Below are 57,671 nucleotides of genomic sequence, written 5' to 3'. Positions count from 1 at the left end.
AGGTTATAAACTAGATAATAAATCATACGACTTTGAAATAACGAAAGACACAAAAACGCCGATAGAGAAGACCGTTGAAAATGAATTGTTAGAAAAAGGTGTAATTGAAATTACGAAGGTCGATGCTACAGATGTCAATCTGAAATTAAAAAATGCTGTGTTTCAGATTTTAGACAAAGATGGTAAAGAGATTGGGAAATTAACAACAGATGAAAATGGTAAGGCAGTTTCTAATCCATTACTGTTCGGAAAATATACAATTAAAGAAGTACATGCCCCAGATGGTTATATGCTTCTGAAAGAGCCAATTACAGTAGAAGTCGGATCATCAGTACACAAAATAACAATAGAAAATCAAAAGAGTCAGTGGGAAATCCCGAAAACGGGAGGTATAGGAACAGGCATTTTCTATTCCATCGGTGGGATTTTAATGTTACTAGTTGTGTTCTTATATGTTCGAAATAAAAGGAATAAGTAATAGAGTTTTAAATTGAAAAATTTATAGAGATAGTGAGGAAGAATAATATGAAAAAGATTTTCAGTATGCTTTTAATTTTTGCATTAACGTTTTCTATGTTGCCTAGTATGTTTGTGAGTGCAGCATCAAAAAATACAGGTTCTTTAACGATTCATAAGTACGAACAAGAAAAAAATGGGGAGCAAGGTGTAGAAGGTGATGGTTCTGCGAATCAAACTTTACCTGAAGATGTTAATCCATTAAAAGGTGTAACATTTGAAATTAAACAAATTGCATCATTCGAAAAGATTTCAAATGATGGAAAGATTGCAAAGGAAGATGTAAAGCCTGTAACAAACGCAAAGTCAATCAAAATGACAACAACTGATAAAGGTGAGGCAGTATTTACAGATTTACCGTTAGGACGTTATGAAGTAAAAGAAGTTGCTGGACCAGAGCATGTTAACTTAAATCCAAATACGTATACAGTTGACATTCCAATGACAAGTAAAACGGGCGATGTGCTAAACTACGATGTTCACATGTATCCAAAGAATGAAATCAAACGTGGAGCAGTAGAACTAACAAAAATAGGCGCGAAAGGTAAAGTACTTCCAGGTGTAAAATTCTCTTTATATACAGAGGATGGTAAAGTAGTTGAAGAAAAGTTAGTAACAGGTACAGATGGTAAAATTCGTGTAGAAGGTTTAGAGTATGGCAAGTATTATTTCCAAGAGAAAGAAGCACCAAAAGGTTATGTTACAGATCCAACAAAACATGAATTCTCAATTACTGAATCAGGTACTCTTAATAAAGATGGTTCAATTACATCTGGTAAAGTAGAGACTGTGGAAGTAAAGAACTATGAAGAGCCAACGATTGACAAAAAGATTAATAAAGATTTAGAGTTCTTACCAATTAATACACAAACAGATTATAACTATGATATTAAAACATTAATTCCAGAAGATATTAAAGACTATAAACAGTATGTTGTAACAGATACGTTAGATAATCGATTAGTAATTCAAGGAAAACCAGTTGTGTACATCGATGGTGTAGAAGTAGATTCAAGTGTGGTAGAAGTAGTTGTAGAAGGTCAAAAAGTAACAGCGACTGTGAAAGATTTCTCAAAATTAAATGGGAAAAAAGAGTTGCATTTACAAATTAAATCACAGATTAAAGAAGACGTAGCAGCTGGAACGGAAATTCCAAATACAGCGGCAATCGATTTTGAAAATAATAATAATGTAAAAGATCAAAAAGAATCTAAGCCGGTAATTGTTGTCCCAACAACTGGTAGCATTGAGTTGACGAAAGTTGATGGTGCTGATAATAAGAAATTACAAGGTGCAGAATTCGAATTACAAGATAAAAAAGGTAATGTGGTAGTAGTAGGAAAGCAAGAAGTAAAAGGTGTATCTGATGAAAATGGTATTATTACATGGAATAACCTTCCATACGGGGACTACCAAGTAGTTGAAACGAAAGCACCGACTTATGAAAAAGAAGATGGTACAAAAGCTTCTTATCAAAAATTAAGAGATCCAATTGATGTAACAATTAATGCGGATCACCAAACTATTAAATTAAATGTAGAGAATAATAAAAGTGGTTGGGTACTTCCTTCAACAGGTGGTATGGGAACAATGCTATTTACTGTAGTAGGTCTTGTATTGATGGCTGTAGCAGCATTTGTTTTCTTCAGAAGAAATACAGCGAAAAATTAAGGTTTTAGAAAATGATAATGATATAGCATAAAAAGAGGAGAAGCGAATAGCTTTCCTCTTTTTAATATTTTTAAATACTTAAAGGGGGGTACTATGAAACAAAATATCGTTTTTGGATGCATTTTTTTATTAGGAATGGGTATATTTTTGTATCCAACTGTAAGCGATTGGTTCGCGACAAGAACACATTATTCTCAAGTTAGTTCCTATGATAAAGCTGTAAAGTCCCTTCAAAAGAAAGAGCTCGAACGTCGAGAAAAAGAGGCGGATGAGTATAATAAGCAAGTTCAAAGCTCTGGGCAAACATTTGCAGATCCATTTGCTGAGCAACAAAAAGATGATCAAAATTCTTATGCAGATGCTTTAAATCTAGGCGATACAATGGGGTATATTGAGATACCTCAGATTAATGTGAAGCTTCCAATCTATCAAGGGACTTCGGAGGCAGCTTTGAGTCGCGGTGTAGGTCATTTAGATAAGTCTTCATTGCCAGTAGGTGGAACAAGCACACACACTGTTTTAACGGGGCATCGAGGTTTACCTTCTGCAGTATTATTTACTGATTTAGATAAAATGAAGGAATCGGATGTTTTTTATATTTATTCACTAGATAAGGTCCTCGCTTATAAAGTAGATCAAATTAAAGTTGTATTGCCGCATGAAGTAGATGATTTATTAATTGTGGAAAATAAGGATTACGCTACTTTAATTACATGTACTCCTTATGGTGTGAATACACATCGTTTGTTAATTAGAGGGCATCGAATTCCTTATGAAGTAAAAGAAAAAGAAATGATTTCAAAACCATCTACGTCCAAAGATTGGATGATGGCCGTTCCAATCTTTATTTTAGTTGTACTCTTACTTTCTGTTTATATGAGAAGAAGAAAGAAGAGGAAGCAGGGCAATTAAATTATATAGGTAATGAAATGAATTGGTTTGGAGAAGGAAGTTGAAATGTCACCCTTTTAAAGGGTACTAAACAAATAATGTAACTTTAAGAAGGTGATCTCTGTATGCAAACAGGAATCATCTTTTTTGAATTCAATCAGATACGCAATCGGTTAATGTGAAAAGTAAGAATTTTACATTAACCGATAATGATACTCGTACTTCAAAATCTAGTGAAAGCAAAGAAGATAAGTGGAAAGTGAAGACTCACACTTTATATTTTGGAAAGTAAGCTAATCAAGTCTGATAGTAATAAAACTTATGCGATCACAATGAAATAGGGGATGATTTCGTAATGGAATGTAGATATTTAATAGTAGTGTGAAAAATTCTCGTTGCAAACTCTCCATATTTTGTTATGATAGTGTTACGAAAACGTTTGCATAAAAAATCGAGATGCAAAAGGAGAGAGTTATTATGAAGAAAACATGGTGGAAAGAAGCAGTTGCTTATCAAATTTATCCACGAAGCTTTATGGATTCGAATGGTGATGGTATTGGAGATTTACAAGGTATTATTGCAAAGCTGGATTATTTAAAAGATTTAGGTATAGATGTAATTTGGATTTGTCCAATGTATAAGTCGCCTAATGATGATAATGGTTATGATATTAGTGATTATCAAGATATTATGGATGAGTTTGGTACAATGGCAGATTTTGATGCTTTACTAGATGAAGTTCATAAGCGTGACATGAAACTTATTATTGATTTAGTTATTAATCATACGAGTGATGAACATCCATGGTTTATTGAATCTCGTTCATCTAAAGACAATCCGAAGCGTGATTGGTACATTTGGCATGATGGTAAAGACGGCGTAGAACCAAACAACTGGGAAAGTATTTTTAATGGTTCGGCATGGGAGTATGATGAAGTAACAGAACAATATTATTTACATTTATTCTCACGTAAACAACCAGATTTAAACTGGGAGAATAAAGAAGTTCGTGAAGTGTTATATGATACAGTTAATTGGTGGCTTGATAAAGGGATTGATGGTTTCCGTGTTGATGCAATTAGTCATATTAAAAAAGAAGATGGCTTCAAGGATATGCCAAATCCAAAAGAATTAAAATATGTACCATCTTTTGATAAACATATGAATGTGGACGGTATTCAACCTTTATTAGAAGAGTTAAAAGAAAACACATTTTCTAAATACGATATTATGACTGTTGGTGAAGCTAATGGCGTTAAGATTGAAGATGCTGAGCTTTGGGTTGGAGAAGAGCAAGGTAAATTCAATATGGTATTCCAGTTTGAACATTTAAGCTTATGGGATGCAGAAAAGAAGAAAGACCTTGATGTTGTGGGATTGAAAAAGGTATTAACGAAATGGCAAAAAGGATTAGAAAATAAGGGATGGAATGCTTTATATATCGAGAATCACGATAAGCCACGTATCGTTTCAACGTGGGGAGATGATAAACAATATTGGCGTGAAAGTGCAACAGCTCTAGGAGCGATGTATTTCTTTATGCACGGTACACCGTTTATTTATCAAGGACAAGAAATTGGTATGACAAATGTTCAGTTACCAAATATTGAAGATTACGATGATGTAGCAATTAAAAATTTATATCGAGAGAAAATTGCAGAGGGCGTATCACATCAAGATATGATGGAAATTATATGGGCTTCTTGCCGTGATAATTCACGTACACCTATGCAGTGGAACGATGAGATGAATGCTGGTTTCACAACAAGTGCACCTTGGTTTGGCATGAATCCAAATTACAAAGAAATTAATGTTGAAAAGCAAAAAAATGACGAAAAGTCTATTTTCAATTTCTATAAAAAAATGATTGCCTTGAAAAAAGAGCACGATGTATTGAATTATGGTACGTACGATTTACTTTTAGAGGACGATCCACAAATTTATGCGTATACACGTACGTTACAGGATGAAAAAGTCATTGTAATTAGTAATATCTCAAAAGAGGAAGCTGTGTATAACGAGCCTTTATTTGCACTAGAACGCAAACGTTTGCTTTTAAATAACTATGAAGTTACGGAAAATGAACAAGTAACTTCAATCACGTTAAAACCTTATGAAACAAGGGTTTATCGCATTTTATAATAAAAAAGGATGCTCTTTGAGCATCTTTTTTTATGAAAAAAAATAAATTTCTATTGCAATGTGAAAACGCTTTTATTAAAATAGATTTATGAAAACGGTTGCGCAATAAAAAAATAGGATATAAGGAATCGTTTTCATAAGAGAAACAGAAATTATAATTTAAATCATTATGTTGTTATAAATAAAGGGGAGGAAGAACAGATGAAAATTACGTCTTTTGATTTTTGGCAAAAGTTCGGGAAGGCATTATTAGTTGTTGTAGCTGTAATGCCAGCAGCGGGCTTAATGATTTCTATCGGGAAGTTAATTGGGATGTCTGCTGGGGATATTAACGCAGTTCATACAATTGCTCGCGTAATGGAAGACATCGGTTGGGCAATTATTACAAATCTACACATTTTATTCGCAGTAGCAATTGGGGGATCTTGGGCGAAGGATCGCGCAGGTGGTGCATTTGCAGCACTATTAGCATTCGTCTTAACCAATAGAATTACAGGAGCTATATTTGGCGTAAACGCTCAAATGTTAGCGGATTCAAAAGCGACAGTTTCTTCAGTATTAGCAGGAGATTTAGTTGTAAAAGATTACTTTACTTCTGTACTTGGTGCACCAGCATTAAACATGGGAGTTTTCGTAGGGATTATCACAGGTTTCTTAGGAGCTACTTTATATAACAAGTATTATAACTATAATAAATTGCCACAGGCATTAGCATTCTTTAATGGAAAACGATTCGTACCGTTCGTTGTAATTGTTTGGTCTACAGTCACTGCGATTGTATTATCACTTTTATGGCCATTTATCCAAAGTGGATTAAATGAATTTGGTCGTTGGATTGCAGCATCTAAAGATAGTGCGCCAGTTGTTGCGCCATTTGTATATGGAACATTAGAACGTTTATTATTACCAGTTGGATTACATCATATGTTAACGATTCCGATGAACTACACAGAGCTAGGCGGAACATACACGATGTTAACTGGCTCAAAAGTTGGACAAATCGTAGCAGGACAAGATCCATTGTGGCTTGCATGGATTACAGATTTAAATAACTTATTAGCAAGTGGAGATACGAAAGCATATAACGATTTATTAAATAATGTCGTACCAGCTCGCTTCAAAGCGGGACAAGTTATTGGTTCATCAGCAGCTTTAATGGGTATCGCATTCGCGATGTTCCGTAACGTAGATAAAGATAAGCGTGCAAAATATAAACCAATGTTCTTATCAGCAGCATTAGCAGTATTCTTAACAGGTGTTACAGAACCAATTGAATTCATGTTCATGTTTATTGCACCAGTATTATATGTTGTATATGCAATTACAACAGGACTTGCATTCGCATTAGCAGATTTAATTCATTTACGTGTTCATGCATTTGGATTTATTGAGTTAATTACTCGTACACCAATGATGGTTAACGCAGGTTTAACAAGAGATTTAATCAATTTCGTTATCGTTTCATTAGTGTTCTTCGGTCTTAATTTTACATTATTCAACTTCTTAATTAAAAAGTTCAATTTACCAACACCAGGTCGTGCGGGTAACTATATTGATAATGAAGATGAGTCATCAGAAGGAACAGGAAACGTACAAGATGGTTCATTAGCAACAAAAGTTATCGATTTATTAGGTGGAAAAGAAAATATTGCTGACGTAGATGCTTGTATGACACGTTTACGTGTAACAGTAAAAGATTTAGATGTTGTTGCACCAGAAGCACAATGGAAACAAAACGGTGCTTTAGGACTTATTGTAAAAGATAAAGGTGTACAAGCAGTATATGGCCCGAAAGCTGACGTATTAAAGTCAGACATTCAAGATATGTTAGGTGCGTAATAATATGAAATTGCTAACTTTAAATTGTCACTCTTGGCAAGAAGAAAATCAAATTGAAAAAATAAAGTATCTTGCTAAAGTAATTCAAGAAGAAGATTATGATGTGATCGCATTGCAAGAAGTAAGTCAGTCTATACAAGCTGAAAATGTATGCGGTAACAAGAAAAAAGATAATTTTGGACTTTTACTGCTAGAAGAGTTAAGAGCATTAAATGTAAAAGAATACAATATTATTTGGGATTTCTCTCATATTGGATATGATGTGTACGAGGAAGGATTAGCAATTATAACAAAGCACAACATTGTAAAGGAAGATACGTTCTTTATCTCAGAAAATAAGGATACAACGTATTGGAAAACACGCAAAATTGTAAGTGCAACAATTGCTTATAATGATAAGAATATAACGTTTTATTCTTGCCATCTTGGCTGGTGGAATGATGAAGAAGAATCATTCAAAGGTCAAGTCAATCGTTTAATGGAGCGTGTAAATAGCAATGGACTTTCCTTCCTAATGGGTGATTTTAATAACAATGCTCGTTTGCAAGGAGAGGGTTATGAGTACATTATGCAAAAAGGCTTATACGACACATATGAACTAGCAATGGAGAAGGATGAAGGAACAACTGTCCAAGGTGAGATTGCTGGTTGGGATGAAAATAAACAAAACTTAAGAATCGACTTAATATTAAGTAATCAAAGTAAAATGGTTAGTTCTTCAAAAGTTATTTTTAATGGTACAAATCGAAATGTAATTTCAGATCATTTCGGTGTAGAGGTACAATTAGATATATAATAGAAGAAATCCTCACAGATAATAAAAAGCTGTGAGGATTTTTTTGATGAATACAAGTATTTCCAAGAGAAAATACTTGTATTTTTTATGACATTTCCTATATATTTGTTATTATTGAATGTAAAACTAATTTGGTCATTTTGTATGCATACTTTTTCTACTTCGTTATATAATGAAGTAGGTGAAATATTTAATGGAAAAATAGTGCGTTTTTGGTTAATCCACGATGTAGAAAGTGATATAATTGCAAAATGTATGTATCATTTTCTAAAGAAGGAAAAATATATAATTAGGTGATAACTTTTATGAAACAAATTTGGCGTATTTATAAGACAGATTTACGAAATGTAGCCAAACATTGGGCTGCAATTGTTATTGTTTTAGGGTTAATGATTTTACCATCGTTATATGCATGGTTTAACATTAAAGCTTCTTGGGATCCTTACGGAAATACGAAAGGAATCCAGATTGCAGTTTCTAACCAAGATGTTGGATCAAATTTAAGAGGGAAAGATATTAACATCGGAGAAGAAATTGTAGATTCACTTAAGAAGGACAAAAATTTCGGATGGAAGTTTGTTGATGAAAAGCAAGCAATTTATGGAGTAGAGCGTGGAGATTATTCCGCAAGTATTACTATTCCAAAAGATTTTTCTGAAAAGATTGCAACAGTCTTGAATGAAAATCCACAGAAACCAGAAATTGATTACTATGTAAATGAAAAGGTGAATGCCATTGCACCGAAGATTACAGCTAAAGGTGCATCGGGTCTTACAGAAGAGGTTAGTAAAAACTTTGTTAAAACAGCAAACGGTGAGATTTTTAAAATCTTCAATGACCTTGGAATCGATTTAGAAACTAACTTACCGAGTATTGAGAAGGTCAAGGATCTTGTCTTTAAGTTAGAAGCACAGTTCCCAGAAATGAATACACTTGTGGATAAGGCATTAGATGATGCAACTCGGGCAGAAGATGTTGTGAAAGTAGCGCAAAAAGAGTTACCAGTTGTAGAAAGTGTTATGAATGATGGGCAAGAAGCGTTAGGGAATTTAGATAAATTCTTTGCGAGAAATGATGAAACATTGAAACGTGCTCCAGGAACTATTAAGAATAATTTAATTGTAATGCAACAAGGTTTAGATAGTGCGGCAGCAATTACAGATTTCTTAAAAAATCCATCATTTGATTCTAATCTGACACTTCCAGATCCGGCTAAATTCCCAGTGTTGCCTAATATAACTATTCCGCACGTACCACAAATACCAGAAATTCCAGCGTTACCGCAAGTGAATGGTGAGGGGTATAAAAATATTGCTAAAAATATTGATCAAACTGTAAATAATGTTTTTAGTTCGATACGTGTCGGAACAACTTATGCACAAGGTGTTATAAACGGGTTACAAAATGGTAATTTTGATTCGGAAAAAGCGAAACAAGACCTTAATAAGGTTTCTGAGAATCTTCAAGGTCGTGCAGATAGTGTTTCATATTTAATTGATATCTTTACTAAATTTAAAGAATTTGCACCAACTGATTCTGGAAAAGACTTCTTCCAAAAACGAATAGATAAATTAACGAATCTTAAATCAGCTATAGAAAATGCAAATGGTGGCGTTAAAGATATTGCCAATATTATTGGTACTGGGCAAGAAGTGAAACAAGATGTAAGAGACGCTACTAATAAAAAGTTAGATGCAATAAATAACTTGGTAAATCAAGCAGAAGCAGATTATAATACGACATTTGTAGCAGATTTCGAAAAAGCAGTAAGCACAGCTGAGCAATTGAAAAACACAGCTGAAAATGTAAAAGAAGACGCTCAGCAGTTAAGAGGGAATTTAAATCAAGATATAAAAGCAGCAAATGATTTAGTAAACCAAACAAATGAAGCATTAGACAATGGTAGAGAAAAATATGATAAGGCTGTAAATGATTACAGCAGATTAAAAACGGAGCTTGAAAAAGCAAGAGAAGACTTAAGTAACAAAGGTGTTAATGGATTAGATTCTACAAAAGTAGCCTTAAATGATTTAAATGGACAGTTCAAAGCAGGATGGAATTTAGTTAATGATATGATTCCGGTTATGGAAAGTACAAATAAAGTTTTGGGCGATGTGAATAGTGATAAAAATCTTAATGGCACAATTGCTAAGTTAAATAAAGCAAAAGATGGTTTGCAAAAAGGAATGGATTTAACTGATAAAGGAATTGACGCTATTAATAAAGGTCAAAAACCAGCAGCAGATGTTATTGAAAGTATTAATCAAGTGTCTAAAAATGTTTCGGGCCAAATTGGTGACATTTTAGCTAAGTATGACTCAGAAATCACTCCAAATTTCAATGCAGCAATTGCTCGTACAAAAGAGATGTCTAAAAATACATCTCAAATTTTAGGCGAGGCAGATAAGAAGCTTCCAGATGTGAAAAAATTACTTGAAGACTCATCAAAAGGCTTAGTAGATGGTCAAAAGAAAATTGCAGATATTAAAGCTGAAATGCCAGCTACTGAGAAAAAGATTAAAGAATTAGCAAATAAAATTCGTGATTTTGAATCAGAAGAGGATATAAAAGACATCATACGCTTATTAAAGAATGATGTTGAAAAGCAAAGTGATTACTTCGCGAATCCAGTAAATTTAAAAGAGAATAAATTATTTGCAATGCCGAACTACGGTTCAGCAATGTCACCATTCTATACAGTGCTTGCATTATGGGTAGGCGCATTATTAATGGTTTCGTTATTAACGGTAGAAGTACATGAAGAGGGCGCAAATTATAAGAGCCATGAAGTTTACTTCGGACGTTTATTAACATTCTTAACGATAGGTCTTTCACAAGCGTTTATCGTATCAATGGGAGATATATTCTTACTCGGTACGTACGTAGTCGATAAGTTCTGGTTTGTGTTATTTAGTTTATTTATCGGTGGAGTCTTTGTTTGTATCGTATACTCACTCGTTTCTATTTTCGGAAACGTTGGGAAATCGATGGCGATTATTTTACTTGTACTACAAGTAGCAGGATCGGGTGGTACGTTCCCAATTCAAATGACACCACCATTCTTCCAAGCGATTTATCCGTTCTTACCATTCACATATGCAATTAGTGCAATTCGTGAAACAGTTGGCGGAATGCTTTGGGATATAGTAATAAGAGATTTACTTGTGTTAAGTGTTTTCGTAGTAGTTATGATTATTGCTGCGTTATTACTGAAAACACCAATTAACAAATCGAGTGAAAAGTTTGTTGAGAACGCAAAAGGAAGTAAAATTATTCATTAAAAATAAAAGGTTCCTACCGATAGTGGTAGGAACCTTTTTGTTTAATCAAATTTTAATTTCTTTAATGCTTCTGCGAATGGATTGTTTAATGGTTCTTCTTCTTTGTTCTGTTGTTTCATATATTTTTGGACGTCACGTTTATCAGCTTTGCTGCCGGATTCTTTTTTACGTCTCTCTTGGAATGTAGAAAGTTTCTCACGATAGCCACATTTACATGCGAAAATTTGGCCCGCTCCTTCACCACGTAGTTCTAGTTTCTTCTTACATTGCGGACAACGAGCGTTTGTTGTACGAGATACATTTTTACGATGACCACACTCACGGTCTTGGCAAACGAGCATTTTACCTTTTTTGCCGTTTACTTCTAACATCGGTTTACCGCAGTCTGGACAAGACTTCGTTGAAATGTTGTCATGTTTATATTTTTTATCACTCGATTTAATTTCAGCAACAATTTCTTTCGTATAGTTCTTCATTTCTGAAATGAATACTTCTTTCTTTAATTTTCCTTTAGCGATAGCTTCTAACTTTTGCTCCCATTCACCAGTTAGTGTAGGAGATTTCAGTTCTTCTGGCACTAAATCAAGTAACTGACGGCCTTTTGAAGTAATATGAATATCTTTACCACGTTTTTCAAGTAAGAACGAATTGAATAACTTGTCGATAATATCAGCACGCGTTGCTACAGTACCTAATCCACCAGTTGACTTTAACGTGTCAGCAAGTTGTTTGTTTTGCGTATCCATGTATTTTGTTGGGTTTTCCATCGCTGAAAGTAATGTTGCTTCATTAAAGCGTGCAGGTGCTTTCGTTTGACCTGATGTTTGGACAATTAGTTTTATGTTTAATGTATCGCCTTTTTCGATTCGAGGTAAGATTTGTTCTCTAACATCATCGATTGCATCATCATCTTCAAATCGATTTTCATAAACCTCTTTCCAACCAGCATGTAAAATCGTTTTTCCGCGTGCGATGAACGTTTCGTCACCAATTTTCGTGCGCAATGTTAGTTGTTCATATTCAAAGGCCGGGAATAAAACAGCTAAGAAACGTTTTACAACTAAGTCATAAATTTTACGTTCTTTATCTGTGAAAGCTGAGAAGTTTACATAGCTCTCTGTTGGAATAATTGCGTGATGATCACTTACTTTACTATCATCAACAAATGATTTATTAGATTTTACAGGTTTCTGCAATACTTTATGTGCTAAAGGACGGTATTCTCCAACTCCGCAAGCTTTCAGACGCTCTGGAAGTGTTCCGACAATATCAGATGAAATATAGCGTGAATCCGTACGAGGGTACGTTAAAACTTTATGCTGTTCATATAATTTTTGCATAATGTTTAATGTTTCTTTCGCAGAGTAACCAAATATTTTATTCGCATCACGTTGTAGCTCAGTTAAATCGTAAAGACCAGGAGCGAACGATTTCTTTTGTTTTTTATCAATGTCTACAACAGTAGCATTTTGCTTACTGATTTTATTCACAAGTGCATCGATTTTTTCTTTATTGAAGCTGCGACTATTTCCTTTTGTATCTTGCCAAGTTAGTTTTAATCTCTCAGCTGTTTGAGCTTCGATACCATAGTAAGTTTGAGCTTTGAAATGTTTGATTTCATCTTCACGGTTTGCAATCATGGCTACAGTAGGTGTTTGGACACGACCACAATTTAGTTGAGCATTAAAGCGAGTAGTTAATGCTCGAGTCGCATTAAGGCCGATATACCAGTCAGCCTCTGAACGTGCGACAGCAGAAGCGTATAGATTATCATATGCTTTTCCTGGTTTTAAATTTGCGAAGCCATCTTTAATTGCTTTATCGGTAACAGATGAAATCCATAGACGTTTAATTGGTTTCTGCATTTTAACTTTATCGATAATCCAGCGTGCGACCAACTCTCCCTCACGACCGGCGTCAGTAGCTATAATGATTTCATTTACATCTTTTCTAAGAAGCTGACTTTTTACAGCGTTAAACTGTTTCCCTGTTTGTTTAATAACGGTTAGTTTTAAACGCTCCGGTAGCATTGGTAAATCTTCTAAATTCCACTGTTTGTATTTTACATCATAGCTTTCTGGATCAGCTAATGTAACGAGATGACCTAAAGCCCAAGTAACAATATATTTACTACCTTCAAGATAGCCGTTCCCTTTTTTATCACATTTCAGTACACGTGCGATATCACGTGCAACAGAAGGTTTTTCAGCAATTACAATACTTTTTGCCATATTTAAAAACATCCTTTCAAATTTCCATACGTTAAATATAGCATACATCGTTGTTCTATTCAGTCTCGCGGAAGGTTTGAGTTATTTGTGATGAAATATACCGGGGAGAGTTTTACTTATGTAAATAAAAGATTTATATAAATGTCAGATTTTAAAGGGTATCCATTGACATTGTAAATGAATTTCATTTTTATTATATAAAGGTGAAAAATGGTTGAACCAGGAGAGTTAAGATCTCTATCATTCTTAAAAGGAAAGAACTTGTTATTTTATTAGAATAAGAGTAGACTCTGAAGTAGATGAATAAGTAACACATGGGAGTTTGTGGATGCAAACTGAGAGTATGACTAATCCGTCATTGACCATTTGAACCTGTTGGATAATGCCAGCGTAGGGAGAGTGTAAAAGCACATGTTCAGGCACTTTGCGTACGCGCAAAGTGCCTTTTTGTGTATCTCCCATCATTATAGTTAGGGGATGAGAAGGATGAATAGGAAAGAAATTAGTAAAGTAGTGGATTTGGTGAGAGAGTCTAATCCGCTCGTTCATAATATTACAAATGTTGTTGTAACAAATTTTACAGCTAACGGTTTGTTAGCGTTAGGGGCATCGCCTGTAATGGCGTATGCAAAAGAAGAGGTAGCAGAAATGGCTAGCATTGCTGGAGCTCTTGTATTAAATATGGGTACACTTCGTTCTGAAGAGGTAGAAGCGATGTTACTTGCTGGAAAATCGGCAAATACAAATGGTGTACCAGTATTATTTGATCCGGTTGGGGCAGGAGCAACATCGTATCGGACAGAAGTTGCGAGACATATTCCGGCTGAAATCGATTTAGCGATTATCCGCGGAAATGCAGCTGAAATAGCGAACGTTATTAATGAAAGATGGGAAATTAAAGGGGTAGACGCCGGTGCTGGAAATGGCAATGTTGTAAATATTGCAAAACAGGCAGCGGATGAATTAAATACAGTTGCGGTAATTACTGGAGAAGAAGACGTTGTTACAGATGGAGAGCGAACTATTCTTATTCGAAATGGTCATCCCATTTTAACGAAAGTTACGGGAACTGGTTGTTTACTAACTTCTGTAATAGGAGCATTTGTAGCAGTAGAAAAGGATTATGTAAATGCAGCAGTAGCGGCATTAACTTTTTATGGTGTAGCTGCGGAACTGGCAGCTGCTAAGACAGTGGAAAAGGGACCTGGTAGTTTCCAAATTGAATTTTTAAATCAGTTAGCGAATACAACTTCAGATGATATTGAGAAGTATGGGAAGATTGAGCTTATACAGTAAGGAGGGGAACTAGATGCCGCGTATTACAAAGGCTGAAATGTCTAGATTACTATCGGTATATTTTATTATGGGAAGTAACAATTGTACGAAGGAGCCACTACAAGTATTGAGAGATGCACTTGAAGGCGGTATAACAATTTTTCAATTTCGTGAAAAGGGGGAAGGCGCTTTAACGGGAGAGAAACGTATTTGTTTCGCAAAAGAACTACAGGCAATTTGTAAGGAGTATGGTGTACCATTCATCGTAAATGATGATGTGGAACTAGCTCTTGAGTTAGATGCAGATGGCGTGCATGTTGGACAAGATGATGAAGGAATTACTTCTGTTCGTGAAAAAATGGGAGATAAAATTGTTGGTGTATCTACCCATACAATTGAAGAAGCACGCTGGGCAATTGAAAACGGAGCTGATTATTTAGGTGTTGGCCCTATTTTCCCAACGAGTACGAAAAAAGATACGAAAGCTGTGCAAGGAACGAAAGGTTTAGCTCATTTTAGAGAACAAGGAATTACAATACCGATTGTTGGCATTGGTGGGATTACGATTGAAAATACCGCTTCGGTTATAGAAGCCGGTGCGGATGGTGTCTCTGTTATTTCTGCGATTAGTTTAGCGGAATCTGCGTATGAGAGTACGAAGAAGCTAATAGAGGAAGTAAGTAAGAGTTTGTAGAAAAAAGCTATGTAGTATTAAAACGCTACATAGCTTTTGTTTGTTTTTGATATTAAAAATTAGAAATAGGGAGGAGATTGTTTGAAACGGAATAGGTTTGTAGAGTTGCAAAATGAGTTGTTTCGTTTATTTGAAAAAGGGGAATTTGATGCCGTTTATAGATGCATAGATGAAACGAAAAGGGAGTTTCCTGAAAGAATGGATAAAACGAGTTTTTGGCAAGCTTGTGCATATTCAGTGGAAGGTAAGCATGAAGAGGCAATTGCTATTCTTAATGAAGCCATACAAAGGGGAATTTGGTGGAACCCATATACACTCATGCATGATGAAGATTTAAAAGGATTACAGGATAAAATAGATTTTAAGCCGATAGTCAAAAAGTGCGAAGAGATTTTGAAGGAGCATCAGATGATGAGTCAGTCAAAATTATTTACTTATGGAAATGAAAAAGCGCAGGCAGGTATATTTTCTTTACATTGGAGAGGATCAAACATAAATGATTTTGCACCATATTGGTGTGAAGAAGAAATACTACATGAGTATATGTTAGGTTTTTCTCAATCCTCACAAATATATGGAATGAATTCTTATAGCTGGGATAATCATGAGATAGCTATAAAAGATGTTATGAAAAATTTTAATGATTTTACAAATAAATATAACTTGGAAGATATCATCATCGCGGGAGCTTCTCAAGGGGGGAATATAGCAATAGAGTTAGCGTTAAAGAATATGTTAGCGACTCAAAAGTTTATTGCGGTTATACCTGCTATTCGAGATGTAGAGGCAATTGAAAGTATCGTTATATCGAATGATATAACGAATGTGAAAGGGTATATTGTCACGGGAGATAAAGATCAATTTTATGAAAACACACTTCAAGTAATGTCTATGTTCGAGAAATATAAGGTGAACTGTAAATTAATTGTGAGAGAAGGATTAGGTCATCTTTTCCCAGAGGACTTTACACAAATAGTAAAGAACATAATGGAAGAATGGACGGTTAAAAATATTTAAACAAACGTTTGATTAAAAAAGCACAAACCCTTTAAAATTTTAGGTTTGTGCTTTAATTTAAAACATAATGGAAATTAAGAGCATTCCAATTCCGATAGAAGTGAATGTTGCAATTAGGCCCGGAATCATAAAGCTATGATTTAATACATATTTACCGATGCCTGTTGTACCAGTACGATCAAAGTTAATTGCAGCAACGATTGTCCCGTAGTTTGGAATGAAGAAGTATCCATTTACTGCAGGGAACATTGCAATTAGTAAAGCTGGTGGAATACCAAGTGATAGTCCAAGTGGCATTAAAGCACGAACTGTCGCTGCTTGGCTATACAGTAAAATAGATAGAATGAATAATGTGATAGCAAATAGCCATGGTGCACTAGTCACTAAGTGCTGAATTGATCCTTGAATCATATTTAAGTTTCCGTTAAAGAAAGTATCTCCCATCCAAGCGATACCGAAAATAGCAACAACTGCTGTTGCCCCCGCTTTAAAGACGTTACCAGACACAATACTTTCTACATTTGGTTTACAGAAAATAATAATAAGAGCTGCAATAGTTAACATAACCATTTCAATTGTGTTTGGCATGGAAAGACGAGCTAACTTCCCGTCAACCATCCATCCCGGACGAAGTGCTTCAAATGAACCAAGAAGTACGACAAGGAAAGTTCCTACTAGGAACAGGATAACTGATAATTTAGCGCCTTTTGCACCCACAAATTCTTTTTTCTCTTCAAGCTTAGGAATCATTCCCTCTTTCAATCTCTTCAAGTATTCAGGGTCTTCATTTAATTCTTTTCCCATCTTACTAGCAACGAATGCAGCTACCATACAAGCGATAAAAGTAGAAGGGATACTGACTTTCAAAATATCTAATAAAGTGATTTTATAGTCGGCTAACATTGCTAAAAGTGCAACTGTTGCAGCCGATATTGGACTAGCTGTAATTGCCTGCTGTGAAGCGATAACGGCAATTGACATAGGTCGTTCAGGTCTAATTCCTGATTCACGAGATACTTCGGCGATAACAGGAAGTACAGAATAAGCGACATGACCTGTTCCTGCGCATAGTGTGAATAAATAAGTAACAATAGGAGCAAAAAATGTAATGCGCTTTGGATTTTTTCGTAATGCTTTCTCAGCAAGGTGAACAAGGTAATCCATTCCTCCAGCAGCTTGCAAAGCACCGGCAGCTGTAATTACTGCTAAAATCATAAGCATTACATCAATAGGAGGAGCTGTAGGTTGTAAGTGGAAGACGAAAACAAGTATTGCCATACCAACGCCACCCATTACTCCTAGGCCAACTCCGCCTAAGCGTGCGCCAATAAAAATGCAGAGTAGTAACGTAAGAAATTGTAGCCAAAACATGATAAACTACCTCCGAAATTCGTAAGTTAAGATATATTCGAATAGTTTAATTTGAATGAAAATTAAATGAATATCCAGAATAATCCTTGTGTTGTATACATTTTTTATTATATAACACAAGAAATGTAACATTCACGAACTTTGTTAAATTATTTCGAAAAAATAATACATTAAAACTTTATATTTACATCTTTAAATGGGTGGACATTTTAATTTTTATGTTGTAATATTTGGAAGAGAATATTTTAATTCTCATAGAACTCCCATATCGTTCAACTCGTTCAGCGAGAAAGGCAAACTTATGGAAACATGAGGACGCAAAACTACAGGGGCTAAGGTCAAACGACTATGCTAGCCAGTTACCGGACGGATAGGGTTGGTCTTGGCCGATGCTTTTTCATTGGTCTTTTTTTTATTTATAAACAAATGAGAACTGTTATCATTTATTAATAAGGTTTATATTTTAATAGTTTTACTTTATATTAAGTTAATTAAGAAAGGTGATGTTAATGAAAAAATATTGGCACAAACTATCATTTCTTCAAAAAAATGTATTGTTAACTGTGTCAGTTATTTTGACGCTTGTTGGTACTATGGGAGCGTTAAGTTTTAACATGTTTCAAAATAGTATGATGTCTATATTTGAAAGGCATTCTTTTGAAACAGGAGATACGGTGTTACATAAATTAGACGCAGAAATATTGAGAGATGTTGCAAAAGACCCAACGGCAGAAAGAGAAAAAAGAGAGAAATTAACAGAGAAATTAGATGAATCAACGAAAGAATTGAACAGTGTTGGACAAACGTATGTTGTTGGAGCGAAAAAAAATGAAAAAGGTGAGTTACAAATCGTCGGTTTGTCTACAGGTTTAGCAAATGTTGTTGAAGTAAAGCCGGGAGACTATTATAAACAACCAGATCGTTGGATGAAAGCATATAATAAAGTAATGAGCACGAAAAAAGCAAATATGACAGAAGTATATGAAGACGAATTAGGATCATGGGTAACGATATTAGAGCCAATTAAAGATGGAGAAGATAATATTGTGGCAATTGTTGCAGCTGATGTAGATGCCTCTATTGTTCCTATTACAAAGGAAAAATTCATTGTACAAGGTTTAATGTTTATTTGTATTTCTGTTTTAATTGCAACTGTTATTCAATTCTTAATTGTACGTAACGCACTTGCTCCATTGCGAGATTTACGTGAAGGATTACGCAAAGTCGGTGAAGGTGATTTAAGTATTAAATTAGAGGAAAGACCAGATGATATTGGTATTATTAATGCGTATTTTAATAATACCATCGAGAAGTTTAAAGGAATTATAGATAAAGTGAAGCAGACAGCAGAACAGGTTTCTTCATCTTCACAAGAATTGTCAGTGAGTACGAAAGAGAATAGCATGGCAGTCCAAGGAATCGTAAGTTCTATGGTTGAGTTAAGAGCTGGCGCTCAGTCACAAGAAACTTCAGTACCACAGTATTTAGGTATTGTATGTGAAATGGAAGATAAGATGGAAGAGATAACGAATGCTGCAAAACAAATGGCGAAAGAGTCTGAAGGTATGGAGCATCATTCAGTAAAAGGAAATGGTGTTATTGAACAGACGATTAATCAAATGAACATAATACAAAATACAGTACAAGATTTATCTTCTATCATTTATTCTTTGGAAACAAGATCAAAAGAAATTAGTGATATTGTAACAGTAATTACAGGTATTTCAAATCAAACTAATTCGCTAGCTTTAAATGCTTCTATTGAAGCTTCGCGTGCTGAGGAAACCGGAAGGGGATTTGCCGTTGTTGCTGATGAAGTGCGTAAATTAGCAGAGCAGACGGAAGCATCAGCAAAAGATATAGCAAAATTAATAGGGGAAACACAAGCTGAAACGGAAGAAGCTGTTGTTTCAATGCAAAAAGCTTCAAAAGAAGTAGAATCTGGAATTAAACTTGTTCAAAGTAGTGGTGCTTTCTTTGAAAAAATTTCAAAGTCAGCACAATCTGTTACAAATCAAGTTAGAGTTGTTTCTAGCAATTCAAGTGATATATTGCAAAATAGCCAAAATATTGTTCGTGTTGTAAATGAACTATCACTTATCGCAAATACGTATGCGAATAGTGGTAGTAATATTGAAGAAAGTATGAAAGAACAGGAAATGTCTGTACAAGATATTGCTGAATTAGCTAGTTCTTTAAGCTGGCTTTCACAGGAGTTACAAGAGTTAATTGGGGAATTCAAAAGTTAAATGAAATGATTATACATGCTTTTGTTTGTTCAATAAAATAAATCATGCTACAATGAAAACGAATTAAGAACCGGGGAGCCAATTGGCTGAGAGGATGTAAGTATACATCGACCCTCAACCTGATCTGGATAATGCCAGCGTAGGGAGTTACTTTAAAGTGATGTAGCATAAGTTATTATAGAATAACTTGTATACAAGGCTTTCCTACATGGTAGGAAAGCCTTTTCTTTTTTTGAAAACATATTTTGTAAAGGGGATTTTATTATGTCACAACAAGTTACAATCTCATTTTCAGTAGTACCACAAGCGAAGAATAAAGATGTGTATTCCGTTGTTGATAAAGCAATTGAAGTTGTACAACAATCGGGAGTTCGTTATGAAGTAGGGGCAATGGAAACAACGTTGGAAGGAGAATTAGATGTACTTCTTGACGTCATTAAACGCGCGCAACAAGCTTGCGTCGATGCTGGAGCAGAAGAAGTAATCACTTCTATTAAAATTCACTATCGTCCAAGTACGGGCGTAACGATTGACGAAAAAGTTTGGAAGTACCGTGATGAATATGCAAAACCAGAAGCGATCTAAAATAATTACAACAATTTGGCTTATCCTTCTCATTGCTATATGGGAAGGATCTGTTTCATTATTTAAAATTGAGCCGTGGATTTTACCGAAGCCGTCTGCAATTGTGCAAGAGCTAATTGGAATGAAAGATTTACTATTACCGAATACAGTGCAAACGTTACAGGAAGTAATAATTGGGTTGTTTTTTGCAATTATACTTGGGACGAGTATTGCTATCATTATGGATGTTATCCCTTTATTTCGGATTTTAATGAATCCGTTGCTCGTTATTTCGCAAACAATTCCCATCGTTGTGCTCGCTCCATTATTTATTATTTGGTTTGGGTACGGGATGTTGCCAAAAGTAATGGTTGTTATTCTTGTTTGTTTCTTCCCAATTGCGCTTAGCATTTTAGAAGGTTTCCAAACGGTAGATAAAAATATGCTGAAACTGTTACAAACAATGAAGGCAACGAAATGGCAAGTTTACCAGAAAGTAAAGTTTCCAGCAGTACTCCCATACTTTTTCTCAGGTTTAAAAATTGCAGTTACATATAGCGTAATGGGGGCAATTATCGGAGAATGGCTCGGTGCAAGTGAAGGGTTAGGGGTTATGCTTACGAGAGCGACAAAATCCTTTTTAACTGCTCGAGTATTTGGTGTTGCAGCGATTATCGTCATGGTGACATTATGCCTGTACTTTATTGTTGAATTTATGGCAAGAATAACAGCACCATGGATATACAGAAAGGGCGGCAGAAAATGAAAAAAGGTTTAAAAATTATGTTAGCTGCATTATTAGCAGTTGGTGTTGCCGGATGTAATCCGGCGAAGAAAGAAGAAAGTTCAAGTAAAGATAAAAAAGTAAAAGTCGTTTTAGATTGGTTTCCAAATACGAATCATACTGGCTTATATGTAGCGCAAGCGAAAGATTATTACAAAAAGCAAGGGCTTGATGTAGAAATTATCCAGCCTGGTGATAATGTAACGGCAGAGCAGATGATTGCTTCTGGGAAAGCAGACTTTGCGATAAGCGCACAAGAAAATGTAACGTTGGCTCGTGTAGAAGGTATTCCTGTTGTATCTGTAGGAGCGATTATTCAGCATAATACCTCTGCTTTTGCATCGCTAAAAAAAGATAATATGACGTCACCGAAAGATTTTGAAGGTAAACGTTATGGCGGCTGGGGAGGACCAGCAGAAGAAGCGACGTTAAAAACGATTATGGAGAAACATCAAGCTGATTTTAATAAAGTCGAAAAAATTATTCTTGGACAAACGGACTTCTTCAAATCAATCGGTCGTGATGCAGATTTCGAATGGATTTATTACGGATGGGATGGAATTGAAGCGAAGCGTCAAGGAAAAGAGTTAAATACGATTATGGTGAAAGACTTAGATTCAGCGCTTGATTTCTATAGTCCTGTTATTATTACAAGTGAAAAACATACGAAGCAAGATAAAGATTTTGTGAAAAAGTTTATGACTGCAACGACAGAAGGTTATGATTTTGCAATTAAAGAACCGAAAGAAGCTGCGGATATTTTAATTAAAGCTGTTCCAGATGTGAATAAAGAATTAGTGAAAGAAAGTCAAAAGTGGTTAAGTACAAAGTATCAAGATGATGCAAAAGCGTGGGGAGTACAGAAGGAAGAAGTTTGGACGAATTACATGAATTTCTTATATGACAACAAAGTTATTAAGAAGAAAATTGATGTGAAAGATGCCTTTACAAATGAATTCCTTCCAAGTGAAAAATGAGTGGATTACTAATAAAAGAGGTTGTAAAAGCTTTCGATGGAAAGAATGTATTAAAAAATATTAGTGCTTCTATACAAGAGGGGGAATTCGTCTCTTTTGTAGGTCCAAGTGGTTGTGGAAAAAGCACTTTGTTAAATATGATCGCGAGTGTTGAAGAGCCAACGAGTGGAGAGGTATTTTATAACGAGGAACATGTGACAAAACAAGATGTTGTAAGTTATATGCCGCAACAAGATTTATTACTACCGTGGCGATCGGCTTTGCAAAATATAGTACTTCCATTAGAAATTGAAGGAAAGCCGAAAAAACAAAGGTTAACAGAGGGAATGGAAGCATTAAAGCAGTTTGAGCTAGATGAATATGCAGACCATTATCCAGATGAACTGTCTGGTGGTATGCGTCAAAGAATTAGTTTTTTGCGCACATATTTATGTGAAAAACCAATTATGCTACTTGATGAGCCTTTTGGAAAATTAGATGCCTTTACAAAAATGGAAGTACATAGTTGGCTTTTAAACTCTTGGCACCAAGAGAAGCAAACAATCGTTATGGTTACACACGACTTAGATGAGGCAATCTTGCTTTCTGATCGCGTATTTATTTTATCTCAAAGACCAGCATCAATAGTTGGTGAGGTACAAGTGAAATTACCTAGACCACGAACGATGGATATGTTGACATCACTTGAGTTGAAGAAGGATAAGGAAGAAATTCTGAGAGTGTTAGCTCCTTATATGAAAAAATAGAAAAAGTCTTTTAACAGTTTTTGGTATAATCGCTGTTAAGAGGCTTTTTTATATAGGGGGAGAAAGATGAAATCTATAGAGAAAATGGTCGATTCATTAACAGCTGATAATCTTGAAGAAGGAAAGGTTTTATTAAAAAATCATATTTTATTAATGAAGTATGGTATGGAACGCCATGAATTAAAAGAAGAAGAAATGACAAAAATTTTAAAGTGGGTTCAAGGTCGAGATCAATTGAGAGAAGATGTTCCAGAATTACGTGATTTACATTTAGTTAAAAAGTTTCAAGCGGTATTAGATGAATTTATTCATTCTATAATTTCAAATGGTTATGTAGAAGACGCAGTAGAAATTTTAGAGAGTGTATTAAAAAGTATGGGGGCAGTCGCTCATATTGTAAAAATTATGTTTGTCGGCAAAATGACAGTTAATAGAAATTCTTTAGAAATGGTAGAAGTATTAAAGCGAGAGTGCTACAACTTAATGGAACAGCGTGCTGCTGTCGGATTACATGCTCAAATCTTTCACGTTTTAGGTTTTGTGCATTCAATTCAGTTTGATTTAGAAGAAAGATCACAGGAACATGGACGAACTGTAATAGGCTTTTTAACGGATTTTAAGACGAAGGAATTGAAATCTGTACAACAATTTCAAAACGAAGAGCATATTTCAGAAGTGAAAAATATGGTTAGTAAAGAGTATGGGATAGAATTACAAAGAAGAATTTATATTTGGAAATCGTTAACGCTCATCTTTACAAGTCCATACGCATTAGAAAAGATGTATAAAGAAATTTACGCAGAATATGAAAAAACTGAGAAGGAACAAAAGAAAAAATAGAGAATAGAATATAAGAGAGTAGTTTATACTCTTAATATAACAAATGTTAAAGGAGTGAAAGGATAAAATGACTTTATCAACTGTTCTTCAAATGGTTTTAGCTTGATATGGGAGAAGTCTGCCCATTTTTAACAAATAAGCTAAATTGAAGACAGCAGGTAAAGAACCTTAATCCTTTCTTACGATAATATGTAATGGGTAAGGTGTATTCACCTTACCCATTTTTTATATGTATAACTAAATAAGGCTTTATACTGTTGTTCTCTCTATTTAGCTTATGGATCATAAGAAAAGGAGAGAGAAAAAATGAGTATATTAACAGTAGAAAATGTAAGTCATTCATATGGTGAGAAAACCATTTTATATAATACATGCTTTCGATTATTAAAGGGTGAACATGTTGGGCTAGTAGGGAAAAATGGAATTGGAAAATCAACATTATTACGCTTGTTAACAGGAGAACTTATACATGATGATGGGAAAATTGAATGGTTTCCACATGTGAAGATTGGCTTTTTACAACAACATATAGATTTGCAAGAAGGTATAACAATTGAAGAATACTTGCAAAGTGCGTTTTCTAATCTGTATGAGTTTGAACGTGAAATGTTAAAACTTACAGAAGAGATGGCTGGAGCAGGAGAAGTAGGGAAATTGTTAGTAAGGTATGGAGAGTTACAAACTATATTGGAGAATTCTAATTTTTATCAAATTCATACAGAAATTGAAGAAGTAGCGATTGGCTTAGGGTTGTTTGAAGTAGGAATGGAAAAGGATGTTTCAAAGTTAAGCGGTGGTCAACGGACAAAGTTATTACTTGGTAAACTCCTTTTAGAAAAAGCTGATGTTTTATTATTAGATGAGCCAACTAACTATTTAGACACAGCTCATATAGAATGGTTGCAATCATATTTACAAATGTATGAAAAAGCTTATATTATCATTTCGCACGATGAAGTATTTTTGAACAATATTACGAAAGTTATTTACCATCTAGATGAGCGCACAATTAAGCGCTATGTAGGTGATTATAATAGTTTTGTGCGTAATTATGAACTGCAAAAGAAACAATTACAGGCAGCATATACGAAACAGCAAAAGGAAATTGCACATTTAGAGAGCTTCATTCAAAAAAATAAAATTCGTAAAGCGAAACAAGCAAAAAGTCGTGAAAAAGTATTAGAGAAAATGCAAAAGGTTGAAAAGGTTAACTATGTACCTCGCGCTCGTTTTGATTTTAATGTTTATACTGAGCCAGTGAGTCGTATATTACAGGTAGAGAAACTGAAAATTGGTTATGGTGAACCGTTATTTTCGGAATTGGATTTTCAAGTGAAAAAAGGGGAAAAGATTGCGATTATTGGTCATAATGGGATTGGAAAAACAACAATGTTAAAAACATTACTAGGACAAATAAAACCGTTAGGCGGTTCAGTTTCTATTGGGGAACGAGTAAAACCCGCTTATTTTGCACAAGAGGAATTTTCCTCAGAAATAACTGCACTAGAGAGAGTATGGGCAGGAAGGCCAGACATGACAAGAAAAGAAATCCGACAAGCATTAGCAAAGTGCGGATTGAAAGAAGAACATGTATTAAAACCTATTCAATTATTAAGTGGAGGAGAACAAACAAAAGTACGGTTATGCGAACTTATCGTAACTAAAAGCAATGTTTTAATTTTAGATGAACCAACTAACCATTTGGATACAGAGACTAAGAGGGCTTTACAGGAAGCGTTAAAACAATATAAAGGTACGGTTTTAATTGTTTCACATGAGCCATCTTTCTATGAAGCGTGGATAACGAAAATATGGAATATCGAAGAATGGAACGTTTAATAATATGAATAAAGAAAAGGCATTAGCTTTTATGAGCTAATGCCTTTTCTTTGTGATTAACATGATTTTCGAAAATTCTTACATGAGAATTGTATGAAGAAGCACTCTTATGGTGCGCTTATATAAGAAGGAATGTTACCGTTTTTTTATACATTATTAATTTTATATATCGTTTAAAAGAATTTTCGTTGAATTTATAGAGTCAATTTTGAATGACGTAGCAGGATGATGAAATTTCATGTAAAATAATAGTAAAAATATGTAAAGGAGGGGATAGTGTGGATGTGTTTTTGAACATTGCTGAGGAAAAAATTCGTCAAGCGATACGGAATGGTGATCTTGATAATATTCCGGGACAAGGAAAACCACTACAATTAGAAGATCTTTCAATGGTACCTCCAGAATTAAGAATGAGTTATAAAATCTTGAAAAATGCAGGCATGATTCCACCAGAAATGGAATTGCAAAAAGATATATTGAAAATAGAGGATTTAATCGCTTGTTGTTATGATGAAGCAGAGAGAAAAAAATTACAAGAAGAGTTAACAGCAAAAACACTACGCTTTCAGCAGGTAATGGAAAAGAGAAAGATTAAAGATAGTTCAGCATTTCGTATGTATCAAGATAAAGTATTTCGTAAATTACGTTAAGAGGGATAAGATGAATAAATTTGAAACGATAGAAGAATTAGCACTATATATTGAAAAACAACAATTGGTACTTCTATTTATTAAAACGGAAAATTGTGGCGTTTGTGATGTTATGCTACGGAAAGTAAACTATGTATTAGAGAATTATGATTACGTAGAGAAAGTAGAAATATTACTACAAGACATGCAAGAGATTGCAGGGCGATATGCGATATTTACAGGACCGACAATTTTATTATTTCATAATGGAAAAGAGATTCTTCGTGAATCGCGCTTTATTTCGCTTGAAAATCTAGAGAGGACTATTCAATTATTCGAGGATTAAGGGAGGCTTTTATATGGAATTTATTATTGTCATACTATTATTTGTTGTAGTTGGAACAATTGTAACAGCAGTTCGATCAAACAAAAAGAAGGTAAATCTTACGAAACAAAATAACATTCATAATTCATCTAACAGCTCATCACCATTATTTTTCTTTGCTGGATCTGATAATGATAGCTCGCACGGAGGTTCACATGATTGTGGAGGGTCTTTCGGTGGAGATAGCGGAGGCAGCTGCGATGGTGGTGGAGGCGGCGGTGATTGATGAGAATACGCCCTATAAGTAAGGGGCGTATTTCTTTTTAAACAAACGTTTGATTAGTTGGCTTACATATGCATAAAAACAGTTAAACAAACGTTTGTTTAAATACTTTTAATATACTAAGGGGAATGGAAATGAAAAGGGAACCGAAAGTGAAAAACAAGGGGAAAGTAATGTTATTTTTATTAGCTGCGGGAGGCTTATTTCTTGTTAAATTAGGATTTAAAATTGGAATAATACATATGATTCGAACGTGGTTTGAGAATACGTTTTCTTAAATAAGGAATATAGCCTCTTGTAATAGAGGTTTTTAATTTGTTATTATTAGACTGAATGGTCGGTTTAAAGAGGTGTGAATATGAGAAGAAGTGCAGAAGAGATAAAGAAAGAAATTGCATATAAAGTAGAAAGTTTGTTTTCACAGCAGGGCTATGCAGCTACATCTATGGAAGAGATTTGTGAAATTACAGAGCGAAGTAAAGGCAGCATTTATTATCACTTTAAAAGTAAAGAAGAATTATTTTTATTTGTAGTGAAACAGCATACGTATGATTGGCTTGAAAAATGGAATGAAAAAGAGAAGTTGTATAGTACTAGTACTGAAAAACTATATGGTCTCGCGGAATATCATGTAGAGGACATACAGCAACCAATTTCAAATGCAATAGAGGAATTCTCTATGAGCCAAGTTGTAAGTAAAGAGATCTTGGATGAACTATTAGCTTTAACAAGAGAATCATATGTTATGTTCGAGAAACTAATTGAAGCAGGCATACAGTCTGGAGAGTTTCGTGAAGATAATACGCGCGATCTTATGTATATTGTGAATGGATTATTATCAGGGCTTGGAGTACTTTACTACGAGTTAGATTATAAAGAGTTGAAACGTATTTATAAAAAGGCAATAGATGTATTGTTAAAAGGAATGGCAGCTGAATAATAGGTCAGTTGCTTTTCTTACAAATTAAATTAGACCGAACGGTCGGTTTATGAAAGGGGAATGAAAATGAACGATTTATTTAAAAACCGAGCATTTATGCTCGTTATGGCGTCTGATATTTTACAACAATTTGCAATTTGGATTAGAAATATGGCTCTTTTGTATTTCATAATGGAGCGAACGAATAATGACCCGGTTTCTGTTTCGTTGTTATCAGTTATGGAATATGCACCTATTTTTATTTTCTCGTTTATCGGTGGTGCGCTAGCTGATCGCTGGAATCCGAAAAGAACAATGGTCGCTGGAGATGTATTAAGTGTACTGTCTATTATAGGAATTGTCCTGTTGTTAAAACTGGATTATTGGCAGGCTATATTTTTTGCAACACTCATTTCCGCGATTGTAGGTCAGTTTTCTCAGCCATCATCTTCGCGTATATTTAAGCGCTATGTAAAAGAAGAACAGGTAGCAAATGCGATTGCATTTAACCAAACATTACAGTCATTATTTCTGATTTTTGGACCAGTGGTAGGATCGCTTGTGTATACACAACTTGGTTTATTTACGTCACTATATAGCTTAATCATTTTATTTTTGTTATCTGCTATCGCTCTTTCATTCTTACCAAAATGGGTTGAAAAAGAGCAAGTGGTGAGGGATTCATTAAAAAATGATATAAAAGAAGGTTGGAAATATGTCCTTCATACGAAAAATTTACGTATGATTACGATCACTTTCACCATTCTGGGCTTAGCTGTTGGATTAACAAATCCATTAGAGGTGTTTCTTGTAATAGAACGTCTTGGAATGGAAAAGGAAGCAGTTCAATATTTAGCTGCAGCTGATGGAATAGGTATGTTAATTGGTGGTATTGTTGCTGCAATTTTCGCTTCAAAAGTGAACCCGAAAAAGATGTTCGTATTCGGTATGGGCATATTAGCGATATCATTTTTAGTAGAAGGGCTATCTACATCATTTTGGATTACCAGTTTCATGAGATTTGGAACAGGTATTTGTTTAGCCTGTGTTAATATTGTTGTCGGTACGCTTATGATTCAACTTGTACCAGAAAATATGGTTGGAAGAGTAAATGGGACGATTTTACCGTTGTTTATGGGGGCAATGTTAATTGGAACCTCACTAGCTGGAGGATTAAAGGAGCTGACCTCACTAGTTACCGTATTTTGTATAGCAATGTTACTTATTTTATTAGCAATAGGTCCGGTTTTACGTATGCAAATAAAGAAAGAAGATGTTGTTAATCGAGAGGAAATGACGAATTCATTGGTTTCGAAATAGCTATTGCAAGGGGGCTGAATTGCTCCTTTTTTCATGGCGATCTTTTGACAATGAAATGTACCGACTATATACTAATGTTGTAAAAACGATTTTACATGTTAGGAGAAAAGATGTGAAAAATCAAATTTATGAATTACGCACTGAGAATAATATTTCACAAGGTGCATTAGCTGATAAGTGTAAAGTTTCAAGACAGACGATAAATGCAATTGAGAATAATAAATATGATCCAAGCTTAGCGTTAGCTTTTCGTTTAGCGGAAGTATTAGGAACAACTGTTGATAAACTATTTTTGTATAAGATGTAGCGTCTTTCATAGTGGGGCGCTATAAGAAAAAGATCCTCTTCTTATGTGAAGAGGATCTTTTTCTTATAGCGTTTTAGTTTTTGGACTAGGTGGTGTAACAGATGTGTCATTTTCAGGAACTCTAGTTAATAGGAATCCACCGATAATAAACAGAACAATAATACTAAGTACACCAGCGTTTGTTTTTCCTGTTAATTGTGTTGTGACACCTACTAATACTGGACCCATAATTGCCGCGAATTTACCAAAGATATTATAAAATCCGAAGAATTCATTTGCAGATTCTTTCGGTACTAGTTTTGCGAAATATGAACGGCTAAGTGCTTGAATCCCGCCCTGAGAAGTAGCAACTAACATTGCTAAAATCCAAAAATCAAGTGTCGTTTTTAAGAAATAAGCATATGTGCAGATAATGATATAAATAATAATACCGACATATAGCATTTTTTTACCGGTAAATGTTTCTGATAGTTTTCCGTATAATAAAGCGAATGGACAAGCGACAATTTGTGTTACAAATAAGATGATTAATAGATTAGTTGCACTAATACCGAGATCTGTTCCGTAGGCGGTAGACATAGTAATAATTGTATCGACCCCGTCAATATAGAAAAAGTAAGCTATTAGGAACATAAATACAGTTTTATATTCTTTAATATTTTTAAAAGTATCAGCAAGGCGCTTGAAGCTCATTGCAATTGGTCTTGGGTGGCGTTCAATATAGTGTGTTTGCTCTACATTTTTTAGCATTGGAATTGTAAATAACCCCCACCAAAGTGCTGTTATCGCGAATGAAATTTGACTAGCGATGCCAACAGATAAAGGAATAGTTCCTTTTTGAGCAAGAATAATAAGAGCGATACAACCGATAAAAGGGATAGTACTCCCAATATAGCCTAAAGCGAAACCTCTCGTAGAAATTCGGTCCATTCTATCTTTAGAGGTAACATCTACTAAAAATGCATCATAAAAAATATTTGCTCCAGCAAAGCCAACTAATGCAAGCATATAGCATCCTAGTAATAAGTACCACTGAGATGTTGGCACAACTGCTAGCATACTTGTAAATACGATGCCAAGTCCAAAAAAGAATGTGAAAAATCTTTTTTTAAACCCTTTATAATCAGCAACTGTGCCGAGAATAGGAGCAAGTATAGAAATTAAAAGTGTAGCGAACGAGTTTGCATATCCCCAATAGGCTGTTGAAGTTGCACCAGATAGTCCAGCTTCTTTTGCAGCTGCCTTAAAGTAAATTGGGAATAATGCAGTTGTAATGACGAGCGAATATACGGAGTTCGCCCAATCGTATAATATCCAGCTTTTTTCTTGTCTGGACATTTTTTTCATATAGTGTTCCCCCTTAAATTTGTTCTACTAACAGTGTACAAAAATAAAAATTATAAAAAGAGAAACAGTGATGATTTTTACATAACTTTTACATATATACACAGTTCTTTACAATTGAAGTAAATCCTCTACAATTGATCCGTCTGTTTCACCTAAGTGTAAACCGAGTAGTCTAGCGATAGTTGGACCTTCATCAATAAGTCTCATATACGGGATAGTAACACCGCTTTTTATCCCTTTCCCAGCAGCGATAAAAATTGTTTCATAGTTAGGTTTTGTTGGAGAGTATCCATGTGTACCAAATGTATATTTTTTACTAGGCGTAACATCTTTTTCAGTAATTTCTTTTATAAAATCTCCTGTATAGTTTTCAGTGAAATAATATCCTTCACGCGCTTCTAACATAAATAAACAATTACCATCTGCACCGCAGTCTTTTGCAGCTTCATCATGAAGCATAAATTCAATACCGTTTTGTTTATTTTGAAGCAGTTCATCAAGTAGTAGCTGTACGTCTCGAATTGTATCGGTATCGTTCTTATCTTTCACATATACATAGGCAGATCCGTCACAACTTTGGCAATAGGCCTTCCAGTCTACTAATTTTCCTTTGGAATTTATAGATATAAGCCCTTTTTGATGAAATAGTACATTTAATTGAATGGCTTTGTTTTCACTTAAAGCGCTATGATCACCAAGAGCGATAATTGTACTTTCTTCGTATAGGTCACTGTCTTTTAAAGCTTGAATAATTTTCCCTAGTCGCTCATCATGTCTATGAATTGCGGCTATTGTTTCTTTTGATTCAAAGCCGTGATAGTGTCTTTGAGTGTCTAAATCGGTGAAATGTACGAACATAACATTAGGCTTTTTCGTATGGATTGTATGTACAGTAGAAGCGAGGACGAAATCATCAAGTTCAGGCTGTGACAGTCCATTTCGTATATGACCGAAACGACGATTTAAATCTAGTTGATATAGCGGACTACCGCTAAATAATGAAACTAAAATTTGATTTTGCCACGGTCTATTTGGAAAGATTTCTGGTAAATTGTAATCAATATTTGCTCTTCCAGTAACAGGCCATAGAAGGGCAGCTGTCGTTAAATTTGCTTTGCGTGCTTCATCGTATAAAGTTGTTCCTTTAATGGACTTTCGATACCAATGCCAATCTGGTGACTCACGTCCTGGTTGAAGTAATGTATTGCTGACAACGCCATGTTTATTAGGATAGTTTCCAGTAACGATTGTTGAGTGACTTGGATATGTTACAGAAGGATAAATAGGTTCCACTTTTTTTGCAATCGCACCCCTGTTTATTAATGTTTGGAAATTAGGGAGTTTTTGTAATATAGGAAAATCTAAAGCTGATAAGCAATCGAAAGATAAAATAATGACGTGGTTTGTTAATGCTTTATCCATAAAGTTCCCTCCTGATTATATAAAACCTATTCTTATATATTACTATTAATACCTAGTAATAAAAATATATTTCTAGGTGAAAATTTATTATTTATTTTCAGAAAAATTAAACATATAATTAAGTATAAGAGAATCCATGGAAGGAGGAAACAATATGGATTGGCTAGATGGATTTGGTATCTTTTATATCATTGGCGGAATTACGATTATCCTTGTATTTGCTATTTCGTATTTACTAAAGAAACGGTTTCCAAACAAACAGTTCGATATTATATTTGCACTTAGTTTAATACTTCTTTGCTTAGCATCCTTTCCGGTTACAATGATGGTAATTGGTGGATGGGAAGGAATGGGATATGGATTTATTGGTTTCTTCGTTCTACTTGGTACACTTATCGGTATGATTGCACATCAACTTGTAAAAATCACGAGAAAAAGCTACGTATAAAACTGCAAAAAATGAAAAGAATATATAAAAATGAGAAAATTAGCTATTGTTTAAAAAAAGAATTTGTATTATGATAATCAACAAATTTATTTCGTTATAACGATGAAAAAGGACTAGTACATGTTCAACCTTTTTATCAGAGAGAGAATCCGCCCGGCTGAAAGATTCTTAAAAAGGCGATATGGAACCTACCTTTGCGTTCTGTATATGCAGCGGGAATTCCCCGTTATCAAAAAGAGAGCATGCGCAATTTTTGTGCATGAATCAGGGTGGTAACGCCGGCAAAGCTCGGTCCCTATTTAGGGGCACGGGCTTTTTTGTATTTTCAAAAGGAGGAAGACGGACTATGGCAAAAGAACAAGTACAAGCGATTACGAAGATGGAAGAGGACTTTGCACAGTGGTACACAGATATTGTAAAAAAAGCAGAACTTGTTGATTATTCAAGTGTAAAAGGATGTATGATTTTACGCCCGTACGGCTATGCCTTATGGGAAAATATGCAAAAAGTGATGGATGAGAAGTTGAAAGCAACTGGTCATGAAAATGTGTATATGCCAATGTTTATCCCAGAGAGTTTATTGCAAAAAGAGAAGGATCATGTAGAAGGATTTGCTCCTGAAGTAGCATGGGTGACACATGGTGGGGATGAAAGGTTAGCGGAAAGACTTTGTGTACGCCCTACATCTGAAACGTTATTTTGTGAGCATTTTTCAAAAATTGTACAATCCTATAATGATTTGCCGAAGCTATATAATCAGTGGTGTTCAGTAGTTCGTTGGGAGAAAACAACGCGACCATTCCTTCGTACGACTGAATTTTTATGGCAAGAGGGTCATACAATTCATGAAACAGCAGAGGAATCTCAAAATGAAACATTAAATATTTTAAATTTGTATGCTGCTTTTTGTGAAGATTACCTAGCCATTCCAGTTATTAAGGGGCAAAAAACAGAAAAAGAAAAGTTTGCCGGAGCGAAGGCAACTTATACGATTGAAAGCTTAATGCATGATGGAAAAGCACTTCAAACAGGAACATCTCATAACTTTGGGACGAACTTCTCAGAAGCATTTGATATTAAGTTTTTAGATCGTAACGGTAAATGGCAATATGTACACCAAACATCTTGGGGTGTATCAACAAGGATGATAGGTGGACTGATTATGGTTCATAGTGATAACAATGGGCTTGTAATGCCACCAAAAGTTGCTCCAGTGCAAGTTGTTATCGTACCGATTGCGCAGCATAAAGAAGGTGTGTTAGAAAAGGCAACAGAGTTACAAGGGCGTATTCAAAACGTTGCACGTGTAAAAGTAGATGCTAGCAATAAAACACCTGGTTGGAAATTTAATGAGTATGAAATGAAGGGAATTCCAATCCGATTAGAAGTTGGTCCAAAGGATATTGAAAAGAATCAAGTCGTACTTGTAAGAAGAGATACGAAGGAAAAAGAGTTTATATCAATGGATCAATTAGAAGAACGCATTCCATCATTACTTGAGGAGATTCATCATTCTTTATTTAATAAAGCAAAAGTATTTAGAGATGAGAGTACTTATAGTGTGACGAATTTCGAAGAGATGAAAAAAATAGCTGATGAAAAACAAGGTTTTATTAAAGCAATGTGGTGCGGAGAACTAGCTTGTGAAGAAAAATTAAAAGAAGAAGTTGGAGTATCTTCACGCTGTATGCCTTTTGAGCAAGAGCATTTAGCTGACGAATGTATTTGTTGTGGTAAAGAAGCTAAGCAAATGGTGTATTGGGGAAAAGCGTATTAATACTCTTTTTTATAGATGATAAAAAGGACCTTGGATTGTATGATAAAATGCGATCCAAGGTCCTTTTTCATTTTATTGTTTGTATCATGTAATTTTTAGATGGAAGGATGTTATTTTTTTATTTTGCGTTTTTACGACGAATAAATAGTAACATACCAATTAGGAATGTTGAAAGACCAATTAAAATAGAAGCAGGATAATGTGTTGCAGTATTAGGTAACTTATCGCCTTGTTTTACTGAATTATCTTTTACTTTGCCGTTTTGAGAGCCGTTATCACTTTGAGAACTGCTGTCGCCTTTAACACGGTTGCCCCCCTGAGAGCCACCACCTTGAGAATTGCTGTCGCCTTTAACACGGTTGCCTCCCTGAGAGCCATTGCCGCCTTGAGAACCGTTACCACCAGAACCGTTGCCACCAGAGCCACTGCCACCAGAGCCACTGCCACCAGAACCGTTGCCACCAGAACCACTGCCACCAGAACCACTGCCACCAGAACCGTTACCACCAGAACCGTTGCCATCAGAGCCACTGCCACCAGAGCCACTGCCACCAGAACCACTGCCGCCAGAACCACTGCCACCAGAACCGTTGTCACCAGAACCGTTGCCGCTAGAACCACTGCCACCAGAGCCACTGCCACCAGAACCGTTGCCACCAGAACCACTGCCACCAGAGCCACTGCCACCAGAGCCGTTGCCACCAGAGCCGTTGCCACCAGAACCACTGTCACCAGAACCGTTGCCGCCAGAACCACTGCCGCCAGAACCGTTGCCACCAGAGCCACTGCCGCCAGAGCCGCTACCGCCAGAACCGTTGCCACCAGAACCACTGCCATCAGAGCCATTGCCACCAGAACCATTGCCGCCAGAACCACTGCCATCAGAACCGTTGCCGCCAGAACCACTGTCACCAGAACCGTTGTCACCAGAACCGTTGCCACCAGAACCACTGCCACCAGAACCGTTGTCATCAGAACCGCTACCACCGGAGCTGTTGCCGCCAGAACCACTATCGTCTTGAGAACCGCTGTTTCCTGGTGGTTTATTATTATCTTTTGAGTTGCCTTCTGCTAAATGATCGTTATTTTGTACAATTGCGTTTGTTACTGGAGAGAAGTTTTCCGTTGCTGCATTACCGATATTTAAACCACTAAAAAAAGATAAAGAGAGTGTTGATGCTAAAATGAAGATTTTCGTCATTGTTTTCCTCCTAAGAAATTAATATTCCATCTAAAATACATCCCTTTGTAATATTTCATAGGAAAAAGAGTTTTATGCAAAAAAAACTATATATAGAAAAAGGTGGTGTATTTCTAAAGAGAGAAAAGAGTTAGTGTAAACTCTTTACCTCGCTATTCGCCGGGCAGTAAGACCCCCACCTCAAAATTCAGCGAAAGCAAAGAAGTTAGGTGGGGGGCGGGCTGCCCGTAAAAGCCCGATTGGTGAGAGCTGATTAAAGTTTCACTTTATAAATAGTAGAGCAATGAGAATTTTACATTTAGTACAGTAGAGGAAGTGACAGCAGATGAAAGAATATATTGCATTTGATATTGGTGGTACACAAATTAAATATGGAATTGTTTCAGAAACAGGAACAGTACTAAAGCATAAAACAGCTCCAACAGAAATTCATTTGGGTGGGGAACAAATCATTCAAAAACTTATTCTTCTATCCCGAAAATTAATGAATGAACATACGATTTCGGGAATTGGCATTAGTACTGCGGGAATTGTTAATATTCATAAAGGAGTTGTAACGGGAGGGGCGGAGCATATTCCGAACTACGCGACTATTCCTATTATTGATAGATTGCAAGAGGTATTACAAGTTCCTGTGTCCGTTGAAAATGATGTGAATTGTGCAGCTTTGGGTGAAAAGTGGAAAGGTATTGGAAACGGAAAAAGAAATTTTATTATGCTTACTCTTGGAACTGGTATTGGAGGAGCGATTTTTATAGATGGAGAGTTATACAGGGGACATTCTTTTAGTGCTGGTGAATGGGGAAATATGTTAATAGAAGGAAAGAAGTTTGAAGAGGTCGCTTCCATTTCAGGGTTAATTCGTCTTGTGCGAAAATACAAAGGGGAAAGTGATTGGAATGGAAAAACAATTTTCGAATTGTATGATAAAGGAGATAGGGAAGTTACGCAAGCAGTTGAGGTTTTCTTTAAACATTTAGCGATTGGAATTAGTAACCTTGCTCATATTTTTAATCCAGAAATGATTGTTATAGGTGGCGGAATTACTGATAGAGGAAATCAGTTCTTAAAAGAAGTAAAAGAAGAGGTAGAAAAATATTTAAACAAAGAGATTTATAATAATTGTGAGATCAAACTTGCACAAAACGGTAATTGTGCAGGAATGATTGGTGCTATTTACCACTTCTTACATCATCATAAGTAAATTATATGAATGTTTTCATATAACTGAGAATTTATCCTTTTTATCACTAGGTAAATAATGCTACAATATAAGGGAAGAATACAATATTTTCCGCCTTGGAAAATGCTTTGTAGAAAGGAAGAAACTGCATGCCTATTATTTTAGAAAAAGGTCAAAAAATCGATTTAACGAAAGGACAACCAAAAGTAGCAAAACTACAGGTTGGCTTAGGCTGGGATCCAATTGGGCAATCAGGTGGGTTTCTGTCTTCATTATTTGGAAGTAAACCAAATGTAGATTGTGATGCATCTGTTGTTATGTTAGAAGGGGATCGTTTTTTAAACAAAAACGATTTAGTTTACTTCGGAAACAAACTTTCTACTTGTGGTAGTATTATTCATTCAGGAGATAATTTAACAGGTGAAGGCGCTGGTGATGACGAAACAATTTTCGTAGAATTACATAAAGTTCCGAGCCGTATTAATCGTTTAGTATTCGTTGTAAATATTTATGACTGTGTAAATCGTCGTCAAGATTTCGGGATGATTCGTAATGCATATATTCGCATTCAAAACCCGCAAACTGGTGAAGAATTAGCACGCTATAATTTATCGGATAATTATGCTGGCAAAACGACTCTAATTGCAGGTGAAATGTATCGCCACGGAAGTGAATGGAAGTTTTCAGCTGTTGGAGAAGGTACACAAGATAAAAACTTAAGTGAGATTGTATCACGTTATCAATAAAATAAACCGGGGAGGAATTGAATATGGCATCAATTTCATTGAAAAAAGGACAAAAAGTAGACTTAACAAAAACGAATCCAGGTCTTTCAAAAGTTCTTGTAGGACTTGGTTGGGATACGAATCGTTATGACGGACAAAACGATTTCGATTTAGATGTTAGTATTTTCTTAGTAGGTGCGAATGGTAAAGTTTCAGGAGCAGAGGATTTCGTCTTCTATAATAACCCAAAAGGTGCGAATGGTGCTGTAGAGCATTTAGGAGATAACCGAACTGGTGAAGGTGAAGGCGATGACGAATCGATTAAAATAGACTTGAAAAATGTTCCTGCACATATTGAACGTATTTGTTTCACAATCACAATTTACGATGGAGAAGGCCGTAGCCAAAACTTCGGACAAGTTTCTAACTCTTTCGTACGTATTCTAGATGAAGAAAAGAATGCAGAATTAATTCGTTACGATTTAGGAGAAGATTTCTCTATTGAAACTGCTGTAGTAGTAGGAGAGTTATACCGTCACGCAGGTGAGTGGAAATTCAATGCAATCGGAAGTGGATTCCAAGGTGGATTAGGTTCTCTATGTAATAACTTTGGTTTAGATGTAGAGTAATAGACTTATATATCCATCAGTGAAATGTATATTTACTGATGGATATATTTTTAAAGATTAAAATATAGAGGTGAATATAAATGGTTATTCAGTTACAAAAAGGACAGAAGATTGATTTAGGTAAGACAAGCCCTGGTTTAACAAAAGCGGTAATTGGTCTTGGGTGGGATATTAAATCTTATGATGGTGGATCTGATTTTGATTTAGATGCATCGGCATTCCTATTAGATGCGAATGGAAAATGTACGAAGGAAACTGATTTTATTTTCTATAACAATTTACAGTCTCCTTGTGGATCTGTTCTGCATACAGGAGATAACCGCACAGGTGAAGGTGAAGGCGATGATGAGCAACTTGTTGTAGATTTGAAAAAGGTTCCAGCAGATGTTCATAAAATTGCTATTACAGTTACAATTTATGATGGAGAAGGCCGTAATCAAAACTTTGGACAGGTTGCAAATGCATTTGTTCGCCTAGCAAATGAAGAAACGAATGAAGAAGTTCTTCGTTTTGATTTAGGAGAAGATTTTTCTATCGAAACAGCAGTTGTCTTTTGTGAATTATACCGTCATAATGGACAGTGGAAGTTTAATGCAGTAGGAAGCGGTTTCCAAGGTGGATTAGGTGCGCTTGTAAGAGCGTACGGCCTGGACGCATAGGAAAGGAAACGACATTCGTTTCCTTTTTTTGACCTTTCTATAAATCTAGCAAAGAATAGGGGATAAATGTAAGATGAGTATTTTGCAAGGAATCCTTGATACGTATGCTCAGTTTTTCGACTTGGACATGTGGATTAAAGTGTTGCAAGATCCAGTATCTTGGGGATTAATTGGTACACTTGTTGTACTTGAAGGATTGTTATCTGCTGATAACGCACTTGTGTTAGCAGTAATGGTAAAACACCTTCCGGAAGAGAAACGTAAAAAAGCATTATTCTATGGACTTATTGGAGCTTATGTATTCCGCTTTATTGCAATTGGAATCGGAATGTTCTTAATTAAATTAGCATGGGTAAAGGTGTTAGGTGCACTTTACTTAGCTTGGCTTTCAATTAAATACTTCATTGATAAACGAAAAGGTAATGCAGAAGAAGAAGAGGCTCATGGTATGAACCAAAATAGCATTCTCTTCAGAATGTTTGGTGTCTTCTGGGGAACGGTTGCGATGGTTGAGTTAATGGATATTGCGTTCTCTGTAGATAGCGTACTTGCTGCATTTGGTGTATCGAATGAAGTTTGGATTTTATTATTAGGCGGAATGCTTGGTATTTTAATGATGCGTGGTATCGCTGGCGTATTCTTAAAATTGTTAGAGCGTATTCCAGAACTTGAAACGACAGCATATATTTTAATCTTAATTATTGCGGCAAAAATGCTGTTGTCTGTCATTCATATTGAAATAAGTCATATGCTGTTCTTTATTATTTTAGTTGTAGCGTTTGGAGCAACATTTATACTTCACTACATGAAGAATTCTGGACAAGCTAAAGAAGAAGTTGCAGCTACTAAAAATGAACATAAATAATTGAAATGGGTTTGCTCGTTATACGAGCGCCCATTTTTTATAACTAAAAATAGTTTATAATAGAAGAGAGACTTTATAAAAAACGTAAATGTTTTTGGAGGTGAACTGTTGTGTTCTCACGTTTTACACTTCAACCATGTGCATTAAAAGAAGAATCAGATTTAAAGCAATTTGAAGCGCTTTTAGAAAAACGCCCACAATATGAACTGACAGAGAATGAGATGAAATTTAGTTATATAGCGACTCGTATTCTTGGTGTTCCCAATGATGTAGATGAATATTTCAATGAGCTATTTGATTATAGTGAAGCAAAAGGGATCGAGGTTTTGCATGAACGAAATTTAAATAAGGTAATTGATCCCGAAAAACTGCGCCATATTCAAGAAGTTTTTACATTACATCAAGAAGCACCGAATGGACTTACAGTAAATAGACTTGTAGCCCATTTGTCTGGAAAACAACTATTACCGCAAGTAGACAATCCTGATTTACAGCATTATATACATACGACGTTTATTTCGGTATTAAAATTGTATGAAAAACAACATAATCAATCTTTAAAAACAGAAGGGTTCCGTCGTTTCTTAATCGATATGATTAAATTAAGTGAAAATTACGTAGCGAAGTGGTTCTCTACGATTAATTATAAGAAACAAATGCCGCGTATCGTTTGGTATGGTGATGCGCAGGAAAGTCGTATATATTTCTTATATTTTCTTATTATGCTCGGTTGTGATGTGCTTTATTATCACCCGGAAGGAAAAGATGGCTTTGAGATTATTGATGAAGAGGGAAGGACTTTTATTGTGTCTCATCCAGGTCGTATTTCTCTTGAACCATTCCCAGATCGCCGCCGCGAGCGTGTTGCAACAGTAGCATATCAGGCTTCGAAAGAAATTGAACAAGTACTTCACCACGATAATTCACTACTGTACAGGCCGTGGCAATTCCGTTCATATACACCTGTAGCTCGCACGTTAAAAACGACATACGATGAACTCTTTTTAATTACGAAAGAAAAGGCGTTTGTACGCCCAACCTTCTTTGTTGAAAATAGACACATTTATATCCCTTCTTTATTTGCGAAAATATCAGGTGTTTCCAAAAATGATAAAGAATATTTTCAGCGACTAAAGGCTGTTACATCATTTGATAACAGTTTATTAATTAATACATTTCCATTTACGAAAGAACAAAAAGCAAATTTCCAATATCATTACAGAGATGCATTAGATCGCGGGGGGAAATTACATCCAGATTTAATTATGAATAGTCATTGGTGGCCACATAAACGTTTACCAGAAGGTTTACAACATGGTATTGCAGAGGCAATCATTCATACGTGCGAAAGTGAAATGTGTAAGCCAATTGCAAAAGAGACGAAACAAGATGTAGCATTGTATGTTTTTGCACAGCTTTCTCAAATCCCACCGAACATTTTAGAACAGCTTGAGAAATTTGATTATTCACAAGATGTACCGAAAATTGTTATATTTAATAATGAGAAGAGCGGAGAATTAACTCGTTCTGATGCAGTTTTATTACTATTTTTAAATCAAATTGGAGTAGATGTATTCCACTTTAATCCAACGGGAAGAAACGATATTGAACCGTATATTGAAGCAGGAGCATTTGATTCTCATTGGCTTGAAGAAGTTAATTTCGATCTTGAGTTTCATGGTTCATCAGCCTATAAAAATTTATCACAAACAATAAAAGGACTATTTCGTCCATTCTTATAAGGAAAGGGAGAATACCATATGAATAATCCAGTCGTACTAGATTCGAAAACAGAATTAAATGAGCAAACCGCACAAGATGTGCGTTTACAACTTAGACAAGATGCAGATGTGCAACGTATTTATAACGCAGTAGATATTAAAGACCAATTAGAATTAATTGAACTTGGAAAAGAACCTTCTATGGAAATTTCACGTTTTGCTGATCAAATTTTACATACAATGTCTTTATCAAAAATAGAAGACTCTGGTGAATTATTAAAACAACTTGGTAAAATTATGGACAGATTTGATAGTAAAGACTTTGCTGAAGAGAAAAGTGGTTTCTTCTCTCGCATGTTCAAAAAAGCGGATAAAATGATTGAACAAATCTTTAGTAAATATCAAACGATGGGCCGAGAAATTGATAAAGTTTATGTGGAAATTACGAAGTATCAAGATGAAATGAAAAAATCAATTGGTACATTAGATGGCCTGTATGAGCAAAACTTAAAATATTACTTAGACTTAGAAAAGTATGTAGTAGCAGGAGAAATGTTATTAGATCGTTTAAATACAGAGCTAGTTCCGATGTACGAAGAGCGTGTACGTAATAATGATCAATTAGCAGGTATTGAATTAGAATCTCTGAAAAACTCTGTTGAAATTTTAGAACAACGTATTGACGATTTAGAAAAAGCACGTATGGTTGCTCTACTTACAGCACCACAAATTCGTATGATTCAACGTGGTAACAATAAATTAATCGGTAAGATCAATACGGCATTTATTACAACAATTCCTATCTTTAAAAATGGTATCATCCAAGCTGTAAATGCGAAACGTCAAAAGCTAGTTGCAGATTCTATGGCCGAACTCGATCGCCGTACGAATGAATTACTTAAGAAGAATGCACAAAATATCGCAACGCAAAGTGTGGAAGTAGCGAGATTATCAGGTTCTTCTAGTATTAAGATGGAAACGCTTGAAGAAACTTGGAATATTATTTCGAGAGGTATGCAAGAAACACAACAAATTGAAGAGCAAAATAAACGTGAGCGTGAAGAAAGTCGCAAACGTATGGCTACATTAACAGAGAATATTAAAAAAGAATTACAAGGATAAATGGAAAGGCAATGAGGAACAATCCTCATTGCCTTTTAGTTTCTTCTAACTAATTTAATGATTTCATTCAAAACAAGCGGAATGATACTTAATAAGAGAACAAAGCCCCAATCTCGCATTGTTAATGCATGTACACCGAATATATTTGCAAGAGGTGGGATGGAGATGATACAAACTTGCATAAGAACCCCGATAAGAAGTGAGAAGACTAAATATTTATTTGTAAATAGCCCAATTGAAAAAATGGATTTCGTTCTTGAACGCAAGTTAAATGAATGAACGAGCTGAGAAAAACTAAGAACAACAAATGCCATCGTTTGAGCATGTAATAGAGCATCTTCATCAATTTTCTCTGGGAAAAGAGGAAATAAGTTTGTATCTCCGGTATAGAATTTTGCCCCGACGATAAAGGCTGCTAACGTTAAAAGTCCAATTACAACCCCGTTGAAAATAAGAAAAGGAACGCTACCACTAAATAGGCTTTCTTTCGCGCGTCGTGGCTTTTCTTTCATCACATCTGAATCTTCAGGGTCAACACCAAGTGATAGCGCAGGAAGTGTGTCGGTAATTAAATTGACCCACAAAATGTGGATTGGGCGTAAAGGTGTCGCCCAGCCAAGTAAAATTGCTAAAAATAACGTGATAATTTCTCCAAAGTTACAAGACAGTAGGAAGAGAATAGATTTTTTTATGTTCCGGTAAATATTTCTACCTTCTTCAACGGCTTTCACGATAGATGAGAAGTTATCGTCTGTTAAAACGACATCTGCTGCGCCTTTTGCGACATCTGTCCCTGTAATGCCCATTGCTACTCCAACATCTGCTTGTTTTAAAGATGGAGCATCATTGACGCCATCACCAGTCATAGAAACGATATTTCCTTTAGCACGTAATGCTTTTACGATCTTTACTTTATGCTCTGGAGAGACTCTAGCGAATACATTTAAGTGATTAATTTTGCTTGCTAGTTCTGTATCTGAAATGTTATCTAGTTCAGTTCCGATCATAATTTCAGATTTTTCTTCAGCGATACCAAGTTCTTTGGCAATTGCAAAGGCGGTATCCTTATGATCGCCAGTAATCATAACTGTACGAATACCAGCTTTTTTACACTCTGTAATGGAATCTTTTACTTCTGTACGTGGTGGATCAATCATACCGACAAGACCGATAAAGATGAGGTTTTCTTCGAGATGATTTATATCTACATCGTTCGCATTATGTTGTTTAAATGCGAATGAAAGTACTCTTAAAGCTTCTTGAGACATTGACCCGGCAGCTTCTAATATTTGATTTTTATCAGCATCTGTTAGAACTTCGATTTTACCGCTTTTAAATATGTGGGTACATCGAGGTAAGAGTTTATCAATAGCACCTTTCGTCATGCTATAGTAGCTTTCATCGTATGTATGCACGGTCGACATCATTTTACGATCTGAATCGAAAGGCAATTCGTTAACGCGTTCATGTATTTTTTCTAAATGATCCTTTTGCATGTTAAAAGTGTTTCCAGCAACGAGAAGCGCAATTTCAGTCGGGTCTCCAGTTTGTGAGTCATTATTGTAAGACGCATCATTACATAGCACCATATTTTCTAACAATAGACGTTGCGCATCATTATTTACATTTAGATTTTCTAAATGATCGTATGTGTTATCACTATAAAAGTGAGTAACAGTCATTTTATTTTGTGTTAACGTACCTGTTTTATCTGAACAAATAATTGTGACAGAACCGAGAGCTTCAACAGCTGGTAGTTTACGAATAATAACATTTTGTTTAATCATACGCTGAACACCAATTGCAAGAACGATGGAAACGATAGCTGGTAAGCCTTCTGGAATGGCTGCAACAGCTAAACTAATTGCAGTCATAAACATTTCTAACGTATCTCGTCCTTGTAAAAAACCGATGAGAAACATAATGACGCAAATAGCTACAGCGACAAAGCCTAAATATTTTCCTACCTGTGCTAAGCTTTTTTGAAGTGGTGTCATATCATCGTCTGCTTCATGTAAAAGGGTAGCAATCTTACCAATTTGTGAGTGCATCCCAGTTTCAACAGCAACGCCGACGCCACGTCCGTATGTTACTAGCGTCGACATAAAGGCCATATTTTTTTGATCGCCTAATGGTACTTGCTCATCACTTTGCATGGAAGGGTGGTAGATTGCATCTTTATCGACAGGGACAGATTCACCAGTTAGGGCAGATTCTTCAACCTTTAAATTAGCAGTTTCGATAAGCCGTAAATCACATGGTATATATCGTCCGGCATCAAGCATAACGATATCACCTGGAACGACGTACTCAGATGGGATTTCTTTAAGTTCGCCGTCTCGTTTTACGATAGCTTTAGGTGTCGCCATTTTCTTTAGTGCTTCTAAAGCTTGCTCGGCCTTGGATTCTTGGATGACACCAATAACTGCATTTAAAATAACAACGAGCGCGATAATACTTGCATCGGCCCATTCACCTACAAAGGCGGAAATAAGGGCAGCAATAATAAGGACGTATACGAGGACGTCGTTAATTTGGGAGAAAATGCGTTGCCATAAAGTACGTTTTTGTTTTGTTGTTAATTCATTAGGGCCATATTGCTTTAAACGTTCATTTACGATTTCATCTGTTAAACCGTGTTGTTCATTTGTTTCTAGATCGATTAATGTTTGATCTTTCGTCTTACTGTACCAATTGCTCATAAGTAAGCACCCCCAGTAAAAACAGTTAGCAATGGTAGTGTGGCAATTTTTTTAGAGTAGTATGTATGGAGAAAAAAATCTAAGATGAGGTTCTACTTTCATTGTACAGTATTTTAGAATGTGATGAGGAAAAGCGCAGAGTTGTCATGAATTTGTTGAAATTAAAAAGAGCCTCTATTTATGAGGCTCTTTGTTATTTTTTAATTAATGTACCTAACTCTTCTGTAATAGCTTGCATTTCACTAATGCTAAATGTTTCACGTTTCATAACATGCTCATAAATGTCACGTAAGTCCTCGTACATTTCTTCGTTAAAGCTAGCTGCTCTCATTGCCCCAGCATTAACCATGCGTAGTTTTTCTTTAATAGCTTCTACCATGTATTCAACGTTTTCTTCTGATTTTACGGATAAATCCACCGAAGTGTCCCCCTTTAAAATAACATAAGGATATCTTAACATTTTTTATCATTTTCGTTAATGAAACTTTTCAATCCTATTAAATTAGTAGGGATTTCCTTTATAATTAATAATTGGTTGTTTATACTATAAGTATATATAAAGAAATGCACCAAGAAGGGAAGAAACAAAAATATGGTCCAAGTATTGTTTGTTTGTCTTGGGAACATTTGCCGTTCTCCAATGGCAGAAGCGATTTTTCGAGATTTTGTCGTAAAAGAGGGACTCGAAGAGAAAATTGTCATTGATTCTGCAGGAACTGGAGATTGGCATATTGGTCATCCACCACATAAAGGAACACAAAAAATTTTAAAAGAAAATGAAGTCGCTTTTGAAGGAATTAAAGCAAGGCAAGTAGAAAAAGAAGACTTAACAAAGTTTGATTATATTATTGCCATGGACAACAAGAATATAGCAGATTTAAAAAGTTTAGGTAAAACTGGAGGCTATATTGGTATGCTGTCCGATTTTGTTCCAGACGGTGGCTGGACAGGCGTTCCTGACCCTTACTTTACAGGGAACTTCCAAGAAGTGTATGACCTTGTAACAGAAGGGTGTGCAAAGCTATTAGCTTTCATTCGAAATGAACAAGGAATATGAGGAAGCTTAGAAAGAAATACTTTCTAACATAAGAAATGAAAGGGTGAAGGAATATGGCAAAGAAAAATAATATTGCTCGAAATATTGCGATTGGTGTAGCTGCAGGTGTAGCTGTATCTATGTTAAAGAAAGAAAACCGTGAAAAAGTAAAAAATACGGCAGAAAAAGCAAAAACAAAGATGATTGAAATTGGTGAAAATGCGAAAATCAAAGAAAAAGTGCAAACTGTTACAGATAAAGGACGCGAGCTTGCTGATTTCAATGTAGTGAAAGCGAAAGTAGCAGAAATTAAAAAATTGACGCCGTCTGTTGTAGAAACGTTAAAAGAAACGAAAGAAATTTTTAGTAAGAGAAAAGTTGAGCGAGAAGAAAAGCCAGAAACGATTGAAATTCAAGCTGTATCTCCGAAGGTAGATGAGCTTAAAGCAGAAGAAGAGCCGGTAGTTGCTGAAGATGGCGGTATGAAAGAAGCGCGTGAATTATTTATGAAAGACTCAAATGCAGAGGAAAAAAAAACTGAAGCGTACATTGAGTTAAAGCAAGATAAAGAAGAGAAGAAAAGCGTTTAAACATATATGAGAAAAATTTTAGAAAAGGTGAGAAGAAATCGCACTTATTCGTTTGGAAAAGATTTATATGACCGGACAATGCGCGATGATGTAGCGGGCTTGGCAGCACAGCTCGCTTATTTCTTCTTGCTTGCAATTTTTCCTGGGCTCGTTTTCTTAATTACGCTTCTTGGATTTATTCCCATTCAAACAGAGGATGTGCTTAGTTTATTAGAGGTTTATGTACCAGATGATGCGATGAACTTAATTGAAGTAAACGTAGATAAAGTTGTAAATCAGCAAAATGGTGGTTTATTATCATTCGGTTTACTATCGATGTTATGGTTTGCTTCAAACGGGGTGAATGCGGTTATGAACGCTTTTAACCGCGCCTATGATGTGAACGAAACACGATCTTTTATTAAAACAAGAGCGTTATCAATTGTGTTTACATTAGCTATTATTTTTATGATTGTCTTTGCTTTAATTGTCCCGGTATTCGGACAAGTTATTGGAGCAGCGGTGTTTAAAGCGCTCGGTTTATCAGATAGTTTTTCTTACGTGTGGAGTATTACGCGGTTAGTAGCGAGTTTCTTCGTTTTATTCGCATTGTTTAGTTTTTTATATACATTTGCACCAGATCGAAAGTTAAAAAGAAGAGAAGTCATTTCAGGAGCAACATTTGCTACTGTAGGATGGATTGTGGTATCGTACTCATTTGCTTATTATGTAGATAAGTTTGCGAATTACGCAAATACATATGGTGGTCTCGGTGGTATTATTATTTTAATGTTATGGTTTTACTTGACTGGGTGGGTAATTTTACTTGGCGGTGAAATTAATGGCTTACTCCATCATTATAGAACGGGTGACAATAATTCCCGTAATGAAAAGTGAGCTCTTGTTCCATAATAAAAGGGAACAGGGGGGATATTTCATGAGTAATAATAAAAAGAATCACAACAATAAAAATAACAATAAACAAAAGAGCAGTTCGCATCCAAAGCATAAAACGAGTAGTAGTGCGAACGGGCATAATAGCTACCATTAGAAAAAAACGGGTCCTCTATGAGGGACCCGTTTTTATTTGTTTCCTTTTAATAATCGTAAGCCATTCAAAATGACAAGAATCGTACTTCCTTCATGCCCAATAACACCGAATGGAAGAGCTAAAAATTGCAAGAAGTTTGAACAAATCAGCATTGCAATTACAGCTAGCGAAAAGATTACATTTTGCTTCACAATACGGTTCATTCGTTTTGATAAACGGATTGCTTGAGAGAGACGAGATAATTCGTTCTTCATGAGAACAACGTCTGCAGTCTCTAATGCTACATCTGTTCCTTCACCCATTGCCACACCAATACTAGCAGTAGCGAGCGCAGGTGCGTCATTTATACCGTCTCCGACCATTGCTACTGTACCGTACTTTTCTTTTAACTGCTTTATCGTTTCAACTTTCGTTTCTGGTAAACATGATGCGTAATATTCTTTTATATTACTTTCATTGGCAATTGCTTTTGCTGTTTCTTCATTATCACCAGTAATCATGATTGCTTCTACACCAATGCTTTGCAAATCACGAATAGCGGCTATTGTTTCTTGGCGAAGGGTATCTTTTAAAGCGATCAGTCCAAGAATACCATCCTCATCACTAATATAAACGACAGTTTTTCCCTCTTTTTCAAGTGAGGTAGAAATGCCATTATGAAATGTTTTTGTTTCTTCTCCGATAAAATCAGCTTTACCAATTTTATAAGCGTTGTTTTCTAATATTCCTTTTAATCCAAAACCAGTTACATCTTCAACGTTTTCTGGTTTTTTTATCGTAATGTCGTAAGCATGTTTTGCATATTTAACAATTGCTTCTGCTAAAGGATGTGTAGAGTGACTTTCAATCGCTGCTGTAATAGAAAGTACTTCACTTTCTGCTATGCCTTCTCGAACATATACATCTGTTACAGTAGGTTTTCCTTGTGTTAATGTTCCTGTTTTATCAAAGGCAATCGCCTTTACTGAAGCTAGACGTTCTAAATGAATACCACCTTTAAAGAGAATACCATTTCTCGCTCCGTTTGAAATTGCTGATAAAGTTGCTGGTGTAATGGCTGCAACTAGCGCACAAGGAGAAGCGACTACAAGTAAGATCATAGCGCGATAAAACGTTTCATTCCAGCTCCAATCAAGTAAGAAATGAGGGACGAACATCATAAGCGCAACAACGAGTAGTACACCTTTTACGTATGTTCCTTCAAATTTTTCGATGAATAGTTGTGATGGTGATTTTTCGCTTTGTGCACTTTGAACGAGACGAATAATCTTTTGGAATAATGTTTGATCGCTCGGTTTCGTAATTTTAACTTCGATAGCACCACGTAAATTTACAGTGCCGGCAAATACTTCATCGCCGAATTTTTTCTCATTCGGAATAGGTTCTCCTGTAATAGCTGCTTCATCAATATTTGTTTCACCATTATGAATTGTGCCATCAGCAGGAACACGCTCACCTGGCTTAATTAAAATAATATCGTTAATTTCTAATTGTCCAACGGGAATACGTTCCTCAGTTCCGTTGGAAATACGTAATGCTTCTTCCGGTTGTAGATCAAGAAGCGCTGAAATTTCTTTTTGGCTTTTACTTAATGTATAAGATTCCATTGCTCCACTTAATGCAAAGATGAAGATTAAAATAGCACCCTCTGCCCAGTAGCCAATAATTGCAGCACCGATAGCTGCAAAGAGCATGAGCATTTCAACATTTAGCTCTTTCTCTTCAATTGTGTCTTCGATACCTTCTTTCGCTTTTGCAAATCCTCCAACTATATAAGCAAGGATATAGAAAGTAATACCTGCACTTATTGCCTCATTTTTTGTGAATAACCAACCAGCTAAAATGAAAATACCAGATGCGATTGCAAATATAAGTTCATAATGTTTCTTTAATGTGTCCCATAAAGAGGGATTGGGAATATCTTTTTTTTCTTGTAATGTTTTTACTTCTGAGTTCATTAATACTCGCTCCTTCCGAATTCTTATTGAGAAAAAGAATCAAAATCGAAACCCCTATAAAACGACGAAAGCTGCCATCCGTAACGGATAGCAGCATTTCTGTTGAAACTGATTTTAATAGTTATTAAGTTGTAATTATTCTACAGTATAGCATATGTTTTTATGAGATGATATGTTTTTGTTTCTATTATAAACGGAAAACTTGTGTTTTTGCACTTCCTTTGGTATATATGAATATTGTTCATAAAAAGATCGGAAAGGAAGACAGCAAGTTGAAGACAGAGAAATTTTTCACCCATCCGATTGGCGTATTTATTGCTGCAATAGTAGCAACCTTTTTATGGGGAAGCGCATTTCCCTTTATTAAATTAAGCTATGTTGAACTTGGAATTCAGCCACAAGAAGTCGGAGAACAAATATTATTTGCGGGTTATCGCTTTTTCTTATCTGGTGCAATGCTCTTATTATTTTTTAAAGCGTTAGGAAAAGATATGCAGTTCAAAAAGGGAACAGGGAAGCAGTTAGTTCAAATTGGTTTGTTCCAAACTTTTCTTCAATATATATGTTTTTATATTGGAATGAGTTACAGTTCAGGAATTGAAGGAGCGATTATTTCAGGAACATCATCATTCTTTCAAATTTTACTCGCGCACTTTTTATATAAAGATGATGCTCTAAATATGAGAAAAGTAATTGGGGTATCTATCGGTTTTTGTGGTGTGATTTTGGTGAATGTACCGAGTGATGGAAGCTTATCATTCCACTTTGGAATAGGTAGCTTATTACTTCTTGGGGCAGCAATGATGTATTCGTATGGAAATATACTAGCAAAAGAAGGTAGTAAAACGTTAGATATTGGGTATATGACAGCATACCAAATGATTTTTGGATCAATTGGGTTACTATGTATAGGGGCATTTCAAGTTGGAGTAATACCATTTACATTTAACCTACATGCAATACTTATGCTCATATATTTATCGTTCTTATCGGCAGCGGGATTTTGTATATGGAATACAATTATGAAGTATAACAAAGTAGGAAAAGTTTCGATGTATATGTTCTTTATACCAGTGTTTGGTGTGTTACTATCCAGTCTAATTTTAGGGGAAGCAATTCATTCCTTTGTACTATTTGGATTAGCATGTGTTGCAGCGGGAATTATTGTAGTAAATCGTGCTCCGGCTAAACAGAAAATTGAGCAAGAAAAACAGGTAGCATAGAGAACAGAAAAACGATTAAAATGGAAGAACAGCACTGTTCTTCTTTTTTTTACATAGAAAAAGGAAAACGTGCTATATGTAACGAAAAAAAGATAGAAAAAGCATTTATTGAGGAGAACATATTATGAATGTACTTTACATTGTGTTAGTCGGGCAAATTATTCTTTTTTTAATGGGAGCAATTTATGCAATAGGACAGACGAAAAGAACGAGAAATAATATGCCGTTGCCGTTAGTGGTTCGTCTTATTCTGAGTTTTTCTTTAACTGGTAGTGCAATTTGGATATGGTTACAAGATCCGTCGGTAGAATACAGTACATGGGTTGCACTTGGTATGACTTTATCAACTATAGGAGATTTATTTATGGCAGGATTGATTCCAATTGGTCATCGATTAATTGGAGGAATGGTTACTTTCGCTCTTGCACATTGCTTCTATGTGAAAGCATTTTTACAAACAGGTATTTCATGGAATGGTTTTTGGATTGGTTTACTCGTATACGGACTCTTTTTAATTATAGGATGGTTCTTTTTTATCCGAAATGAAAAACAGGATAAATTATTTACGATAGGGGCTCTAATTTACGGTTTGTGGGTCGGAGGAATGGCTTGTTTTGCATTCGCCTTATATTACGAGAATACAGGAATATGGTGGGTGCCAGCACTTGGTGGTTTATTGTTCGTGATTTCTGATTTTATTATCGGTGTTACAGATATCGGGGGGCGCAAACTGAAGTATGAACCACTTTGGATTTGGTTTACATATGTCGCAGCGCAGATGTGTATTGTATATGTAGGATTATAAAAAGATACTCTCAAAAATAGTAGATAGGCTATTTTGAGAGTATCTTTTTTATTACTATGCTACTATATTTTTCTGTTTGATTTATGTAGTACTTTATATTTTCTAAGCATGAATTTAATAGAAAAAGTCCCGCTTGGTAGATAGGGGATATAGTATATAAAAATAGCAAATTTATGAGAGTTATTATTTTTATATTTGTAATATTCTAATGTTGTAATTCAGAATTTTGTGGAAATTAATCGGTCGGAGTACTTATAATAAAAATAAAAAGATGATGAGATGGTGGAATGATGCAAAAGAAAAAACGTTTGCGTGAATTCTTTGAAATAATTGCAATAGCATGTTTATTAGTGTTTTTGGCAAAAATCTTTTTGTTTTTTCCTACGACTGTAAAAGGAGCATCGATGAGGCCGACGTTACAAGATGGAGATAAAGTAATCATTAATAAACTTGCCAAGAAATTTGAAAGTTATGAGAGAGAGGATATTATTGTCGTGAAGACAGATAATTTTTACGTGAAGAGAGTTATTGGATTGCCAGGAGATGTAATTGAGATGAAGAATGATCAATTATATGTTAATCATCAAGTGAAAAACGAAGAGTATTTAAATAATAATAAAAAACAGGCAGAAAAATTACTTATCAATTTAACTGAAGATTTTGGACCGATTACAATTCCTAAAAATAAAATTTTTGTGATGGGAGATAATCGTTTAGTTAGTAGGGATAGTAGGAACGGCTTAGGGCTCATTGATAGAACAGAAGTATTAGGAAAGCTCATGGCGATATATTATCCATTTGAACATGTGAAAATTGTAAATTAAAAATAAGAAAAACCAAGCGAATTAGTTGCTTGGTTTTTCTTGTTTAAACAGTTGATGTTGTATTTATCCCGCATCCACTGCCCATAAACGCCCGATTGATGCGGGCTAATAATCAGTGGGGGATGAACAAAAACCCCACTGATTAAAGTTTCACTTTATTGTTTCTTGTGAAGCGATAGTTTCAATATTTAACATGAATTTTTTTTGTAACAATTGCAATTTAAATAGTGTTAAAGGATCATGATAAGTTTCTGGATTGGTTCTTAGCTTTGTTAATGTTTGCTCATCTTCTTGTATTTCAAGTTGGGCCGCTTCTACAGTTTGTTTCAATATGCTAAGAGGGTCTTTAAAGAACATCATGATATCACGTTCTAGCGCACCTTCAAATACTTCAAATTGAAGGAAGAATTGTTTTGAAATCATCTGAGCAACTTCTGTATAATCTTCTGTTTCAATATATTGTTTATATTTATTTGATAGCATAGATTGGTTTTTTTGCATATTACCGAATAATTTCCCTGCACTTTTTAAGAAAAATTGTGTTGGTGTAAAGCGTAATAAAATATTGATGTTAGCCACTGTAATTCTGTTCGTCATTCTTGCAACATCTCTATCCCAGTCATCTAGTAATTTGAAATCGCAAGGAAGTTTAATACGCTCTTCCTCATAGAGTTTATTAAAGGTATCGCCCATTTCATCTAAATAAGCCTGAGCTTGGATGAATTCATTATGAGCAGTTTCAATCCACTCTTGAATAGACTGAGTAAACTTAGGAAGAAGCACTTGCTGTACATGCTTTTGAATTCTTTCATTCATTGCTACATTTAGTTCTTCATGGACTAATTTGAAATCACTATCTTCTTGAACGAGATCAGAGCAACTCTGCAACAATTCAGGGATTTGAGAATGTATATCCCGCGTAATCTCTTCTTTCGTTAAAAGATAAGATTCTGTAATAGAACGAATTTTATCTTTTTGGATGGCAGTAAGATTATTAATAAAACCATCAAGTTTCACTAAAATATGCTTATTCCAGCGGACTGATTTCACTAACGTATTTTCTAATTCCACACGTTCATTTAAAAGGTATGCAATTGTTTTTTGGATAAACCATAATAATTTTTCAATGCGTTCTTTTTCCACGTTACGCTGAGTAAGGTTAGAAAGAATAGAGTCTGTTACATTACCTAGCTGTTCACTACTCTCTTGGGAAGGAGAATAAGGGAACAATTGTGCTTCAGGGAAATGTACGAGTATTTTCTTTTTAATGTTGTTCGTGATGTTTTCGCTAGTATTCGCATCAATTGTTTGTAAGATGAATTGAATCTGTAAATTAGGTACTTGCTCACGAATATATAGTAATGTATTGAGCTCTTCATCATGTAATGGTGAAGCTGAATTTAGTACATAGATGAGACTATCTGCTGCCTGTAAGTATTCGAAATGAGAGCTGTTTTTGTCAAGTTGTCCATGCATAGTAGGTGTGACAAGGAATGAAAACTTATTTTTTCGTAAAAATCTACTTGGTAATTTAACTTCAATACATTTTTTTTCTAGTTCTGACTGAGAAGGTACCGCCAGTATGTTATGAAGTTCGTCAAAGTTTGGTATATTTCGTATATCTAGCTCTGTAAGCTCAGTTATTTCAGTTTGACTATCATCTTTAAATGTAATTGCAGTTGTTATAGTCTCATTTAATATATTTTCGCCTAGTATAGAGTTAATAAAGGCTGATTTATCATAATCGCTAGCTCCTGCTACTAGAAGTTGTGCAACGTTTAAATCGTATAACTCACGAACAAGTAGTGTGAATTGATGACCTAAATCTACATCATTCTTCTCAGCCCATACAGCAATCGTTTCAAATAATGTTGATACGTCAGCCATATCAACATTTGAATGAGCTGATGCATTTGAGAGTAAGGCACCTGCACTTTTTACAAGTAATGATTCTAGGGTTGTCGGTGAAACTTCATTCCATGCTAATACTGCTGCGGAGACAAGTAAAGAATCTTCCGCTTTTGTTAAACTAAACCAATTTGTTAATAAATCTGGTACAAGTCCTTGTAATTCGTGCATGAAATGTTGTCCAGTAATCAATTCGAAGTACGTCTCTTGATAGCGAGTAGAAATTTCATTCCAATCGTCATTAGCATCTACTTCAATATGTAAGAATAAGTGATTTATTGTTTGAATCCAAGGTAGATGGAATGATTCATTTTCATAGCTATTCCAAAGTGAAATAACAAGTTCTTTAAACTGAACTTGATCAATAGCGTATAAGGCTTTTAAAGATTCATAGAAATACTCAGGTTTTATTTTGTTGGTAAAGCCTCTGTTTACATAATTGATTAAAGTATCAAACCAGTGTAATGATTTTGTTCGAATTCCTTCTTGAACAGCGAGTTCAATAGCATTATTCCAATCTTCTTGTTTTTCATAGAATGATCGAGCGATTGCAGTAATATTTGGATAGTTCGGTTGAAACGCAACAGCTTCACTAATCGTCTTAAATGCTAGACCTAAACGATTTTGCTCGATATAAAGAGAAAGAAGTTGTAGGGAAACTTCCATCGTAAGAGTTGTATCTTCTGTTTGGATAGATGTATAAATTTCTTCTGCTTTTGGTAAGAAATCTAATTCGAAATAAGCATCTGCAATATTCTTCATGGCCCAGAGAGCAAGTTCATTATTTACTTTCTCCCATTTGAATATAGCGGCTTCAAAGTCTTTAGTTTGAAAATAAACTTCACCTTGTGCAAAGCGAATATTAGATATATTGGAGAATTCATTTTTCGATTCATTTATATATGCTTCACCGAGTACTTCCGTTACCGGGATGGAAGGGTCTTCTGTTAAAAATGTTTTATAGTAAATCTTTTGGATAAATTGTTTTTCAATGGTCATGTTCGTTCCCCCTGTATAATTTAGAAAAATGATGTTGTATGTAAAAGGGTGCGTGTTACTCTAATAGGTAGAAGTTGCATCATATAGACCAAACTATGTTTTTGCTAGATATATCATTTTTCCTGAGAGTTAAACCGTTGCAAAAAGTAACTTTCCTTTATTGTAACAAAAAAATAAGCCTATGAATTTTTATTTTTTAATCCTGCTATTTGCGGGCTGTCCGTAAAAGCCCGATTGCTGTGGGCTAATAATCAGTGGAGATGGACAAAACCCTACGGATTAAAGTTTTACCTTATCTCTGTTAAAGGAATGAATAGAAGTAGAGTTCAATATAAAAACACTGTATATTGAATATGTATACCATGTTTGCCTTAAAGATAGAACGGGCACAATATGGAATAACGATCGTGCATAGGATGTGTCTTCCGAATGGAACAACATGTTGGCGAGTTAATCGCACATTATGGGTATTTTGGAATTATTATAGCTTTAGCTGGTGGGATTGTTGGATTACCGATACCGGATGAGTTTTTATTGACTTTTATCGGTTATAATATTTCAAAAGGAGTTATGTCAGGAACAGCTGCATTTTTAAGTGGAATGGCAGGTGCGATGATTGGTATTACATTAAGTTACATCTTAGGTTTAAAACTCGGGCTCCCTGTTTTAAAAAAATACGGTCCGAAAATTAGAATTAAAGAACATCATATTGAAAAAACACATATCTTATTTGAAAAATACGGTCCGTTTCTTTTAATGATTGGCTACTTTATACCGGGAGTACGTCACCTAACAGCATATTTTGCTGGGGTTTCGAATTTAACATGGTGGCGTTTTTGTCTGTATGCTTACGGTGGTGCACTAATTTGGATAAGTGTTTTTATTGGCCTAGGTTGGAAACTAGGAGAGAAGTGGCGCTTCGTTGAGTATAGTTTACATCATTATGGAATGTGGATTTTATTTATTTCGGCAATTGTAACATTGATTGTGTGGATTTACATAAGGAAAAGAAAAAACCGCTAATAATAGCGGTTTTTTAGCTGAAAGCAACAAATAATACACCAGCTGTAATAAAGACTACACCAATACCAGTCATAAAGTTTAACTTTTCCCCCAATATAATCATTGCGAGAATAATGGAAAATACTACACTTAATTTATCGATAGGTGCTACTTGTGAGACTTTTCCTGTTTTTAGTGCAAGAAAATAAAATAGCCATGACGAAGCACCAGCGATTCCACTTAATGTGATAAATAGCAGTGCTTTTTTATTTAGGAGGACATCACCGATATTTTGAAATTTACCTTGTATAATAATAACCCCTACCATAAATAATGCCATAATAATAGATCGAATAGTTGTTGCAACGTTAGCATCGATTCCATCTAAGCCAATCTTTCCAAAAATAGATACGAGGGCGGCAGCAATTGCTGATAATAGTGCGAATAATAGCCATGAACTCATAGTGAAATTCCTCCAATCTTACATTATTATACATGAAAATCATTCTCATGTATAAAAACGAAACAACCCCCCACTTTATATTTTTAATAAGGTGGGGGGTTATTATACTACTCTGCTATTTCTTCATATAAAAAGTACGTTACATTATAAATATGCTCTACTTCATCATCCGTCATAAATAATAATTCGTCACGTTCAATCCCTTTTTTCTTTTCAATAAACTCAATCATGTTTTTTCGTTCTTCTCTTTTCATCAATTTTTATTTCTCCTCTCAATCTGTTTTAATACAGTTTATTTAAGTTACTTCTATTATATAACAGAATCTTTAGAAAGTTCCACCTATTTTATTGTTTTTTTCAGAAGAACCTTTCGACAAAACAAGCCCACCTAAGGGGGCTTGTTTTTATTTTATAGTCGTAAAAACTCGGGCTCGGTCGTACCAGCACCATCGATGTAATAAATTGTGTCGGGATTGATTTTAATTAGTACATAATTAGGATCTTCCGCACCGAGTAACCAGCGTTT

The 57,671-nt window shown here is 35.2% G+C and carries 52 protein-coding genes, 3 riboswitches and 1 other annotated feature (2 of these 56 cut by a window edge); of the genes, 40 read left to right on the top strand and 12 right to left on the bottom strand.

The genetic code is table 11. The features are described 5' to 3' along the window. The 7 genes from ACP6L7_RS25995 to ACP6L7_RS25965 all read left to right on the top strand — a co-directional run. Positions 1–478: the final stretch of a SpaA isopeptide-forming pilin-related protein gene (locus ACP6L7_RS25995; protein ID WP_097828953.1), read on the top strand. It extends 3,152 nt beyond the left edge of the window; only the last 478 of its 3,630 coding nucleotides appear in the window; its start codon lies beyond the left edge, outside the window; the stop codon is at positions 476–478. A 47-nt stretch (positions 479–525) separates the two neighbouring features. Then, a complete protein-coding gene (locus tag ACP6L7_RS25990) occupies positions 526–2,187 on the top strand; it encodes a SpaH/EbpB family LPXTG-anchored major pilin (RefSeq protein ID WP_097828952.1) in 1,662 nt (553 codons plus the stop codon). A 93-nt stretch (positions 2,188–2,280) separates the two neighbouring features. After that, positions 2,281–3,099, top strand: coding sequence for a class C sortase (locus tag ACP6L7_RS25985; protein WP_430529486.1), 819 nt, complete (start codon positions 2,281–2,283; stop codon positions 3,097–3,099). Positions 3,100–3,555: 456 nt separating this feature from the next. After that, entirely contained in the window at positions 3,556–5,220 is a 1,665-nt protein-coding gene (locus ACP6L7_RS25980) for a glycoside hydrolase family 13 protein (protein ID WP_097828950.1), read from the top strand. Between the two features lie 201 nt (positions 5,221–5,421). Then, on the top strand, positions 5,422–7,059 hold the full coding sequence (locus ACP6L7_RS25975; protein ID WP_430529485.1) for a PTS transporter subunit IIBC: 1,638 nt from the start codon (positions 5,422–5,424) through the stop codon (positions 7,057–7,059). Between the two features lie 4 nt (positions 7,060–7,063). After that, positions 7,064–7,855, top strand: a complete 792-nt coding sequence (locus tag ACP6L7_RS25970) for an endonuclease/exonuclease/phosphatase family protein (protein ID WP_097828948.1) — start codon at positions 7,064–7,066, stop codon at positions 7,853–7,855. Between the two features lie 305 nt (positions 7,856–8,160). Next, positions 8,161–11,136 carry a YhgE/Pip domain-containing protein gene (locus ACP6L7_RS25965; protein ID WP_097828946.1) on the top strand — a complete coding sequence of 992 codons (2,976 nt, stop codon included), beginning with the start codon at positions 8,161–8,163 and terminating at the stop codon, positions 11,134–11,136. Between the two features lie 41 nt (positions 11,137–11,177). On the opposite strand, the gene topB is transcribed toward ACP6L7_RS25965, so the two are convergent. Further along, the gene (gene topB, locus ACP6L7_RS25960; protein WP_097828945.1) at positions 11,178–13,367 is read right to left on the bottom strand and encodes a DNA topoisomerase III; all 2,190 of its coding nucleotides are present in this window, start codon (positions 13,365–13,367) and stop codon (positions 11,178–11,180) included. Positions 13,368–13,671: 304 nt separating this feature from the next. Next, positions 13,672–13,781, top strand: a riboswitch (TPP riboswitch). Between the two features lie 72 nt (positions 13,782–13,853). On the opposite strand from topB, the gene thiM reads away from it, so the two are divergent. From thiM to ACP6L7_RS25945, 3 genes are all read left to right on the top strand, one after another. Further along, positions 13,854–14,663, top strand: a complete 810-nt coding sequence (gene thiM, locus ACP6L7_RS25955) for a hydroxyethylthiazole kinase (RefSeq protein ID WP_097828944.1) — start codon at positions 13,854–13,856, stop codon at positions 14,661–14,663. 13 nt (positions 14,664–14,676) lie between these two features. Continuing rightward, on the top strand, positions 14,677–15,336 hold the full coding sequence (thiE, locus tag ACP6L7_RS25950; RefSeq protein ID WP_097828943.1) for a thiamine phosphate synthase: 660 nt from the start codon (positions 14,677–14,679) through the stop codon (positions 15,334–15,336). An 81-nt stretch (positions 15,337–15,417) separates the two neighbouring features. Next, positions 15,418–16,353, top strand: a complete 936-nt coding sequence (locus ACP6L7_RS25945; protein ID WP_430529484.1) for an alpha/beta hydrolase — start codon at positions 15,418–15,420, stop codon at positions 16,351–16,353. Positions 16,354–16,410: 57 nt separating this feature from the next. Here the strand turns inward: ACP6L7_RS25945 and ACP6L7_RS25940 are convergent, their stop codons facing one another. After that, on the bottom strand, positions 16,411–17,724 hold the full coding sequence (locus tag ACP6L7_RS25940; protein ID WP_430529483.1) for an anaerobic C4-dicarboxylate transporter family protein: 1,314 nt from the start codon (positions 17,722–17,724) through the stop codon (positions 16,411–16,413). Between the two features lie 282 nt (positions 17,725–18,006). Beyond that, positions 18,007–18,091, top strand: a riboswitch (cyclic di-GMP riboswitch). Positions 18,092–18,233: 142 nt separating this feature from the next. Between ACP6L7_RS25940 and ACP6L7_RS25935 the strand changes: the two genes are divergently transcribed. The 14 genes from ACP6L7_RS25935 (at position 18,234) to ACP6L7_RS25870 (ending at position 29,506) form a co-directional block, all read left to right on the top strand. Further along, positions 18,234–19,973 carry a methyl-accepting chemotaxis protein gene (locus tag ACP6L7_RS25935; RefSeq protein ID WP_097828941.1) on the top strand — a complete coding sequence of 580 codons (1,740 nt, stop codon included), beginning with the start codon at positions 18,234–18,236 and terminating at the stop codon, positions 19,971–19,973. Between the two features lie 61 nt (positions 19,974–20,034). Beyond that, positions 20,035–20,136, top strand: a riboswitch (TPP riboswitch). A gap of 101 nt (positions 20,137–20,237) precedes the next feature. Further along, a complete protein-coding gene (locus tag ACP6L7_RS25930) occupies positions 20,238–20,558 on the top strand; it encodes an MTH1187 family thiamine-binding protein (RefSeq protein WP_000082898.1) in 321 nt (106 codons plus the stop codon). Further along, entirely contained in the window at positions 20,530–21,303 is a 774-nt protein-coding gene (locus ACP6L7_RS25925) for an ABC transporter permease (RefSeq protein WP_002139486.1), read from the top strand. Before ACP6L7_RS25930 ends, ACP6L7_RS25925 begins: the two co-directional genes overlap by 29 nt. Then, a complete protein-coding gene (locus ACP6L7_RS25920; RefSeq protein ID WP_097828940.1) occupies positions 21,300–22,298 on the top strand; it encodes an ABC transporter substrate-binding protein in 999 nt (332 codons plus the stop codon). Before ACP6L7_RS25925 ends, ACP6L7_RS25920 begins: the two co-directional genes overlap by 4 nt. Then, positions 22,295–23,044 carry an ABC transporter ATP-binding protein gene (locus ACP6L7_RS25915; protein ID WP_097828939.1) on the top strand — a complete coding sequence of 250 codons (750 nt, stop codon included), beginning with the start codon at positions 22,295–22,297 and terminating at the stop codon, positions 23,042–23,044. Before ACP6L7_RS25920 ends, ACP6L7_RS25915 begins: the two co-directional genes overlap by 4 nt. Positions 23,045–23,110: 66 nt before the next feature. Further along, entirely contained in the window at positions 23,111–23,884 is a 774-nt protein-coding gene (locus ACP6L7_RS25910; RefSeq protein WP_097828938.1) for a hypothetical protein, read from the top strand. A gap of 306 nt (positions 23,885–24,190) precedes the next feature. Further along, positions 24,191–25,723: an ABC-F family ATP-binding cassette domain-containing protein gene (locus ACP6L7_RS25905; protein ID WP_097828937.1), complete on the top strand. Its 1,533-nt coding sequence runs from the start codon at positions 24,191–24,193 to the stop codon at positions 25,721–25,723. Between the two features lie 278 nt (positions 25,724–26,001). Next, a complete protein-coding gene (locus tag ACP6L7_RS25900; protein ID WP_000382366.1) occupies positions 26,002–26,373 on the top strand; it encodes a DnaJ family domain-containing protein in 372 nt (123 codons plus the stop codon). A gap of 10 nt (positions 26,374–26,383) precedes the next feature. Beyond that, positions 26,384–26,698, top strand: a complete 315-nt coding sequence (locus ACP6L7_RS25895; protein ID WP_097828936.1) for a thioredoxin family protein — start codon at positions 26,384–26,386, stop codon at positions 26,696–26,698. Positions 26,699–26,711: 13 nt separating this feature from the next. Then, positions 26,712–26,963, top strand: a complete 252-nt coding sequence (locus ACP6L7_RS25890) for a hypothetical protein (RefSeq protein WP_060486913.1) — start codon at positions 26,712–26,714, stop codon at positions 26,961–26,963. Positions 26,964–27,094: 131 nt separating this feature from the next. Then, positions 27,095–27,238, top strand: coding sequence for a histidine kinase (locus tag ACP6L7_RS25885; RefSeq protein WP_097828935.1), 144 nt, complete (start codon positions 27,095–27,097; stop codon positions 27,236–27,238). Positions 27,239–27,318: 80 nt separating this feature from the next. Further along, positions 27,319–27,900 (top strand): TetR/AcrR family transcriptional regulator, encoded by a 582-nt coding sequence (locus tag ACP6L7_RS25880; protein WP_097828934.1) that lies wholly within the window; start codon positions 27,319–27,321, stop codon positions 27,898–27,900. A gap of 66 nt (positions 27,901–27,966) precedes the next feature. Further along, complete coding sequence (locus ACP6L7_RS25875) at positions 27,967–29,199, top strand: MFS transporter (RefSeq protein WP_097828933.1); 1,233 nt, start codon at positions 27,967–27,969, stop codon at positions 29,197–29,199. 55 nt (positions 29,200–29,254) lie between these two features. Further along, positions 29,255–29,506 carry a helix-turn-helix transcriptional regulator gene (locus ACP6L7_RS25870; RefSeq protein WP_002078892.1) on the top strand — a complete coding sequence of 84 codons (252 nt, stop codon included), beginning with the start codon at positions 29,255–29,257 and terminating at the stop codon, positions 29,504–29,506. Positions 29,507–29,569: 63 nt separating this feature from the next. Here ACP6L7_RS25870 and ACP6L7_RS25865 read toward each other — a convergent pair whose 3' ends face one another. Together ACP6L7_RS25865 and ACP6L7_RS25860 are read right to left on the bottom strand one after the other, a co-directional pair. Beyond that, positions 29,570–30,853: an MFS transporter gene (locus ACP6L7_RS25865; protein WP_097828932.1), complete on the bottom strand. Its 1,284-nt coding sequence runs from the start codon at positions 30,851–30,853 to the stop codon at positions 29,570–29,572. Positions 30,854–30,961: 108 nt separating this feature from the next. After that, complete coding sequence (locus tag ACP6L7_RS25860) at positions 30,962–32,275, bottom strand: alkaline phosphatase family protein (RefSeq protein ID WP_097828931.1); 1,314 nt, start codon at positions 32,273–32,275, stop codon at positions 30,962–30,964. A gap of 154 nt (positions 32,276–32,429) precedes the next feature. Here ACP6L7_RS25860 and ACP6L7_RS25855 point away from each other — a divergent pair, with 154 nt between their 5' ends. Continuing rightward, on the top strand, positions 32,430–32,723 hold the full coding sequence (locus ACP6L7_RS25855) for a YesK-like family protein (RefSeq protein ID WP_141533598.1): 294 nt from the start codon (positions 32,430–32,432) through the stop codon (positions 32,721–32,723). A 93-nt stretch (positions 32,724–32,816) separates the two neighbouring features. Then, positions 32,817–33,023 (top strand) — a binding site (T-box leader). A gap of 46 nt (positions 33,024–33,069) precedes the next feature. Next, on the top strand, positions 33,070–34,500 hold the full coding sequence (proS, locus tag ACP6L7_RS25850; RefSeq protein WP_097828929.1) for a proline--tRNA ligase: 1,431 nt from the start codon (positions 33,070–33,072) through the stop codon (positions 34,498–34,500). A gap of 118 nt (positions 34,501–34,618) precedes the next feature. Here the strand turns inward: proS and ACP6L7_RS25845 are convergent, their stop codons facing one another. After that, positions 34,619–35,701 (bottom strand): LPXTG cell wall anchor domain-containing protein, encoded by a 1,083-nt coding sequence (locus ACP6L7_RS25845; protein WP_430529482.1) that lies wholly within the window; start codon positions 35,699–35,701, stop codon positions 34,619–34,621. A 325-nt stretch (positions 35,702–36,026) separates the two neighbouring features. On the opposite strand from ACP6L7_RS25845, the gene ACP6L7_RS25840 reads away from it, so the two are divergent. The 7 genes from ACP6L7_RS25840 to ACP6L7_RS25810 all read left to right on the top strand — a co-directional run bounded on the left by ACP6L7_RS25840 (position 36,027) and on the right by ACP6L7_RS25810 (position 42,605). After that, positions 36,027–36,905, top strand: a complete 879-nt coding sequence (locus tag ACP6L7_RS25840) for an ROK family protein (RefSeq protein ID WP_097828927.1) — start codon at positions 36,027–36,029, stop codon at positions 36,903–36,905. Positions 36,906–37,033: 128 nt separating this feature from the next. Further along, positions 37,034–37,630: a TerD family protein gene (locus ACP6L7_RS25835; protein WP_001121586.1), complete on the top strand. Its 597-nt coding sequence runs from the start codon at positions 37,034–37,036 to the stop codon at positions 37,628–37,630. A gap of 23 nt (positions 37,631–37,653) precedes the next feature. After that, entirely contained in the window at positions 37,654–38,238 is a 585-nt protein-coding gene (locus ACP6L7_RS25830; RefSeq protein WP_141533322.1) for a TerD family protein, read from the top strand. Positions 38,239–38,318: 80 nt separating this feature from the next. Beyond that, the gene (locus ACP6L7_RS25825) at positions 38,319–38,897 is read left to right on the top strand and encodes a TerD family protein (RefSeq protein ID WP_097828925.1); all 579 of its coding nucleotides are present in this window, start codon (positions 38,319–38,321) and stop codon (positions 38,895–38,897) included. Between the two features lie 73 nt (positions 38,898–38,970). After that, the gene (locus ACP6L7_RS25820; protein WP_097828924.1) at positions 38,971–39,762 is read left to right on the top strand and encodes a TerC family protein; all 792 of its coding nucleotides are present in this window, start codon (positions 38,971–38,973) and stop codon (positions 39,760–39,762) included. 110 nt (positions 39,763–39,872) lie between these two features. After that, positions 39,873–41,504: a YceG family protein gene (locus ACP6L7_RS25815; RefSeq protein ID WP_430529481.1), complete on the top strand. Its 1,632-nt coding sequence runs from the start codon at positions 39,873–39,875 to the stop codon at positions 41,502–41,504. Positions 41,505–41,522: 18 nt separating this feature from the next. Further along, positions 41,523–42,605, top strand: a complete 1,083-nt coding sequence (locus ACP6L7_RS25810; protein WP_001064411.1) for a toxic anion resistance protein — start codon at positions 41,523–41,525, stop codon at positions 42,603–42,605. A gap of 35 nt (positions 42,606–42,640) precedes the next feature. On the opposite strand, the gene ACP6L7_RS25805 is transcribed toward ACP6L7_RS25810, so the two are convergent. Continuing rightward, positions 42,641–45,307: a cation-translocating P-type ATPase gene (locus tag ACP6L7_RS25805; RefSeq protein ID WP_098361679.1), complete on the bottom strand. Its 2,667-nt coding sequence runs from the start codon at positions 45,305–45,307 to the stop codon at positions 42,641–42,643. 193 nt (positions 45,308–45,500) lie between these two features. Continuing rightward, positions 45,501–45,725: a DUF1128 domain-containing protein gene (locus ACP6L7_RS25800; protein ID WP_000366197.1), complete on the bottom strand. Its 225-nt coding sequence runs from the start codon at positions 45,723–45,725 to the stop codon at positions 45,501–45,503. A gap of 174 nt (positions 45,726–45,899) precedes the next feature. Here ACP6L7_RS25800 and ACP6L7_RS25795 point away from each other — a divergent pair, with 174 nt between their 5' ends. The 3 genes from ACP6L7_RS25795 to ACP6L7_RS25785 are packed head-to-tail and all read left to right on the top strand — an operon-like array spanning position 45,900 to position 47,809. Continuing rightward, entirely contained in the window at positions 45,900–46,364 is a 465-nt protein-coding gene (locus ACP6L7_RS25795; protein ID WP_097828921.1) for a low molecular weight protein-tyrosine-phosphatase, read from the top strand. Positions 46,365–46,417: 53 nt separating this feature from the next. Next, positions 46,418–46,933, top strand: coding sequence for a DUF4075 domain-containing protein (locus tag ACP6L7_RS25790; RefSeq protein WP_002010240.1), 516 nt, complete (start codon positions 46,418–46,420; stop codon positions 46,931–46,933). A gap of 6 nt (positions 46,934–46,939) precedes the next feature. Next, entirely contained in the window at positions 46,940–47,809 is an 870-nt protein-coding gene (locus ACP6L7_RS25785) for a YihY/virulence factor BrkB family protein (RefSeq protein WP_097828920.1), read from the top strand. A gap of 186 nt (positions 47,810–47,995) precedes the next feature. Here the strand turns inward: ACP6L7_RS25785 and ACP6L7_RS25780 are convergent, their stop codons facing one another. Continuing rightward, positions 47,996–49,921: a heavy metal translocating P-type ATPase gene (locus tag ACP6L7_RS25780; RefSeq protein WP_097828918.1), complete on the bottom strand. Its 1,926-nt coding sequence runs from the start codon at positions 49,919–49,921 to the stop codon at positions 47,996–47,998. 272 nt (positions 49,922–50,193) lie between these two features. Between ACP6L7_RS25780 and ACP6L7_RS25775 the strand changes: the two genes are divergently transcribed. The 3 genes from ACP6L7_RS25775 (at position 50,194) to lepB (ending at position 52,773) form a co-directional block, all read left to right on the top strand. Then, positions 50,194–51,144 (top strand): DMT family transporter, encoded by a 951-nt coding sequence (locus ACP6L7_RS25775; RefSeq protein ID WP_097828917.1) that lies wholly within the window; start codon positions 50,194–50,196, stop codon positions 51,142–51,144. 124 nt (positions 51,145–51,268) lie between these two features. Then, positions 51,269–51,949 carry a lysoplasmalogenase gene (locus ACP6L7_RS25770; RefSeq protein ID WP_097828916.1) on the top strand — a complete coding sequence of 227 codons (681 nt, stop codon included), beginning with the start codon at positions 51,269–51,271 and terminating at the stop codon, positions 51,947–51,949. A 287-nt stretch (positions 51,950–52,236) separates the two neighbouring features. Continuing rightward, positions 52,237–52,773, top strand: coding sequence for a signal peptidase I (lepB, locus tag ACP6L7_RS25765; RefSeq protein WP_097828915.1), 537 nt, complete (start codon positions 52,237–52,239; stop codon positions 52,771–52,773). A gap of 150 nt (positions 52,774–52,923) precedes the next feature. On the opposite strand, the gene ACP6L7_RS25760 is transcribed toward lepB, so the two are convergent. Further along, positions 52,924–55,680 (bottom strand): tetratricopeptide repeat protein, encoded by a 2,757-nt coding sequence (locus ACP6L7_RS25760; protein WP_097828914.1) that lies wholly within the window; start codon positions 55,678–55,680, stop codon positions 52,924–52,926. A 429-nt stretch (positions 55,681–56,109) separates the two neighbouring features. On the opposite strand from ACP6L7_RS25760, the gene ACP6L7_RS25755 reads away from it, so the two are divergent. Then, positions 56,110–56,703, top strand: a complete 594-nt coding sequence (locus ACP6L7_RS25755; RefSeq protein WP_097828913.1) for a DedA family protein — start codon at positions 56,110–56,112, stop codon at positions 56,701–56,703. Between the two features lie 13 nt (positions 56,704–56,716). Here ACP6L7_RS25755 and ACP6L7_RS25750 read toward each other — a convergent pair whose 3' ends face one another. The 3 genes from ACP6L7_RS25750 to ACP6L7_RS25740 form a co-directional block, all read right to left on the bottom strand. Then, a complete protein-coding gene (locus tag ACP6L7_RS25750; protein WP_002091176.1) occupies positions 56,717–57,145 on the bottom strand; it encodes an EamA family transporter in 429 nt (142 codons plus the stop codon). Between the two features lie 107 nt (positions 57,146–57,252). Beyond that, on the bottom strand, positions 57,253–57,399 hold the full coding sequence (locus ACP6L7_RS25745; protein WP_000817786.1) for a BH0509 family protein: 147 nt from the start codon (positions 57,397–57,399) through the stop codon (positions 57,253–57,255). Positions 57,400–57,554: 155 nt separating this feature from the next. Continuing rightward, a protein-coding gene (locus tag ACP6L7_RS25740; protein WP_002151666.1) for a pyridoxamine 5'-phosphate oxidase family protein crosses the window boundary here: on the bottom strand, positions 57,555–57,671 show its final stretch. 300 nt of this gene lie beyond the right edge of the window; only the last 117 of its 417 coding nucleotides appear in the window; its start codon lies off the right edge, out of view; the stop codon is at positions 57,555–57,557.

The sequence above is a fragment of the Bacillus silvicola genome, assembly GCF_050524305.1.
GTDB lineage: Bacteria > Bacillota > Bacilli > Bacillales > Bacillaceae_G > Bacillus_A > Bacillus_A cereus_AT.
The sequence above is the reverse complement of the archived record's forward strand: the minus strand, read 5'-3'. Positions and strand labels throughout refer to the sequence as shown.

Bases quoted from the DNA above. Each gene is read 5' to 3' on its own strand.
- ACP6L7_RS25990 (WP_097828952.1), top strand. From the start codon at position 526: ATGAAAAAGATTTTCAGTATGCTTTTAATTTTTGCATTAACGTTTTCT.
- ACP6L7_RS25985 (WP_430529486.1), top strand. From the start codon at position 2,281: ATGAAACAAAATATCGTTTTTGGATGCATTTTTTTATTAGGAATGGGT.
- ACP6L7_RS25980 (WP_097828950.1), top strand. From the start codon at position 3,556: ATGAAGAAAACATGGTGGAAAGAAGCAGTTGCTTATCAAATTTATCCA.
- ACP6L7_RS25975 (WP_430529485.1), top strand. From the start codon at position 5,422: ATGAAAATTACGTCTTTTGATTTTTGGCAAAAGTTCGGGAAGGCATTA.
- ACP6L7_RS25970 (WP_097828948.1), top strand. From the start codon at position 7,064: ATGAAATTGCTAACTTTAAATTGTCACTCTTGGCAAGAAGAAAATCAA.
- ACP6L7_RS25965 (WP_097828946.1), top strand. From the start codon at position 8,161: ATGAAACAAATTTGGCGTATTTATAAGACAGATTTACGAAATGTAGCC.
- topB (WP_097828945.1), bottom strand. From the start codon at position 13,367: ATGGCAAAAAGTATTGTAATTGCTGAAAAACCTTCTGTTGCACGTGAT.
- thiM (WP_097828944.1), top strand. From the start codon at position 13,854: ATGAATAGGAAAGAAATTAGTAAAGTAGTGGATTTGGTGAGAGAGTCT.
- thiE (WP_097828943.1), top strand. From the start codon at position 14,677: ATGCCGCGTATTACAAAGGCTGAAATGTCTAGATTACTATCGGTATAT.
- ACP6L7_RS25940 (WP_430529483.1), bottom strand. From the start codon at position 17,724: ATGTTTTGGCTACAATTTCTTACGTTACTACTCTGCATTTTTATTGGC.
- ACP6L7_RS25935 (WP_097828941.1), top strand. From the start codon at position 18,234: ATGAAAAAATATTGGCACAAACTATCATTTCTTCAAAAAAATGTATTG.
- ACP6L7_RS25930 (WP_000082898.1), top strand. From the start codon at position 20,238: ATGTCACAACAAGTTACAATCTCATTTTCAGTAGTACCACAAGCGAAG.
- ACP6L7_RS25925 (WP_002139486.1), top strand. From the start codon at position 20,530: ATGAATATGCAAAACCAGAAGCGATCTAAAATAATTACAACAATTTGG.
- ACP6L7_RS25920 (WP_097828940.1), top strand. From the start codon at position 21,300: ATGAAAAAAGGTTTAAAAATTATGTTAGCTGCATTATTAGCAGTTGGT.
- ACP6L7_RS25915 (WP_097828939.1), top strand. From the start codon at position 22,295: ATGAGTGGATTACTAATAAAAGAGGTTGTAAAAGCTTTCGATGGAAAG.
- ACP6L7_RS25910 (WP_097828938.1), top strand. From the start codon at position 23,111: ATGAAATCTATAGAGAAAATGGTCGATTCATTAACAGCTGATAATCTT.
- ACP6L7_RS25905 (WP_097828937.1), top strand. From the start codon at position 24,191: ATGAGTATATTAACAGTAGAAAATGTAAGTCATTCATATGGTGAGAAA.
- ACP6L7_RS25895 (WP_097828936.1), top strand. From the start codon at position 26,384: ATGAATAAATTTGAAACGATAGAAGAATTAGCACTATATATTGAAAAA.
- ACP6L7_RS25890 (WP_060486913.1), top strand. From the start codon at position 26,712: ATGGAATTTATTATTGTCATACTATTATTTGTTGTAGTTGGAACAATT.
- ACP6L7_RS25885 (WP_097828935.1), top strand. From the start codon at position 27,095: ATGAAAAGGGAACCGAAAGTGAAAAACAAGGGGAAAGTAATGTTATTT.
- ACP6L7_RS25880 (WP_097828934.1), top strand. From the start codon at position 27,319: ATGAGAAGAAGTGCAGAAGAGATAAAGAAAGAAATTGCATATAAAGTA.
- ACP6L7_RS25875 (WP_097828933.1), top strand. From the start codon at position 27,967: ATGAACGATTTATTTAAAAACCGAGCATTTATGCTCGTTATGGCGTCT.
- ACP6L7_RS25870 (WP_002078892.1), top strand. From the start codon at position 29,255: ATGTACCGACTATATACTAATGTTGTAAAAACGATTTTACATGTTAGG.
- ACP6L7_RS25865 (WP_097828932.1), bottom strand. From the start codon at position 30,853: ATGAAAAAAATGTCCAGACAAGAAAAAAGCTGGATATTATACGATTGG.
- ACP6L7_RS25860 (WP_097828931.1), bottom strand. From the start codon at position 32,275: ATGGATAAAGCATTAACAAACCACGTCATTATTTTATCTTTCGATTGC.
- ACP6L7_RS25855 (WP_141533598.1), top strand. From the start codon at position 32,430: ATGGATTGGCTAGATGGATTTGGTATCTTTTATATCATTGGCGGAATT.
- proS (WP_097828929.1), top strand. From the start codon at position 33,070: ATGGCAAAAGAACAAGTACAAGCGATTACGAAGATGGAAGAGGACTTT.
- ACP6L7_RS25845 (WP_430529482.1), bottom strand. From the start codon at position 35,701: ATGACGAAAATCTTCATTTTAGCATCAACACTCTCTTTATCTTTTTTT.
- ACP6L7_RS25840 (WP_097828927.1), top strand. From the start codon at position 36,027: ATGAAAGAATATATTGCATTTGATATTGGTGGTACACAAATTAAATAT.
- ACP6L7_RS25835 (WP_001121586.1), top strand. From the start codon at position 37,034: ATGCCTATTATTTTAGAAAAAGGTCAAAAAATCGATTTAACGAAAGGA.
- ACP6L7_RS25830 (WP_141533322.1), top strand. From the start codon at position 37,654: ATGGCATCAATTTCATTGAAAAAAGGACAAAAAGTAGACTTAACAAAA.
- ACP6L7_RS25825 (WP_097828925.1), top strand. From the start codon at position 38,319: ATGGTTATTCAGTTACAAAAAGGACAGAAGATTGATTTAGGTAAGACA.
- ACP6L7_RS25820 (WP_097828924.1), top strand. From the start codon at position 38,971: ATGAGTATTTTGCAAGGAATCCTTGATACGTATGCTCAGTTTTTCGAC.
- ACP6L7_RS25810 (WP_001064411.1), top strand. From the start codon at position 41,523: ATGAATAATCCAGTCGTACTAGATTCGAAAACAGAATTAAATGAGCAA.
- ACP6L7_RS25805 (WP_098361679.1), bottom strand. From the start codon at position 45,307: ATGAGCAATTGGTACAGTAAGACGAAAGATCAAACATTAATCGATCTA.
- ACP6L7_RS25795 (WP_097828921.1), top strand. From the start codon at position 45,900: ATGGTCCAAGTATTGTTTGTTTGTCTTGGGAACATTTGCCGTTCTCCA.
- ACP6L7_RS25790 (WP_002010240.1), top strand. From the start codon at position 46,418: ATGGCAAAGAAAAATAATATTGCTCGAAATATTGCGATTGGTGTAGCT.
- ACP6L7_RS25785 (WP_097828920.1), top strand. From the start codon at position 46,940: ATGAGAAAAATTTTAGAAAAGGTGAGAAGAAATCGCACTTATTCGTTT.
- ACP6L7_RS25780 (WP_097828918.1), bottom strand. From the start codon at position 49,921: ATGAACTCAGAAGTAAAAACATTACAAGAAAAAAAAGATATTCCCAAT.
- ACP6L7_RS25770 (WP_097828916.1), top strand. From the start codon at position 51,269: ATGAATGTACTTTACATTGTGTTAGTCGGGCAAATTATTCTTTTTTTA.
- lepB (WP_097828915.1), top strand. From the start codon at position 52,237: ATGATGCAAAAGAAAAAACGTTTGCGTGAATTCTTTGAAATAATTGCA.
- ACP6L7_RS25760 (WP_097828914.1), bottom strand. From the start codon at position 55,680: ATGACCATTGAAAAACAATTTATCCAAAAGATTTACTATAAAACATTT.
- ACP6L7_RS25755 (WP_097828913.1), top strand. From the start codon at position 56,110: ATGGAACAACATGTTGGCGAGTTAATCGCACATTATGGGTATTTTGGA.
- ACP6L7_RS25750 (WP_002091176.1), bottom strand. From the start codon at position 57,145: ATGAGTTCATGGCTATTATTCGCACTATTATCAGCAATTGCTGCCGCC.
- ACP6L7_RS25745 (WP_000817786.1), bottom strand. From the start codon at position 57,399: ATGAAAAGAGAAGAACGAAAAAACATGATTGAGTTTATTGAAAAGAAA.